The sequence below is a fragment of the Phocaeicola barnesiae DSM 18169 = JCM 13652 genome (genome assembly GCF_000374585.1).
Taxonomy (GTDB): domain Bacteria; phylum Bacteroidota; class Bacteroidia; order Bacteroidales; family Bacteroidaceae; genus Phocaeicola; species Phocaeicola barnesiae.
The window spans coordinates 115,344-173,014 of the sequence record NZ_KB894650.1 but is presented as its reverse complement, the minus strand read 5'-3'; the positions used below and the strand labels follow the sequence as shown (position 1 = coordinate 173,014).

The following is a 57,671-nucleotide window of genomic DNA, read 5'->3' as shown; positions in this document are numbered from 1 at the left end:
GATTATCACCAACTGTATCCTGATGGGACGTCTGGAAGCGTTTGCGATGGCAAACGGCCCGTGGGAATCTTGTCTTGACGGTCTGGGCAACGGACTGGGCTATGCCAAGATTCTGGTCATCGTGGCTTTCATCCGTGAGCTTCTGGGCTCAGGTACGTTGCTGGGTTTCAATGTCCTGAACCATGCAGCTATCCAGGAGTTCGGCTATGTGAACAACGGCTTGATGCTGATGCCGCCGATGGCGTTGATTATCGTGGCTTGCCTGATATGGTACCAGCGTGCGAAGCATCCTGAATTACAAGATAAGGAATAACAAGTAAAGGAAAGACATTATGGAACATTTTTTCAGTTTATTGGTCCGCTCCATCTTTGTGGACAATATGATATTCGCGTTCTTCCTGGGTATGTGTTCATACCTGGCGGTATCGAAGAATGTGAAAACAGCTGTCGGTCTGGGCATTGCTGTAACTTTCGTGCTGGTGGTGACTTTGCCGGTCAACTATTTGCTCCAGACGAAGGTACTGGCTGCCGACGGTATTTTGGGCATTGACCTCAGCTTCTTGAGCTTCATCCTCTTCATTGCCGTTATCGCGGCCATTACACAGTTGGTGGAAATGATAGTGGAGCGTTTCAGCCCTTCGCTGTATGCTTCGCTGGGTATCTTCCTGCCGTTGATTGCCGTAAACTGTGCCATCATGGGTGCCTCTCTGTTCATGCAGCAGCGCATCAACCTGACTCCTTCCGACCCGAAGTTCATCGGTGGCATCGGTGATGCTGTCTCTTACGCACTGGGTTCAGGTATCGGCTGGATGCTGGCCATCGTCGGTCTGGCTGCTATCCGTGAAAAAATGGCTTATTCTGACGTTCCGGCTCCGCTGAAAGGTCTGGGTATCACATTTATCACTGTAGGTCTGATGGCTATGGCATTTATGTGTTTCTCTGGTTTGAACATCTAATAAAGAAAGGAATATACAATGGATATGAATTTTATTTTAGCGAGCATTGGAGTATTCCTGGTGACTATTCTGGTGTTGGTAATTATCCTGTTGGTAGCCAAGAACTTCCTGGTAGCTTCAGGTAATGTGAAATTGACCATCAACGGCGAAAACCAGCTGGAGGTGGAATCCGGTTCTACTTTGTTGAACACATTGGCTGTGAACAATGTATTCTTGCCTTCAGCTTGTGGTGGTAAAGGTTCTTGCGGTCAGTGTAAATGTCAGGTTCTGGAAGGTGGTGGCGAAATCCTGCCTTCAGAAGTCAGCCACTTCAGCCGCAAACAGCAGAAAGACCACTGGCGTCTGGGCTGTCAGGTGAAAGTGAAGAGCGACATGTCTATCAAGGTACCTGAATCTGTAATGGGTGTAAAGGAATACGAATGTACCGTTATTTCCAACAAGAACGTGGCTACCTTCATCAAGGAGTTCAAGGTGCAGCTGCCTAAGGGTGCTCACATGGACTTCATCCCGGGTTCTTATGCCCAGATCAAGATCCCTGCATTCACTATGGATTATGACAAGGACATCGACAAGTCATTGATCGGTGACGAATACTTGCCGGCATGGCAGAAGTTCGGTCTGTTCGGATTGAAGTGTGTGAATCCGGAACCGACTATCCGTGCTTACTCTATGGCCAACTATCCGGCTGAAGGTGATGTGTTCATGTTGACTGTACGTATCGCTACTCCGCCGTTCAAACCAGACCGCAGCGGATTCATGGATGTAAATCCGGGTATCGCTTCTTCTTATATCTTTACCCTGAAACCGGGTGACAAGGTATTGATGAGTGGTCCTTACGGTGACTTCCACCCGATCTTCGATTCTAAGAAGGAAATGATTTGGGTAGGTGGTGGTGCCGGTATGGCTCCGTTGCGTGCACAGATTATGCACATGACACGTACCCTGCATACTACAGACCGTGAACTGCATTACTTCTACGGTGCACGTGCATTGAACGAAGTATTCTATCTGCAGGACTTCCTGAGTCTGGAAAAGGATTTCCCGAACTTCCACTTCCATCTGGCACTGGACCGTCCGGATCCGGCAGCCGATGCAGCAGGCGTGAAGTATACTCCGGGATTCGTTCATCAGGTGATGTTGAATACTTACCTGAAAGACCACGAAGCTCCGGAAGACATCGAATACTACATGTGTGGTCCTGGTCCGATGTCGAAAGCTGTTGTCGCCATGTTGGATAGCCTCGGCGTAGAAGAGTCTTCTATCATGTACGATAACTTCGGTGGATAATTCAATCGTTTGGTTGAAATAGAATCAGAAGGCCTCTGCTTTATGCAGGGGCCTTTTTTCATATTAGGAGGCTTAGTATTTTGACTGTTTGCTATGCTTTCTTTTGGGACTGATGAACTTACGAATTTCTACACTTTCTTTTTAGTGAGTTGCCGATAAGAATTAGGCATCTACTACTGGTCCGTTTGTCAGATAAAGTGGTAAAAACAAACTGAGCGAAGTTTGTTCGTTCTGTTGACTAGTTGAATGGATTTCCTGATTATATATTGTATAATGTTACAATCTTGTTTCATAATGGCCCAATTTATTATTTTCGTCTTGATGTATGTCAATAAAAACATGTTTTTTGGCATGATTATTTATCAGAAATTTGGCAGAATCGGGGGAGTAAGTATCTTTGCATCGGTAAAAAGATAGAACCTCTAGGAACAAGAGGTTTGTTAATAGGATAATTTTTTAAGGTAAAATTTAATTTTAGGTATTATGAAGAAATTAGGATTGACATTGGTTGCCGCACTGGCATTTTCTGCTTCGGTATTTGCACAGGAGAAAGCTGACGCCACTCCTCAGCAATGGGATGGTACCATCAACAAAGCCAAGTTGTCTAAGTATCTGCAATTGGATGCCGGACAGCACGACAAGGTAGCAGACATTTGTGATTTCTTTCAGGATGAAATGAAACGTGCAAACCGTTCCAAGAATTCAGATGAAAAAGTACGTAATGCAGTGTACGGTAACTTGAAGCTGATGAAGCAGACATTGGATGAAAAGCAGTATTCAAGCTATGTCAGACTGATGGCAATGACACTGCGTAACAAAGGTATTGATATCGAAAAGAAGTAATTCAAACGATTTATGAATGAAAAAAGGCAGGGAGCTTAAATGTTTCCCTGCCTTTTTCTGTTATTTGTCTTTCAGAGCTTCTTCCAGTCGGATCAGTTCGTCGCGGTATTGTGCGGCTTCGATAAAATCCAGATTCTTGGCGGCTTCCTGCATTAGTTTACGCGTCCGTTCGATGCTGCGTTTCAGCTGATCCTTCGACATGTAGGTGACAATCGGATCGGCAGCAGCTGTCATCGTACCGGTAGTCTCGGTATATGCCTTCGGCTCTTTGCTGGTCGTTTCTGTGTGACTGTCCACCAGAATGTTGGTTCGGTTCTTCTTGATCTGTTGCGGAGTGATGCCGTGCGCTTCGTTGTAAGCCAACTGCTTCTCACGGCGTCGGTTGGTCTCGTCGATGGTCTGCTGCATGCTGTCTGTTATCTTGTCGGCATACATGATGACCTTTCCGTTTACGTTACGGGCTGCTCGGCCTGCCGTCTGGGTGAGTGAACGGTGGGAGCGGAGGAATCCTTCCTTGTCGGCATCCAGAATGGCTACCAGCGATACTTCCGGTAAATCGAGTCCTTCACGCAACAGGTTGACTCCAATCAGTACATCGTAGATGCCCTGCCGGAGCTCATCCATAATCTTCACTCGTTCCAAGGTGTCTACGTCACTGTGGATATAGTTGCAACGTATGCCGTTGTTCAGCAGATATTCGGTCAGTTCTTCCGCCATCCGTTTGGTCAGGGTAGTGACCAGCGTGCGTTCCTCTTTCTCGATGCGTTGCTGAATCTCTTCCATCAAATCGTCTATCTGGTTCAGGCTCGGACGTACTTCGATGATGGGGTCCAGCAAGCCGGTCGGGCGGATGACCTGTTCTACGACGACACCTTCGCTTTGTATCAACTCGTAATCTGCCGGTGTAGCACTGACGTAGATGACCTGTTTGGCCATTTCCTGAAACTCTTCAAACTTGAGCGGCCGGTTGTCCATGGCTGCCGGCAGACGGAATCCGTATTCCACGAGGTTCTCTTTCCGTGCCCGGTCTCCTCCGTACATGGCCCGTATCTGAGGGACACTTACATGACTTTCATCGATCACAATCAGGAAATCTTCGGGGAAGAAATCCAGCAGGCAATACGGGCGGGTACCTGGCTCCCGGCCGTCAAAATATCGCGAATAGTTTTCGATACCGGAGCAGTGTCCCAGTTCGCGTAGCATTTCCATATCGTAGGTCACCCGTTCATACAAGCGTTTCGCTTCATATGGTTTCCCGTTCTCTTCGAAGAAATCCACCTGCTTTTTCAGGTCATCTTCTATCTGGTGGATGGCCCGTAAAGTACTTTCTTTGGTCGTCATGAAAAGGTTGGCCGGATAAATCTTATATTCGTCGAAGCTGCTGAGCCGGTGTCCTGAAACAGGGTCTACCTCTTCGATACCGTCTATCTCGTCGTCCCAGAACATGACCCGCAGGACATTGTCGTTGTAGGCAAGATAGATGTCTACGGTATCACCTTTTACGCGGAAATTACCCCGGTTCAGTTCTATATCGTTCCGTACATAAAGGCTGTCCACCAGCTTGCGTAAGAATACGTTCCGGTCCAGCAGTTTCCCTTTCTTGATGTCGATGACATTGTTGTAGAAATCGGCCGGATTACCCATACCGTAGATACACGATACGGATGACACGACGATGACGTCTTTTCTGCCGGACAGCAGGGAAGAGGTGGCTGCCAGACGCAGTTTGTCTATCTCTTCGTTGATGGCCAGGTCTTTTTCAATATAGGTGTCTGTAGAAGGCAGGTACGCTTCCGGCTGGTAATAGTCGTAGTAGGACACATAATATTCTACGGCATTGTTCGGAAAGAAATTCTTGAACTCGCCGTAAAGCTGGGCGGCCAGTGTCTTGTTGTGACTCAGAATCAGTGTTGGTTTGTTGACGTTCTTGATGACATTGGCGATGGTAAAAGTCTTGCCGGAACCGGTTACTCCCAGCAAGGTCTGGGCGGGGACATGGTTCAGCACGCCTTCCGTCAGTTGGGCGATGGCTTCCGGTTGGTCTCCCGTAGGCTTGTAGTCGGATATCAGTTCAAAATTCATAGGAATCAATCTATCATGTTATCGGATGCCTGGAGCGGATTGGGCCGTTGCGGACAAATCCTGCAGGGGTGTAAAAATACGCATAATTTTCCGTTTGGCTATAAACATGGAAAAATTAATCTTAAAAAACATTGATGTATTGTATTATTCGTTGAAAAAGAGTAATTTTGCGCAACTATATTGATTGATATGAAAAAATACATAGTATTGGCCCTCCTTTCCGCCGGTGTCTTCTCATCGTGTGGAGAGTATAATAAGGTGCTGAAAAGCACAGACTACGAATATAAATACGAAGCTGCCAAGAGCTATTTTGCCAAAGGTCAGAATTCGAAAGCCGCTACCATTCTGGAAGAGTTGATTCCGATTATGAAAGGTACTGCTTACGGGGAAGAATCCTTGTACATGTTGGCGATGACCTATTTTAATCAAGGTGACTACGTTACAGCTTCACATTATTTCAATACTTATTATACCACTTATCCACGAGGTACTTATACGGAACTGGCACGTTATAACAGTGGAAAAGCGTTGTACCTGGATACTCCGGAACCTAAACTGGACCAGAGCAGTACGTACAAAGCCATTCAGGAACTGCAGATGTTCATGGAATATTTTCCACGGAGCGAACGTCGGGAACTGGCTCAGAATATGATTTTCGAGTTGCAGGACAAACTGGTGGAGAAGGAATATCTGTCTGCCAAGCTGTATTATGATCTGGGCTCGTATACGGGAAATACTGTGTATTCCAGTACAGGTAACAATTACCTGGCCGCCATCGTTACTGCCCAGAATATCCTGAAGGACTATCCGTATACCAAGTTACGCGAGGAACTCTCTATCCTGATTCTGCGTGCCAAGTACGATATGGCCAAGGAAAGTGTTATCGAGAAGAAGGAGGAACGTATGCTGGAAACTGTGGATGAATATTACGCGTTCAAGAACGAATTTCCTGAAAGCAAGTACATGAAAGAGGTGGAAAACATCTATAAGGATGCCAGCAAGTATATCAAGACGACCGAAGAAGAATAAAATAATTACATTATATATTAACTAAGGAATTATGGATTATAAGAAAACAAATGCTCCTACGACTACTGTTACCCGTGACTTGATGGAACTGTGTGAAGATACTGGTAATATCTATGAAACTGTAGCGATCATTGGCAAGCGTGCAAACCAGATTGCAGTGGAAATGAAGAATGATCTTTCCAAGAAATTGCAGGAATTTGCTTCGTACAACGACAATCTGGAAGAAGTTTTCGAAAACAGAGAACAGATTGAGATTTCACGTTATTACGAGAAATTGCCGAAACCTACCTTGATTGCTACGCAAGAGTATATCGAAGGTAAGGTATATTACCGCAATCCGGCTAAAGAGAAAGAAAAACTGCAATAATCATATCTAGAAGGAAACGCGATGATACAACGTATTCAAACGGTTTATCTGTTGGTGGTCGCTATCCTGATGGTGGTGATGATGTCGCTTCCGGTGGGAAGTTTCGTTGCAGCCGACTATACGGCTACGGTTTTCAACAACCTGTCGCTGGTAGCTCCGGATGGAACAGCCGATTACGCTCCGTGGGCCATGTTTGCCATTCTGATGGTGTCGGCCGTGGTGACTTTGGGAACAATTTTCCTGTACAAGAAGCGTATGTTTCAGATTCGTCTGACCATCTTCAACATCATCCTGTTGCTGGGATATTACGGAACGTTGGTGACCTTCGTCTTCATGCTGAAAGGTGAGAACAGTTTCACTCCGTCATGGACGGTCATTCTGCCGCTTATCTCTATCATTCTTGACTGGTTGGCTATCCGTGCCATCGGTAAGGATGAAATGCTGGTAAAGGCTTACGAAAGACTGCGTTAATCTGCCTACAGACTTTGAAACTCTCTACAGGTTAGGGAGAAGATAAATGAAATACTCCCGGAAATCTCTTCTTGATAGAGGTGATTTCCGGGAGCTTTATTTTGTGCGGACGTTTGATTCAAAACGTCCGTATGTTTTCAGTAAACTGTCCGTTCGTTTGAAGTAAAACGTGCGGACGTTTTTCTGTGCTATTTATTTTCTACTATCCACCCTTCCATACCTCTTGTTTCTTTACTGAAATTTACCCCAATCTTATACACTTTGCGTGAATCGGCTGCGAAGGGTAGGGCATAGTGCTTGTCATTGATTTGCTGCAAGGCTTCTTCGGCAGTTCCGTCCAGTTTGAACTCCATGACATAGATGTACTTGTCCGTTTTCACCACCATGTCGATGCGTCCGTTGGAGGTGTGATACTCGGCCTGGGTATAAAAGCCTAACAGCTTGAATACAATGAAGAGTACATTCTGATAGTGCAGCTCCAGGTCACGTGCCAGTTCGTAGGGACTGTCTGCGAAGAAGCTTTGCAGACGTTTCAGGAACGCCTCCGCATTGCCTTGACGTACATCTTTCACAAAGTTCATGATTTCGAAGGAAGAGTTTCCTGTTTCCAGGTGGGCATAGCGGGGGAGTAGGAACTTGGTGAATCCTTCCTCCACTTCCTTGTTGGGAAATCCCAGGTAATAGGCCTGGAACTCCTTGTCGTATCCCTTGATGGTCAGGTAGCCGCTCTGATAGAGGATGGGTACCGGATTGGAATACATGGTGTCTATTCCTCCCAACGAGTCGGCTGAAGCCACTTCTTCGGTCAGTCGGTGCAGGTCGTAACGGCTGTGTTTGAGCAGTTCTACCAGAAAGGTGGGGGTACCGGTTTCGAACCAGTAGTTCCCGAACTTCATTTTAGCGAATGTGTTCAGCAGGCTGAACGGGTTGTAGATGTCATCGCTGTCCTCCACAAAGTGGTATCCGTCGTAGGTCTTTTTCAGTTCGGTTTTGGTTTCTTGTTCGGTCATTCCGTTCTTCTCTCCCAGTTCGATGATGTCTTCCTTAAAATCTCGGTAAAGTTCTTCTTCAGTGATGCCACAGAGGTTGGCGAAGCGGTTGTCCATGGAAATATCCATCAGGTTGTTCAGGTCACTGAACACGCTGACCTTGCTGAACTTAGTTACACCGGTGAGCAGGGCAAACTTGATGTAGCGGTCGCAACTCTTCAGTACTCCGTAGAATGCTTTTAGTGTGTTGCGGTAGTCAGTCAGTAGCTCCTCGTTGCCGATGGCCTGAAGCATGGGCTTGTCGTATTCGTCGATGAGGATCACTACGTTTCGGCCGGTGACGGTGCTGATTTTCTCAATGATATGGGAGAAGCGCTCTTCCGGTGAGCGGTCTTTTTTCTCGTCACCATAAGCAGCTTCCCATTTTTCAAGGTGTTGGTTTAAGATTTCATTGAGTGAGAGACGGCTTTCGTATTTCTTGGTGTTCAGGTCCAGGTGCAGAATGGGGTATTCGGTCCATTCTTTTTCCAAAGTTTCGATGGCAAGTCCTTCGAATAGTTCCTTCTTTCCTTGGAAGTAAGCTTCCAGGGTAGAAATCAGCAGACTTTTCCCGAAGCGTCGGGGACGGCTCAGGAAATAATATTTACCACTTGTTGCAAGTCTGTAAATTAATGCGGTCTTGTCGACATAAAAATAATTCCCTTTCCGAATTTCTTCAAAACTTTGTATGCCTACCGGATAGTTCCTTTTCATAATCTACCTGAATTAAGTTGCTGATGAATCTATATTGTATATCCTAACTACAAACATACAAAAAATCTATGGAAAAACCTCCAAAATTCGGCAGACTAACGCAATGTAATCTGTGAATTAAGTAGTTAGGAGAAAATCGCGGAAGTTGGATAGAGGGCTGAATAACGTTTCAAAGCGGATTGGAGAAAGAGAACGGTTTCCTAATCGTTACCCGTCAGAAATGCAGATTTAACAGTCACCGTTCCGTTTGCGCCGCTCTGCGTAGGTTTGCTTGTCAAGGTTTAACTCGTTGATTTATAGTTTTGCAACCAAAAAAGAACGAGTATGACAAGGAGCACATTTCGCGTGCTGTTCTATGCGAACGGCAGCAAGGAGAAGAATGGAACTGTCCCCATCATGGGACGGGTTACAATCAACGGAACGGTGGCGCAGTTCAGTTGCAAGCGGAGCATCTCAAAAGAACTTTGGGATGCAAAGGGCAACCGTGCCAAAGGCAAGAGTTTGGAGGCAAGGGAAACGAACCTTGAGCTTGTGCGCCGATGACCTCTTAACCCGTGAAAGGCTTATCGCCTACCATGACAGCTATGCCGCAGCGATGGCGAAGTACGGCTTGCAGCGTGGTGTCCGTGGTTCGGAGGCACGGCACACCACCACCGCCCAATACTACCGTGACCTGAAACGAAAGACGGGAGAACTTGAAGCCAACGTGCGGCAATTACAGAACGAGCAACAGCAAGCGGAAAGGCAGCTTGACGAAGTGCGGAAAGACATCAAGTCGGAGAAACTGGAAGCCGCCAAGACCGAGGCGAAATACCAACGGAAGAATAGCAAGTTTGTGTTTGGGGCAGACCAAAACCGCTTGCTATCCTCAGTTAGTTGAAACGTCATTTTATTTGTGCCCGAATCCTACTCAAACTTGCCTGTGTGATGCCTAAATAGGTGGCGATGCTTCCCAACGGCAATCGCTGTAACAAATCAGGTTCTTTCTCCAACAACTCCTTATAACGTTCAGAGGCGATGGCGGACAACATGGAAATCAACCGTTCCTCGGTGGCAAGCAACTCCATCTCCGCATAACGCCGCCCCCAATTGGCGATGTGCAAGTCTTCCGAAAACAACTCTTTCAGTTTTTTCCTTTTCAATACATATAAGACGGAATCTTCCATCAGCTCCATTGTTTCATATCCCGGCTCGTCATTTACATAGCCTTTCATGGAAACAAGGGTCGCTCCTTCCTTGCCCACCCAAAAGGTAATTTCCTTCCCGTCCACCGAGGTATAGGCGCGGACAATGCCTTCCTTGATGAAAAAGATGTTCTTCTCCACCTTGCCGCTTTCCAGCACGCGGAATCCTTTGGGATACGAAACTTCCGTCAAGCATTGCCGCAACTTGTCCAAAGACGCGTCCGGCATAGCATATCTCTGGTTGATGATTTCCTTTATATCCATAGTTCGTAGTTCTTATCGGTGTGCAAAATTATAAAATAGCACACGGAAACGGAAATGAATGGTTGTTTTTTGCCAAATGCAAAAAGCCGTCAGGGATTTCTTGCTTACTTTTGCACCCGAATTTAATAAATCATTGGTATGAATTGGATAATCTTATTATTGGCAGGATTGTTTGAGGTAAGCCTTACATTCTGCTTGGGAAAAACGAGAGAGGCATCAGGTATTGGTTTTTATCTGTGGGGAAGCGGTTTCTTGGCTTCCACGGTATTGAGTATGGCATTACTTGCCAAAGCGGTTCAGACTTTGCCTTTGGGCACGGCATACGCCATTTGGACGGGTATCGGAGCGGTCGGCACGGTCTTGATTGGGATATTCGTTTTCAAAGAGCCGGCCACTCCCATACGGCTTTTCTTCCTGTTCACGCTCATTGCTTCCTTGATAGGATTGAAAGTTGTGTCATACTGAAAGGAGGAATAAATGATGAAATATGAATTGAGAGAAAACCACGGCATTCCGGCACCTCTGCTGGCTCTGATGGCAGTCGCTACCGGGCTTTCCGTTGCCAACTGCTACTACAACCAGCCTTTGTTGGGCAGCATGGCAAAGGATTTTGGGGTAAGCGACTTTTCTGCCAGCATGGTTGCGACATTGACCCAGATAGGTTATGTAGTCGGACTTGTGTTTGTCATTCCGCTTGGCGATTTGGTTTCACGAAAGCAGCTGATATTGACCAATTATATCATTTCATCGTGCGCATTGCTTGCCATAGCCATTTCCCCGGACATCTATTGGGTATGGGGTGCATCCTTGCTTGCCGGAGCGTCTTCGGTCATGCCGCAGTTCTTCATCCCGTTGGTGTCTTATCATTCAGCACCCGCACACAAGGTGCGCAACGTGGGGATTATACAATCCTGTCTGCTAATAGGCATTCTTGGTTCACGGGTATTCAGTGGCTTTCTCGCTGATGTTTGGGGATGGCGTTCCGTTTATTTCGTCGCTTGTGCGTTTATGCTTGGATGCTTTCTGATGATTTACAAGATGCTGCCCGTGCTGTCTGCCCGTTCACAAGAAACTTATGCAGGATTGATGAAATCCTTGCTGCGCCTGCTCTCCCAATACCCATACTTGCGTATCGCTTCTTTGAGGGCTGCATTGGCTTATGCTTCGTTCTTCGCATTGTGGAGTTGCCTTGCTTTCCGGATGAAACAAGAGCCTTTCTTTGCGAGTGACGATATTATCGGCGCACTCGGTTTGTGCGGATTGGCAGGTGCATCCACGGTGGTTTTCATCAGCGGCTATATCCAAAAGTATGGCGCAAGGTTCTTCTCTATTGTCGGAGGATGTGTGGTATTGGCTGCATGGTTCTTGGCATTTTGGGGGAATGCCAGCTATGTATGGATGATAGTCGCTATCCTGTTGATTGATGCAGGAATGCAATGTATCCATCTGTCCAACCAGACCAGCGTGGTCGCCCTTGATGCATCCGCTATCAACCGAGTCAATACCGTTTATATGACCATCTACTTTCTGGGCGGTTCTGCTGGTACGTTCGTTTCAGGTCTGTTTTGGCAACATTACGGATGGGCAGGCGTGGTAGGAGTAGGAGTTGCCTTTACCGTGGCTTCCTTGTTCGTTAATTGCTTCCAACCAAGACTGCATAAGGATGAATGCTCAATATTCTGACTAAAATAATTTTTGGAATGATCCTTTCAGTCTGAATATTTTTCATACCTTTGTACCGTAAGAGTTTCCCGAACAAGCAAAGCGATGCAGACCACGTCAATTAGGACGGTTGCCAACTCATTACCTGAAAACGAGGTAATTCTTCTAACTCTCTTGATTTCAAAGAGGTATATTCCTTATACAGATTTACGGAAAATCTTTGTTTTTTATGTCGGTTCCATAAAAAACAAAAAATCATCGTTACTGATTCCTTATGGGGAAGTGTAAGCTCCGGTGTCTTTTAGGGAGGTGTGACCCTAAATCTTCTTTTGCATCCAACTTCCCTTGCGGATGTAGTAATAGCTGGCCACCCAGATACAGATGGCGTATACGTGTTCGGCAGTCCAGCAGAAAGCTACATCGGCACGGAATCCCAGGATGACTACTCCGATGTATACCAGGTAAAGTGCCAGCGCACCCAGTTCCAACAGGAAGGCAGCCTGCGTATTTCCTGTACCCGAAACCGACTGGAAATAGATGTTTCCCGGAATCGTCACCAGGTAGGTGGAGCAGAGTACCCAAAGGGTAGGGATGGCTGCCGTAATCAAGTCCGGAAGGTCGGTATAGATGTGCAGTACCGGGCGTGGAAAGAGGGCTATCAGGATAATCAGCGGAGCTACCACGTAGGTACAGATACGGATGTGCTGACGGATCAGTGCCTGTACCACTCCGGCATTCCCGGCGCCTATCTGGTTGCTGACGAGCGAACCGCAGGTAGAGGCGAAAGCGATGACCGCCATGAACGGGATGCTCGATACGCTCCGGATGATGTTGGAGATGGCCAACGGACGTTCACCCAGGTGCTCGATGAAGATGAAGAACAGGAACCATGTGGACAGGGAGATGAAGTTCTGTATCATGGTCCACAGGGAGATGCGCATGATTTGTTTCAATTCACCGAAACGTACTGTTGGTATGCGGTTCAGCCGGTATTTCCGGTAGTCTATCCGTGTGAAGGTGTAGCCGATGAAGAACAGTAACGATACCAGCTCGGCCAGTGAGGAACCGATGGCGGCTCCGGCAATACCCATTGGGGGAAAACCGAATTTTCCGAAAATCAGGGTATAGTTGAATACCACATTCGAGAGTACCATGACAATGGAGTTCAGTGTCAGGGTCTTGGTCTGTGTCGTACCTACGAAGAACGCACGGAACATGGCTCCCAGGAAAGCGAAGAAGAATCCGTAGACACGCCAGTGGATGTAATCGCCGGCAGCCTGACGGATATGGTCGGAACTGACCAGCGCACCCAGAATCTCGTCTGAGAAATATCGGGTCAGACTGAAAGTCACTGCGGCAAGAAGCAGCAGGAAGTAACAGCCCTGATAGAAGATAGGGCCGATGGCGGTATAGTTCTTCTCTCCGTTCCGTCGGGCAATGAGAATCTGGGACCCGATGGTGAAACCGAATCCAATCATGAAGATGGCCAGGTAATAGACCCCGGCAATGGCCGAAGCTCCCAGTTCCACTTCGCCTACCCGTCCCAAGAATGCTGTATCGGTGATACCGATGAGCTGTTCCATGATGAGGCTGATGAGAATGGGGTAGGCTATCTGCCAGATTTCCTTGTTACTGTACCCTGTGTTGGTCTTGGTGCGTGTCATATACAGGCTGGATTAAAAGAGTGCTTTGCTTTTGGCGCTCACTTCCTCGATGTCCAACCGGATGATTTCGGTGCGGAAGAACGATTTCTCGGCATACTGCATACCCACCATCTTGTCGTTCGGACAATACTTGCTTAGAAGCAGGGAAAGGGCGGACATGCGTTCTGCGTCGTGCAGGCCGTGATGGGCGGTACATTTCATCACTACACTTTCGTATGCAGTCGTGAATTTATTGGGAATCACCTTGGTTCTTCCTACCACACAGAAGGATACTTGTTGGCAACGGTCGATGCAAGTCAGTTTCCGGCCTATCGGAGCGCAGTGGATGTAGATGGAGTTTCCTCTGTCCCATACATAACTCAAGGGGATGCCGTAGGCTCCCTGTCCGTCTTCCGACTGCATGGAAAGTATACCGTATTCTCCTTCTTTCAGGATTTCAAAAGCCCGCTTCTCGTCCAGGGTGCGGTCTTGTCGTCTGATGTTTTCGTTGTTGAATTTCATAAGCTTCGTTTTTCTGTTTCCGGAAGCAAAGATACAACAAATAGTCCAATCTGCCGAATGGTTCGGTACAGAGTCGGCAAGAATGTGTGAATGGAATCTCTCCGGATGAAAAACAGGCGCAGTGTACCGTTTACACCGCGCCTGCCGTAATCTTTCCTTTATTCGAGAGAAGGGTTATTCGCTCTTGATGCTCACTACCGGATTCTCGTTGGCGATGCGCCATGCCTTGCAGACTACTACTGTTACTATCAGCATTAACAGCAGGAGGGCAAGAAGGACATACCACAGGGGAGAGAGCAATTGGCTGTCGGCAAACTGCTGCATCCACTGGCCGGAGACATACCAAGCGGATGCCATACCTGCCGCTACTGCTACGACAGCTATCTTCAGGATATCTATCGAAAGCATACCCAGGATGTTGCCGGCTTCGGCACCGTTTACTTTGCGGATGGCTATTTCCTTGCTCCGACGCTGGGTTTCGTCACTGACATAACCGATAAGTCCCATCAGTACAATCAGGATGATGCAGCCGGTAGTAACCCATACCGTATTGCGGAAAGCGGAAACACTGGCATTCTGTTCCTGACGGATTTCCTGGTAGGTGGTAAATTCCAGGGCCAGATCGGGGTAAGTGGACTTGACGAAGTCGTTGAGCTTTTTCAGATTATCTTCCACCGGATTTTTCAGACGGACGTTGAAAGTACGTACACGGTCATTCAGAATGAAAGCTGTGCAAGTCTGGCTTTCGAAGAATCCCATGTTGCGTACGTCCTCCACTACACCCACCACTACAGGAGGCTCTTCTAATCCTGCCCAGGAGGGGTCGATGGGTAACTGATGTCCGATGGCTGTGTCGCCCCATTTCAATGTTTCCACAGTGGTAAGTCCCACCACGGATTCGCCCCGGTGCTGAGGCCAATGACCTTCAATCAGCTTCATCCCTGTTACTTGTGGCAAGTCTTTGTCTATTATCAGGAAGTGCAGAGGACAGATGAAATTCCCCTGATTGTCAGTCAAACGGTTGGTGCTGTAATGGGCCAGAAGGCTGTTGCTGCTGGCGCCCACAGCTTCTATATAAGGCTCGCGGCGGATGGCATCGGCCACGCCAATGGCCCGCTTGATGTTGCCCGTTGCTGTTCCTACAGCCAGTCCCTCGGAACGGAAGCCAACGCTACGGTTCATCAGGTCGTGATATTGCCATACGGTAGTCAGCAGCAGTCCGCCGATGAAGGACATACCGATGAACTGTATGAACAGCAGACCGCGTTTCCACGAACGCTTGCCGTCTGTGTAACGGCGGAATACCTGGGTTACGGGAATCCGGGCATAGATACGTCCCGGCACTACACCGGCCACAATGAAAAGCAACAGTACTGTTCCCAAAGGAATGTAGAGTGTCTGTCCTGTGAAAAGATCGGACAGACTGCTTCCCAACAGTTCTTCCACTTGTTCGCGCAACAGCCATAACAAAATCCCTCCGCAGAGGATGGAGGCCACTACCAGCAGCCCTGTTTCCCAAAGGAACATGGAAAGGATGTGCCAGCCGTCGGCACCGCAGCATTTATGTACGCCTACCATTTTGGCACGTCGGCTCATGGTAGCTACGGCACGCAGCACGTAGTTCAGGACAGAGACAAAGAAAATGGAGAAGCCCAATACACCGAGGATGACCAGTCGTCGTGTACTGTCAGGGAAAGAACGGTAGACTTTATATAAAGGCAAGATGCTGTACTCGGTCACTACATCGTCTCCCAAGTGTGTGTCGGTATATTGCTCTACGGCTTTCTGGATGCGGCTGTTCATGGTAGCTACGTCGGCAGCCTGCTTCAGGCGGAACAGGACGCCGTAGAGATTGTTCGTCCCCCATGTGCCTGCCCCGAAGGACCAGTCCATGGCAGCCATGGAGAGTAGCAGGTCGTGGGGCATGATGCTGTTGCCGGGTATATCGGCATAGACACCCCGGATGGTAACGTTGAACAGCTTTTCTATGGAAAGTTCTTTGCCTATGGGATTTTCATCGCCGTAGAGTTCGCGGGCTTTCCGTTGCGAGATAAAGGCATTGCCCTGTACTCCCAAATCTTTTGGGGTACCCTGTAGCAGTTGCAGGCCGGTGGTCTGGAAGTAGGCCGTATCGGCGAAAAGGGTTTGTATGTTTTCCAGTTTCTTGTCGTCTTTATAGATGGTCGGTTGCCAGAAATTGGATGTCAGACAGGCACTCTTTATCAGCTCCGGAAAGGCCTCACTGAGGTCGGCTGCTGCCGGACGGTAGGTGCCGTAGTTATATTCGCGTTCAGGTACTCCCTGGCGTACTTCCCTCATGCGTAACATGACCAGTGTCTCAGGGTTCGGATAGAAACGGTCGAAGCTCAGTTCGTAGACTATCTGCGCAAAGAGCAACACACCCATCACCAGTCCCAACGTGAGAGATATCAGTTTTTCCAAGGTGCCACCCTGTCCGCGGAGCAAGGTCTGTAAAGTATAATATAACTGTCTCATGTTCTCGGTCTATAGGTTGATGTTGCTTGAAACGATGCTTCCGTCGAACAGGTGTACGGTGCGGTGGGCGAACGATGCGTCGTGCTGTGAGTGTGTCACCATGATGACGGTTGTCCCTTCCTTGTTCAGTTCGGTCAGCAGGTTCATTACTTCGGCTCCGTTCTTCGAGTCGAGGTTACCGGTCGGTTCGTCGGCCAGAATCAGTTTGGGATTCGTGACTACGGCACGGGCGATGGCTACACGCTGCTGCTGTCCGCCGGAGAGCTGCTGGGGAAAATGTTTGGCGCGGTGGCTGATGTTCATGCGTTTCAGTATTTCCTGTACCCGCTGTTTCCGCTCTGCAGCCTTGCATCCGAGATAAGTCAATGGTAACTCTACGTTCTCGAAGACATTGAGTTCGTCTATCAGGTTGAAACTCTGGAAAACGAAGCCTATCTTGCCCTTGCGTACGCGGGTACGGTCTTTTTCGTGCAGGTCAGCCACTTCCTGTCCGAACAGCTTGTAGCTGCCTTCGGTGGGATTGTCCAGCAGTCCCAGAATGTTCAGCAGGGTAGACTTGCCACAGCCCGAAGGGCCCATGATGGCTACGAATTCCCCTTCGTTTACCTGAAGGTTTACTTGGTTCAATGCTACGGTTTCCACTTCCGAGGTACGGAAGACTTTGCTAAGGTTGTTGATTTCAATCATGGTTCAATGTATTTAGATTATTTATTCGCTTTTGATACTCTTTACCGGATTTTCGTTGGCTATCCGCCACGCTTTTATCAGTACGCAGGAGATGATGACTGCCAGTACAGCCAGTCCGATTCCCAGGTAGGCGGCAACCGACATCGATACTTGGGCTGTGAATGCGTTTATCCATAGGTTGTTGACATAGCCTGACAAGGCTATACCTATGATTACAGCCGGGATGGCTACCCAAAGGACATCATTCCCCAACAGGCGGAGGATGTCCAAGGCTTCGGCACCATTTACCTTGCGGATGGCTATCTCTTTGCTTCGACGCTGCACTTCATCGGTTGTGTAACCCAGCAGCCCCATAAGCATGATGAAGAACATGACTACTCCGGCTACTACAGTGGCATTGCGGAACACACGGACAGGGTTGTATATGGTTCGCATGCTTTCTTCCATGGAAGTAAAGTCGATGGTCTTGTCCGGGAAAGCTTTTGCGGCATCTTGGGTCAGGCGTTGCAGGTTTTCAGTGAAAGGTTCTTTCAGCAGAAAATGAAGTTCGTTGTTGAAACGCCGTGTATTGAAGCCGATGTAGGGCATAGGTTCTGCATAAAAACCGTTTATCTGGAAATCTTTCACTACGCCACATACGGTAATGTTATCTCCCAGGGTGTGTACTATGCGTCCTATGGCTTCTTTGTCCCATTTCATCAGGTCCACAAACGTCTCATTGATAACAGCCTCATTGTAATCGCGTGGTAGTCGGCCTTCCTTCAGTTGGATGCCCATCAGGTCGTAATAGTTGTCCATGCAGGCATCGAAGCGGGCGGAGAAGAGAGCTTCACCGTTCTCACCGTTGATGAAACAGCCACTGTAACCGTCCAGCGGATTGCCGTAAGCGGAGGAAACATTTGCTATGTATGGGAGGGAGCGGAAGTAATTATAGGCATTGTCTGATTCCTCTGCTGATTTGAAATATTGGTAAGTATAGGCTATCCGCTCGGTCTTGAACCCCATATCCTTACTCATGACATAGCGGTATTGCATCATGACCATGCACATCAGTCCGCAGATAAAGGCAACACCTGCAAACTGGATGAACAGCAGCGGCCGTTTCCAGCCTTTTTTACCTTCGGTATAGCGGCGGAACACTTGGGTGACGGGAATGCGGGCAAACAACCGGCCGGGCAGTACACCGCCTACCAGTAATAATAAAGCTACTGTAGCGGCCGGTACCCATAGACGACTTCCATCGAAAAGATTCGTCAGTTTGGTGGAGGCGGTATCTTCCACAAAATCGCGGAAACCTATTAACAGCAGCACCATTACGAGGAGAGCCAGGATGATGACGGCACAGGTCTCCAGCATGAACATGCCAAAGATTCCGCTTCCACTGGCCCCGCTGCATTTGTGTACGCCTACCATCTTGGCCCTTCGGCTTAATGAAGAGATGGAAACTAGGGCATAGTTGAGTGCTGTAATGAAGAGGATGGAAAGTCCCAGGGTCATCATGATGGTATACATCCGTTTCACATCATCCTGTTCGCGGAAGGTATCGCGCAAGGGTTTGACATAAGCGGTATAGCTCCAACTGTCCCGGGCGGGCAGATATTTTTCTGCCATTTTTTTCATCCGGTTATTGAGGGCTTCTACATCTACTTCCGGACGCAGACGTACATATTGATAATAGGAATCTCCACCGTCCCAGGAGTAGTTTTGTTGTGTGGCAGCCCAGGCCGGAGGCATGGAAATGACGGCATCGGCTTTTACAGTGGTATTGTCCGGAATATCGTTGTAGGTCCCGCGTACGGTTAAATCCCGTTCATGGTTGTAGCTGATGACTTTGCCGATGGGATTTTCTCCACCGAACATCCGTTCGGCGAGGTTCTTGCTCAGGTAGATGACATTGGGCTGCTGGAGGTCCTGTACCGGATTTCCGCTCAATACCTCAATGCCCATGGTCTGGAAGAACAGGGAATCGGCGCAAATTTTCTTTTCGTTGAAACGGACATTGCCGTAGTAGAGAGGCCATGAAGCCAGGTAATGGTTGGTGCAGGTGGCGCTTTCTACTTCCTTCGGAAAGCTTTCAAGAATAACTCCGGCCAGAGGTCCCATGTTCATGGTTTGCGGTTCGGGGTTTTCACCTTCCATGAGGAATATGGACCATACCTGATAGATGCGGTTGTAGTCGCGGAAGCAGGTATCGTAACTTTGTTCGTAGGCTACCCGGGCAAAGAGCAGGATGCTCATGCCGAGTCCCATGGCAAGGGATATCACCTTGAAAGGAATGCTTTCCTTTCCGTGAATCAGGGTCTGGATAACGTAGTAAATCTGTTTCATGGGTTTATGGATTCAGTTTTTTCGTAATTTTTTATCTTTCCAATTGCAGAAACCGTGCCATTTCCTTATGTCGTTGGTATACAGCGGAGAGACATTTTAGAGGCTTATGTGAAGTGTCAAATAATTAGACAGGAGGTGTCTAAAAATTAGACATGGACGGCTTTCCCGCAGGGAATGACCACCGGACGATTGTCCGGTTTTTGTTTGGCAGAGCCGTTTATTCCTGCTATCTTCGCACACATGAACACGAACATGAAAAACAGAAATATCCTGATAGTGGATGACAACCGGGGAGTACTGGCAGCGCTTCAGCTGCTGCTGAAACCGTACTTCCGTATCGTCAGAACCTTGTCTTCTCCTACGACTTTGCCTGTTGAATTACGTGGGGAGGAGTGGCACGTTGTCCTGCTCGACATGAACTTTACGGCTAGTCTCAATACCGGAAACGAAGGACTGTACTGGTTGCATGAAATCAAACGGCAATGCCCCGATTTGCCGGTTGTACTCTTCACGGCCTACGCTGATATTGACCTGGCTGTGAAAGGTATTAAGGAAGGAGCCGCAGATTTTGTAGTCAAGCCATGGGATAACCAGAAGTTGGTAGATACGTTGCTTACGGCCGCTCAAGGTTGTTCCAAAGAGAAAAAAGTCAGCCGTTCTGTACATATGGATAAAGGAGGTGAAATTCGGATGTATTGGGGTGAAAGTCCGGTCATGCAGCAGTTGCGGATGTTGACCGAGAAGGTGGCTCCTACAGACGCCAATATCCTGATAACCGGCGAGAACGGTACGGGTAAGGAAATGTTGGCACGCGAAATCCACCGGCTTTCCCTGCGGCGGCAACAGGAGATGGTCTGTGTGGATATGGGAGCCGTTTCTGAAACGCTGTTCGAAAGCGAACTGTTCGGGCATGTGAAGGGAGCGTTTACTGATGCGCATGCAGACCGTCCCGGTAAATTCGAGGCCGCACACCGGAGTACGCTTTTCCTGGATGAGATAGGTAACCTGCCTTATCATCTGCAGGCCAAGCTGCTGACAGCTATCCAACGACGGAGCATTGTCCGTGTGGGAAGCAATACTTCCATTCCGGTCGATATCCGGCTGATTTGTGCCACGAACCGTAACCTGCCTGATCTGGTAGCCCGGAACGAATTCCGTGAAGACTTGTTTTACCGCATCAATACCATTCATCTGGAAATACCTGCTCTGCGTGAGCGGACCGAAGACATCGTTCCACTGGCTGAACGTTTCATCGCCTGTTTCTGCAAGCAGTATGACAGACCGTTGGTCCACTTGACGGATGATGCTCAGGTTAAGTTGCGTCAGCATCCCTGGTATGGCAATATCCGCGAACTGGAACATGCCGTGGAGAAGGCTGTCATCATCTGTGACGATACCTGCCTGTCGGCTGAGCTGTTCCAATTGTCCGACCGCCGTCAGGAAGTTTCCGAAGTTCCTGTATCTACATTGGAAGAGATGGAAAAGAAGATGATTGTCCAAGCCTTGGATACCTGTCGGGGAAATCTGTCGGCTGTAGCTGCACAGTTGGGAATCACCCGGCAGACTTTGTATAACAAGATGAAAAAATACGGTCTCTAACCTTCAACTATTGCCTGTATGCACATCCGTTCCCTGAAAAGCCAATACCTGTTCCGCATCGCTGTCAGTCTGTTGTGGGCGGTTGTGACCGGTGCCTTGTGGATGTCCGTCTGGACCAACCGTGGGTCGTCTCATACATACGATACCCTGCTTTTTGGGGCGGTAGTGGCTACCTTGGCGCTGTTTGTCTTGGTGTATTGGCAGTACGGTCTGTATCGGGCCCATACCCGGAAAGTACTTTTTCTGTTGGAGGCACTAGAAAACGATGATGCTTCCGTACATTTTGTCGAGACTGAAGCCAACCGTGACAACCGTCTGGTGAGTCAGGCCTTGAATAAGGTGGCACAGATTCTCTATAAGGTAAAGAACGAGACTGCCCAGCAGGAAAAATATTACGAGCTGATACTGGAATGCGTAAATACCGGTATCTTGGTTCTCAACGACAACGGAGCGGTCTATCAGAAGAACAGCGAGGCTTTGCGGTTGTTGGGTATGGAGGTCTTTACTCATGTCCGGCAACTGGAACGTGTGGATTCCCATCTGATGGAGGTCGTTACAGCCTGTCGGCCAAGTGACAAGTTACAAGCGGTGTTCAGCAACGAACGGGGGACGGTCAATCTTTCTATCCGTGTCAGCGATATTCATGTACATCAGGAGCACTTGCGCATCCTGGCTTTGAATGACATCAACAACGAGTTGGATGAGAAGGAAGTGGATTCCTGGATTCGGCTTACCCGGGTACTGACCCACGAAATCATGAACGCGGTAACTCCCATCACTTCGCTCAGCGATACCTTGCTGACGCTGATGAACGAGGGGGAAGTTGCTATGGATGCTTCTGACCGTTCTGCTTCGCAGGAGGAAATCCGTAACGGGTTGCAGACCATCAGCAGTACGGGAAAGGGGCTGTTGTCGTTTGTAGAGAATTACCGTCGCTTTACCCGGATTCCCACGCCGGAGCCTTCCTTGTTTTATGTGAAAGCTTTTCTCCAGCGGATGGTGGATTTGACCCGTCATCAGCATGCCGAGGCTCATGTCGTTTATCAGCTTGAAGTCGTTCCGGATGACCTCATTCTGTATGCAGATGAGAGCCTGGTCTCTCAGGTGGTCATCAATCTGCTGAAGAATGCCATCCAGGCCATTGAATCGGGAGTTTGCACAGGTTCGGAGGGACGTATCTGTCTGCGTGCCTATTGCAACGAGGCTGAGGCTGTACTGATTGAAATCTCCAACAACGGTCCTGCCATTCCGGCGGACATCGCCGAGCATATCTTTATTCCTTTCTTTACGACGAAGGAGGGGGGAAGTGGTATCGGACTGAGTATTTCCCGGCAGATTATGCGGCTTTCGGGGGGAAGTATCACGCTGTTGCCCAAGGGGGAAACTACTTTTGTATTGAAATTCAATTGATAAGTTGGGTTTTACTTTTTCTTTTTGGTGTCAAAAAGAAAAAAGTAACAAAAAGAAAAAATACCGCCTCCAAACTAAGGCTGGAATTATAGTTTGTCTAAAACTCGGGATGCTATTCATCGAGGTAGTACATCTAAATCATTCCCACACAAAGAGTCGGCATATTCATGTATGAATGAAAATGTATTTTCGGTTGGAAAAGAAGCGGACGCACAGACCGTGCGTCCCTACATGTGGCAGTAATAGATACAACATCACTTTAAATTTTGGAAGAACCTTAAGTTAGGAAGTAACGGATTAAATCATTACGCTTTCTCCGCAGCTTAGGTAGCTGATGGATTCTTTCATCCGGTCGGCTAGGATTTGGTATTGGGGGAGGCCTGTGCAGTGCATGGTGTAGTAACGGCAACCGGGATGTTCCAGCAGTTTATCCGCCAGCGCATGGATGAATGTTGTTTCTTCCGCTTCCGGTAATCCGCTTTTCACGAGGTGCATCCCGGCAAAGATATGGGTGAGGGGATGGCCGGTCAAGCGGATGGCTTTCTGCATGATGTTTACGATGCCGGCATGGGCACATCCCGCAAAAAGTACGGTCTTACCGTTTTCTTCTATCAGCAGGCTTTGTTCGTGACAGAAATCGTCGTTTATGTCTGGAGTGGGACCGAACAACAGTCTGTTGCCGGTGGGGCAGAGACAGTCGCCGGTTACGTTAGCAAAGAGGAGGATTCCATTGTCTATAGAAACTACTTCTTCACAACTTATCAAACGTTCGTTACCTTTCAGCTTTGGATTGAGACCGATGTAGGCCAGCCCTTTGTCACGGAGCGAATAATGCGGTTCGAAGGCATGATTGTTCAGGTATACGGGAGCGTGGCGGTTTATCTCCAGAAAGGTTCCGAGGCCTCCTCCGTGGTCGTAATGGCCGTGTGATACGATGGCCATATCTACTTTAGACAATCGGAGGCCCAAGTGTTCTGCGTTCCGGGCAAACAGGTTCCCTTGTCCCATATCGAATAGTATCTGTCGTCCGTCTTCCAGTCGGATGTGCAGGCTGAGGCCGTGTTCTACGGGGAAATTTTCCCGGCTGGTATTTTCAACTAATGAGGTGATGGTCATAAGGCTTGAGCGTTTTTTCTTGCCAGCCAGCAGCCTTCCTCGTGGGAATTGATGATACCGATGGCTTGCAGGTAAGAATAGATGATGGTACTGCCTACGAATTTCATCCCCCTTCGGTAAAGGTCTTTGGAAATCGTGTCCGAGAGAGGGGAGGTCGTACGGTCTGTTTCGTAAAGAGTCCGGTAATCGGTAAAGTGCCAGATATAGCGGTCGAACGAACCGTATTCCTGACGTACGGCATTGAATATACGGGCATTGGTTACGGCTGCCTGTATCTTCAGGCGGTTACGGATGATACCTTTGTCCTGTTGTAAGGTCAGAAGCTTTTCTTCGTCGTATACAGCGATTTTTGTAGCGTCGAAACCATCGAATGCCCGGCGGAACGCTTCACGTTTGTTCAATACACACTCCCAGGAAAGCCCTGCCTGAAATGTTTCAAGCAGGAGCATTTCGAAGAGTTTGCCGTCCTCGTGTACCGGTATGCCCCATTCGTGGTCGTGGTAGTCCACGTAGAGCGGATTGGTCGTGTTACACCAGCGGCATCGTATTCTATCTTCCTGATTGGGTATTTTGTTTTCCATGAGTTTTCTGAACAAATAATCTAGTGAAAGTATCGTCAGGATTCCCCTAGAGCTTTCAGTGCCGCATCGTAGTCCGGTTCGTGTGAGATGTCTTCTACCAGTTGGGTGTAGATGATTTTACCTTGTTCATCCACTACAATGACGGCACGTGCTGCCAGTCCTTCCAGGGGACCGTCTGCTAGTTGGAGACCGTATTTGTCGAAGAAACCGTGATTTCGGAACAATGAAAGCGGTACGACGTTTTCCAGTCCTTCTACCGAGCAGAAGCGCGATTGGGCGAAAGGTAAGTCCATGGAGAGACAAAGCACAACCGTATTGTCCAGGCTTGAAGCCCGTGCATTGAACTGTCGTACGGAAACGGCGCAGGTAGGTGTGTCCAGGCTGGGGAAGATATTCAGGATAACCCGTTTCCCCCGATAATCTGACAAAGAAACTTCGGCTAATTCTCCGTTGACAGCCTTGAAATCGGGAGCTTTTTTTCCTATAGCTAGCATTTTCCCGGCTGTATGTGCTTCTTTTCCGCGACATATCACGGTTTCTCCTTTCATCGTTTGATTCTTTGAAATTTGTTGCGAAGCACCGCTGATACCGTCTACGGATTGTGCATGCGTGATTCCTGCCACTGTTAAGGACAGAAGCAGCATCAGTGTCCTACTTGTTTTCATCTTCGTATAAGTTTGGTTTGATTACAAATGTAGAATAAATCTTTTAAATGAGAATTAGCAGTTAACTATCTTTAGGGGATTATTCGTTTCTATTTTTCCAGAAGAGAATGTATCAGCTTCATTCAAATGAGGGTACTATTCCCGAATGATATTGATTATCAGCTTATCTTTGCTGATTGGTATGATGAAACGAGATTTTCGTAAAAATCCAGTATCAATATTTTGTTTTATTACGAATAATACGTAGCTTTGTGCGTGATTAATTGAAAAAACTATTATTTATGGAAAAACGGAGGTGTGAAAAACGGGTTATACCGAAAGTTATCAGTAAAACCGGAAGGAAATGTTTCCGATCGTTTCTTCTTGTTGGATGAAAAGGGTAACAGCATAGTAGGTTTCGGCGATTATCCTTACCGGGATGAAAAAGAGAAGCAGGTCAGTGGAATCATCCGGGGCGAGATATACCAGGGAAGACTAGCGTCAAATAGTCGTGGAACAAGATTCGTACAGGCTGTTTTGAAGTCCAGAATCATGGTTTTCTACGAGAAAGGGGAGGAAGGATGGAAGTGTATCAAAGAGAATCTGGAATCTTTTCCCACCTACAATTACAATTCCCCGGCCATGGACGCAGAAGATCCGCTAGGATATCTGGATGTCTGTGCTACTGACAGCTATGTGTATGCGCTGTATTCGGGGAAGAATTACAGGGATGACAGAGATGCCGCTTTTCTCGGACAGACAGTGGAAGTGTACCGATGGGACGGCACACTGGTGAAACGATTGGCATCGGATGTGCCTTTGAGGAACATTGAAGTGACAAAGGACGACAATTGCCTGTATGCCGTGGCTTATGCTCCGGAACCGGTGCTGGTACGTTTCCCGCTGCCTTGATTTCATGATTACTTGTCAGTAGGGATGTAAAAGGAGTCTGAATGTTTGCTTATATTACGGATTTCCCGTAAATTTGTATATTGCTAGTTTAAAAATAGATGTCTATGGAAAAATTGACCCATCAGGAAGAGGAAGCCATGCGCTATATCTGGAAAATAGGCATGTGTTGTGTAAAGGATATTCTGAAGTGTTATCCTGAACCTGGATTACCTTATACAACCCTTGCTTCCATTGTGAACAACCTCAAGCGGAAAGGGTATGTTACGGCCCGGCGTTTCGGAAATACCTATATCTTTCAGCCCGCTGTGACTCAGGAAGAATATGCCAAAACCTCGGTAGGCACTTTCGTGAAGAATTATTTTGCCGATTCATACAAAGATATGGTATCTTTCTTTGCCCGTGAGCAGAAGATATCGAAAGAAGACCTGGAGGACATCTTGAATCTGATTGAAAACAAGGAAGGAGAATAAGGATGGCCCCAGCCCTGTTGATGTATTTCGTTCATGTAAACGCAGGAATCGCTTTCTTTTACCTGCTCTGCAAATGGTTGTGTACCCGTGATACATTCTTTACATGCCGCAGGGGGATATTGCTGTTGTCCATCATAAGCGCTTTTGTTCTTCCTTCACCGGTACTGGCGGAATGGATCGGTGGCTATAGCAGCCTGTCGGCGGTTACAGGGTATTACCGGTCTGTCCTTTTGACCGAGGTGGTGTCTGACGGTTCCGGAACAACGTGGATGAACGGAGCGTGTATGTGCTTTTTTCTCGTCTATCTTGCCGGAGGGGTACTCTGTCTTTTCCGTATCTTATTGAAAGTGGCAAGTCTCATCGTATTGGTCTTTCAATCGGAATCCGCAGAGCTGAACGGCATCAAGGTAAGGTTGATACAAAGTGTCTCAGGACCGTTTTCGTTTTTCGGTTGGATATTCATTCCTAAAGAGAAGTTGGGAATGGAGGAGGTGAGTGATATGCTGGTGCATGAACAGGCCCATGTGAAACAGTATCACTCTGTGGATGTGCTTCTGAGTGAAATCGTATGTTCGGTTTTGTGGCTGAATCCCTTCGGTTGGTTGTTGAAACGGGAGGTCAAGGAGAACCTTGAATATTTGGCCGACCGGAAGGTTCTGGAATCCGGAACAGACAGGAAAGCCTATCAATATCATCTGCTGAGAACCTCCTGTAGCAGGGGGTATGTGCTGGTCAATGCGTTCAATGTATCTTCGCTGAAACGGCGCATCCGGATGATGAACTGCAAACGGACAAGTGGCGTAGGTTATCTCAAATATTCGTTGTGGGTGATTCCGGTCATGGCATTGCTGGTTGCCGGGAATGTTTTTGTGATGACGGAATATTCCGAATTCCTACAATTACTGAAGAAGGAGATACAGTGTCCTCAGTCGGTATTGGATAAGGGTATGCAAGGCAGGGTTATCGTACAGTTTGAGGTAGAACGTGACGGTACTCCCGGTCGTTTCAGAATCATTCATTCCGTTTCTCCGGAGCTGGATGCAGAAGTGCTGCGTGCATTTCGGTTGATGTCCCATTGGAAGTTTGCTACGGGCAAGAAAAGGTTGGCAAACGGTCGGTTTACGGTTCCGGTGACTTTTACACAACCTTAAGGGTTTCTATGAATTTACTACAAACAGACTTTTACATTTTTATAATCCACTTGTCGATACTCCTTGTCTCCTCGCTGAAATTCACACCCACCTTGATGACTTTCCTTCCGTCTGCCGCAAAAGGAGCGGCATAGCCTTTCTCTTCGATTTGCCTCATGGCTTCTTCAGCCGTTCCGTCCAGTTTGAACTCCATGACATAGATGTAGTCGGCGGTTTTCAATACAAGGTCCACCCGTCCCCGTGAGGTACGGTATTCCACCTCGGTATGGAACCCCATCAGCTTGAAAACGATGTACAGGATGTTCTGGTAATGCACTTCCCGGTAGCGTGCCAGTTCGTAAGGGGTGTCGTCGAAGAAGGTGCGCAGGCGGTTCAGGAAACCGTCTACATTTCCTTGGCGGACTTCTCCTACGAAACGCTGGATTTCGTAAGGTGACCGGCTGGTACTTACCGAAGCGTAATGGGGGAGCAGGAAGCGGAAGAACCCTTGTTCCACTTCGCGGTTAGGGAATCCGAGGGTATAGTTTTCGAATTCGGCGTTGTAATCCTTGATGGTGAGGTAGCCGCTCTGGTAGATGACGGGTACGGGGTCTGTGGAAGCCGCGTCGATGGAATCCAGTACGGGACCGCTGGTGACGATGTGCTCTATCTCTTCCACGTTGTAGTGGTGCAGCTTCATAAGTTCCACTAAGTAAGTAGGTGTGCCTGTTTCAAACCAGTAGCTGCCTATCTGTCTCTTGGCAAAGGTGTTGAGCAGGCTGAAGGGATTGTACATTCCAGTTGATTTGTAGCAGAAATGATAGCCGTCGTAGTTCACTTTCAGCAGTTCGCAGGTATGGGCATAGTCTGTACCGAGCTCATCTGCCAGTGCGTGTATGTCCTCTTCAAAATACTTGTGTAGTTCCGCATCGCTTATGCCGCAAAGTTCCGCATACCGTCTGTCCATGGAAATGTCCATCAGGTTGTTCAGGTCGCTGAACACACTTACCTTGCTGAACTTCGTCACTCCGGTGAGCATGGCAAATCGTATGTAGCCGTCGCACGACTTGAGGGCACCATAGAACGCTTTCAGGGTATTCCGATATTCGGTCTGTAATTCGGGTTTGGAGATGGTTTGAAGGATGGGCTTGTCGTATTCGTCAATCAGAATGACCACCTTATGTCCTGTCTTTTCACAGGCCCGCTTGATGACATACATGAAACGTTCTTCGGGAACCCTGTCCTTCTTTTCGTCGCCATACAGCTTTTCCCATTCTTCCAGGTTCTGACTCAAGATACCTACCAAGGATTCATAATCAAAATAATTCCGTGTATTCAGGTCCATGTGCAGCACGGGATAAACTGTCCAGTCCTTTTCCAACCGTTCCATATCGAGTCCTTTGAACAGCTCACGTTTCCCGATAAAATACGCCTCTAGAGTAGAAATCATCAGACTCTTTCCGAACCGTCGGGGGCGGCTCAGAAAATAGTATTGTCCAGTTTTTACCAACTGATAAAGCAATGCCGTCTTGTCAACATAGATATACCCGTCTTTTCTGATTTTTTCGAAATTCTGTATCCCTACCGGATAGAGTCTGTTCATGGCCGATTCTTTTTATTACGTTTCGTATAGGCAAAGATAAGATTTATTCGGCGCAATTCCTAATCTGACACGTTTAAAAGTGTTCTGCTTGATTCCGTTGGGAAATATTCTTATGGAAGTATTTAGCCGATAGGATTCCTAGATTCAAAAAGTTGGTAGAACCTTTGATTTAGTATGAAAATGTCTTGAATTTTACCAAACTGCTGACCGTGGCATTGACGTAATTCTTTAATCTGGCATGGAATATATTGCGGTTTTTGCATATATATACGGAAAAACTAGTTTTTATACCGAATTTGACGTTCGGATAGTTCCAGGAAATATCAGAAAACATGCGGAAGAAAAATTTTTTCTTCCAGAGAAAATGATGAAAACTCCTAGGAAAGCGAGTGAGGATGTCCAGGCATTTTTAAAAATACACCTGAAATCGCTTTTTCGAACCTTGAAGGAAGCTGTTTGGTATGATACTGACAACAATTTTTGTTTGACAGGAAGTTGCTTTATGCTTCTATCGGCTAAATAAAGATATGAAGTAAAAAGATTTTGTGATAAATAATCTTCTGTATAGTGCTATTCGTGACTTTTTGATAATTTGGGAATCTCTGAGAATCGCGTTTAACCGATGTGATTTAGGGGAGTACGGAATCAAGCGATTCTCAGCCTTTAATTTTATCAAAATGACAAAATGGTATTTCTGTTCCCATCTGCGAAATAATCTATCAAATTGTTTTTTTCAATTCCAGGACTTTCTGTTTGTAGATTATAATTTTAGTGTATCGGATCAGAATCTGTTGACATCGTATACATCAGAAAAGAAAGGAGGAGAGATTATTGACCTGGTGAAGATGACCTGGATATAATCCATAATTGAGAAAAGAGAACGGCTTTATTGTATTTATTGCGAATATTTCGTAGATTTGTGTGTTCTTCGTCTGCTGGAGGGCCAAAAATCAGAAAAGACCGGCACATCAGGGGAAATGAAGGACACAGACAACGATTAGAAAAACGAATATTCATCAAACAACAGATACTATGAGAAAACAAATCTACAGATACCCGTTGGCGCTGTTTGCCGCAGGGCTGTTGGCTGCCTGCAGTGGTGACAAGAACGAAGGGACTGACAAGGAGGGAGTGGAAACGGTACTGCCTGCGCAACAGAACGAGGTGACCGTCATGACGCTGAAGAAGACAACTTTCAGTCATGAACTGGTCAGCAACGGAAAGGTGGAGGCACGGCAGCAGGCCGATTTGAGTTTCCGGATAACATCGGAGCCTGTGGCACACGTCTACGTGAAGAACGGCGACCGGGTGAATCGGGGGCAGAAGCTGGCCGAACTGGATCTTTTTACCCTCAGAAACAAGCTGGAACAGGCGGAGAACTCCTTGAAACAGGCGGAACTGGAAATGCAGGACGTGCTGATAGGCCAGGGATATGCTCCGGACCGTATGCAGGAGATTCCGGCGGACATCGTGAAGCTGGCGGAGGTGAAAAGCGGCTACGGACAGAGCCGTGCGAATTACGAACTGGCCCGGTATGAGCTGGAACAGGCGGTGCTGACGGCCCCGTTCGACGGAGTGGTGGCCAACCTTACGGGACGGAGCTTTAACCGGCCGGATGGAACGGAACCTTTCTGCCGGATAATCGGGACGGGAGTATGGAAGTGGCTTTTACGGTATTGGAAAGCGAACTGCCGCTGATAAGCCGGGGAGACCGGGTGGAGGTGACACCTTATTCGGCCACGGTACGGCCTTGCCATGGAAAGGTGTCCGAAATCAATCCCCTGGTGGACGAGAACGGAATGGTGAAGGTGAAGGCCTCGGTGGAGGGGAATGCCGGGCTGTTCGACGGAATGAATGTCAGGGTGAGCGTGAAGCGTTCGGTAGACAATGTGTTTGTGATTCCGAAAACCGCTGTCGTGATGCGGTCGGGCAAGCAGGTGGTGTTTACCCTGAAGGACGGAAAGGCCATGTGGAACTACATCACGACCGGACTGGAGAACATGACCGGTTATACCGTGACGGGTGACGGAATGGAGGAGGGGGCACAGGTTATCGTGACCGGTAATGTGAACCTGGCACACGAAGCTCCCGTCAAGGTCGTGACTGCTACTTCATCCGACAAGCAATGACATGAATCCGAAAAAATACTACACTCATGGTAAAATTTCTAATACATAGACCGATAGCGGTGCTCATGGCGTTTACGGCCTGTTTCATCGTCGGGCTGGTGACATATTTTTCGCTGCCTGTATCGCTCCTTCCGGACATCGACATTCCGCAGATTACCATCCAGGTGAGCAGCGAGAACGCTTCGGCACGCGAACTGGAGAACACGATGGTGGCTCCCGTGCGCCGGCAACTCATGCAGGTATCGGGCCTTAGTGAACTGAGGAGTGAGACGCGGGACGGGTCGGGTATCATCCGGCTGTCGTTCGAGTTCGGTACGAATACGGACCTTGCCTTCATTGAGGTGAACGAAAAGATAGACGCTGCCATGAACAGCCTTCCGAAAGATGCGGTCCGTCCCAAGGCGGTGAAGGCCAGCGCTACGGACATCCCCGTATTTTACCTGAACCTTACACTGAAACAGGATGTGCCTTATGCGGAGACTGACGACCGGGATTCATGGATATGTGCGAGCTGGCGGAGAACGTCGTGAAGCGGCGCATCGAACAGCTCCCGCAGGTGGCCATGGCCGATATGACGGGAGTACCGCAACGGATGTTGCGTATCGTGCCCGACGTGGACCGGCTGGAAGCAATCGGCATGGGAATTGCCGATCTGGAGAATATCCTTTCCGCTAACAATGTGGAGCCGGGAAGTATGCTGGTGCGCGACGGCTATTACGAGTACAACATCCGTATCGCGTCGTTACTGCGTACGTCCGAGGATGTAGAAAATATCTACTTCAACGCTGACGGACGTATCCTGCAGCTCAAGGATGTATGCAGCGTGCAGATCGTGACACAGAATGAGACCGGCCGTTCGCTGGCAGGAGGCAGACGGGCGGTGACCCTGGCCATCATCAAGCAGAGCGAGGAGAATATGGACAACCTGAAGCGGGAACTGAAGGAAACGACCGATTATTTCGCAAGCATCTACCCTGACATCGATTTCAGTATCAGCCGGAACCAGACGGAACTGCTGGACTATACCATCTCGAACCTGCAGCAGAACTTCACGCTGGGATTCCTCTTCATCTTCATCGTGGCGGTGTTCTTCATCGGTGACGTTCACTCGCCGCTGGTCATCGGTATCACCATGATTACATCGGTGGTCATCACCTTCTTCTTTTTCTATATCTGCCGGATTTCGCTCAACGTGATTTCACTTTCGGGACTGATTCTGGCGGTGGGTATGATGATAGACAATGCCATCATCGTGACGGAGAACGTCTCGCAGTACCGGGAGAAGGGCTATTCGCTGAAGCGTGCGGCCGTGGCGGGTACTTCGGAGATGATCACTCCCATGCTGAGTTCGTCGTTCACCACCATCGCGGTGTTCGTGCCGCTGGTATTCATGAGTGGGATAGCCGGGGCCATCTTCATGGACGAGGCCTTCTCCATCACTTCGGGGCTGATGGTCTCTTATTTTACGGGTATCATGCTGCTGCCGGTGCTTTACGTGCTGTTCTACCGTATCGGCATCTGGAAGCACAACTGGTTTACCGCCAGCTTCAAGAATCTGCTGAAGAACGAATGGCTGGTGAAGTTCTACGATGTCGGTATCGACTGGGTGTTCGCCCACAAACGCCTTACCTTGATTGGGGCTGCACTTTCCATTCCGCTGTGCGTACTCATGTTCCAGGTGATAGGTAAGGAACGCATGCCGGAGATAGACCAGAACGAACTGATGGTGAATGTGGAGTGGAACGAGAACATACACATCGACGAGAACCATCGGCGGGTGAATGCCCTGCTGGGATGCACGGACAGCCTGGTGACGGAACATACGGCATACGTAGGGATGCAGGACTATATCCTGGGAACGGAAAAGGACCTGTCGGCCGACGAGGCGGAACTGTATTTCAAGACGGAAAAGCCTGAAGGAATCGCTCCGCTCAAGGTACTGCTGGAAAAGGAAATCCGTACGTCTTATCCGGAGGCGTCGGTGACCTTCTCTCCGCCGGTCACCATCTTCGAGAAACTTTTCGTGACGGGCGAGCCGAATGTGGTGGCCCGCCTGCAGGTGGCCGACCGGACTTCCGCCCCACAGGCTTCCGACCTCAAGGAACTGGAGAACAGGATAGCGGAGGTAACCGGACAGGCACCGGAGCGGACGGCCTTCAGAAGCCAGCTTAACCTGGTAGTGGACCGGGACAGGCTGCTGGTGTATCATGTGGACTATAATGAGGTGGTACGGGTGCTGCGTACCGCTTTCAGGGACAATACGGTGTCTACCCTCCGCTCGTACCAGCAGTATCTGCCCATCGGTATGGCCGGGAAGGAAAAGAGTGTAAACCGGGTACTTGCCGAAACACTGGTGGAAGCGGAAAACCGGCAGGATGGGAGCCGGGAACGGACGTATGTACCGCTCCGGGAACTGGTCAGGGTAGTGCCCGATGAAGACCTGAAGGAAATTACGGCCGGGCGTAACGGCGAGTATATTCCCATCAGTTTCTACGGGGTGGAAGATGCCCCGACGCTCATCGGACAGGTCCGGGAAACCGTAGAGGCCGATAAACGTTGGGACGTAAGTTTTGGTGGCAGCTTCTTTTCGAACAGGAAGATGATGGGTGAACTGACCGTCATCCTGATTATATCCGTACTGTTGATGTACTTTATCCTGTGTGCCCAGTTCGAAAGCTTTCTACAGCCACTTATCGTACTGGCGGAAATACCGATAGACATTGCTTTCGGACTGGTGGTGCTTTGGGCACTGGGACATACCATGAACCTGATGTCGGCCATCGGCATCATCGTATCGTGCGGTATCGTGGTGAACGATTCCATCCTGAAACTGGATTCGATAAACGAACTCCGCAAGGAAGGGATGCCGCTGCTGGAGGCTATCCATACGGCCGGCCACCGGCGGCTGAGGGCCATCATCATGACTACCCTGACAACAGTGTTCGCCATGGTTCCGTTGCTGTTCACTTCCGATATGGGTTCCGAACTGCAACGCCCGCTCTCCATTGCCATGATAGGCACCATGATGGTGGGACTGTTGGTCAGTCTGTTTGTCATTCCTTTGATTTACTGGTTTATCTATAGAAAACATGATGTTCAGAAGAATTAGCATACTTCTCCTGCTGGTGCTTTGCGGAGCAGGAGTACAGGCGCAGCAGGTGTTGCGTCTGGATTTGAAGCGTATCATCGCTCTGGCCAATGACAGTTCGCTGTCGGCCTTCCGGTATCAGAACATGTACCTGTCGGGCTATTGGGAGTACCGGTCGTATAAGGCGGCGCGTCTGCCTAGCCTTTCGCTGAACCTGACTCCGGCGCAGTATTACCGCTACATCACCCAGCGTTACGATTCGCAGGCCGATATCGACGTATACCGTGAACAGCAGATGTTCAGCGCTGCGGCCGGGTTGAGTCTGGTGCAGAATTTCGACCTGCTGGGCGGTACCTTCTATGTAGATACCCAGTTGGACTATTTGCGTAACTTCGGCGATGTCAATTCCACCCAGTTCTCTACGGTACCGTTCCGTATCGGTTACCAGCAGGACCTGTTGGGCTTCAACGCTTTCCGCTGGGACCGGAAGATTGAACCGTTGAAATTCGAGAAGGTGAAGAAGCAGTTCATCTACAATTCGGAAAGCGTGTCCGAAGAGGCGGTGAACTATTTCTTCTCGCTGGCTATGGCACAGGCCGACTATAGACTGGCCGAAGTCAACCTGGCCACTGCCGATACGCTGTATGCCATCGGCGAGCAGCGCCAGAAGATTGCTGCCATTTCGCAGGCCGACCTGCTGACCCTGAAACTGGACAAGGTGAATGCCCGGAATACCCTGAAGAATGCCGAGATTACCCGCAAGCGCGCCATGTCGGCACTGGCCACCTTCCTGAACCTGGACAAGAACACGTACATAGAGATTGACCTGCCGTCGCGTCCGCGTTATGTGGACATTCCGGCCGATCGTGCCCTGCTGCTGGCCAAGGAGAACAACCCGGCTTACCTGGAGCAGCGGCAGAACGTATTGGAAGCCGAACGGGAAGTGGACCGTACAAAGAAGGAGTCCCGCTTCAATGCCAGCGTGAATGCCAGTGTGGGGTTCAACCAGGTAGCGGACAACCTGGGAGCGGCCTACCGGAATCTGCTGCAGCAGGATCTGGTATCGCTTACGGTTTCCATTCCGCTGGTGGACTGGGGGGTCCGTAAGGGAAAATACAACATGGCCAGAAACAACCTGAACGTGGTGAGGATTGCCGCCCGTCAGGAGGAAATCAGTCTGGAAGAGGATGTGATGATGACGGTGAAAGATTTCAACGTGCAGCAGGACCTGATAGCCAGTGCTTCGGAAGCGCTCGATCTGGCCGAACTGGCATACGACCAGACACGGCGGCGTTTCATCATCGGAAAGGCCGACATCAGCAGTCTGACCCTTTCGCTGAACCGCCAGCAGGAGGCCCAGAAGAACTACATTCAGGCACTCCAGAACTACTGGCTCAACTATTACAAGATACGGAAACTGACGCTGCACGATTTCGAGTCGGGCATGTCGCTTTCCGACCGTTTCGATTTTGACAACAACCGTTACTGATGCAGGCGATGAAAGAGAACAACCGTAAACGTGCCGTGGGGTGGTCATCGTTCACCCTGATCGTGACCTTTGTCTGCCTGTCTCTGGTAGGGCTGTCCCTGGCTCCGCTGCTGCCTGTCAAGCTGTCGCCTTCGCACGACATGCCGGGGCTGACCGTTTCGTTCACCATGCCGGGGAACTCTGCCCGCGTCATCGAATCGGAAGTGACCAGCCGTCTGGAGGGGATGCTTTCACGGGTGACGGGAATCAGGAATATCTATTCCACTTCCGACAATGGAAGCGGTTATATCCGGGTGGAGCTGGACAAGCATGCCGACATCGAGATGACCCGCTTCGAGGTGTCCACCCTGATTCGGCAGCTCTGGTCGCAGTTGCCCGAGGGAGTCAGCTATCCGATCATATCCTCCCAGCGTTCCGATGACCAGGCGGCGCGTTCGTTCATGACCTTTACGCTGAACGCGCCTGCCACACCAATTGTCATCCAGCGGTACGGCGAGGACCGGATCAAGCCGCTCCTTTCGGCTCTGGACGGTGTCTACAAGGTGGAACTGAGCGGAGCTACGCCCATGGAATGGCGGATAGAATACGACAATGTACAGCTCTCGTCCCTTCAGATTGGTGTGCAGGATATCCAGCAGGCCATTGCGGAACGTTACGACCAAGAGTTCCTGGGTATCTGCGAATATGATTCGGGCAGCCGCAGGGAATGGATCCGGCTGGTGCGGAAAACGGATGGCCGGGAAGGGGATTTCCGTCCGTCGGAAATTCAGATCAGAACTCCGGAAGGGAATTCCGTTCCACTGGACAAACTGGTACGGGTGACACGCACCGAGGAGGAACCTACTTCCTATTACCGGATAAACGGACTCAATTCCATCTATCTCTCCATTACCGCTACCGAAACGGCCAATCAGCTGACACTGGCAGATGAAGTGCGGGAAGTGATGGAGGAGGTCAAGGCCATCATGCCTGCCGGATATGAGATACATACCGGTTATGACGCTACGGAATACATCAGCAAGGAGCTGGACACCATCTATTTCCGTACGGGAATCACCGTGCTTATCCTGCTGCTTTTCGTGGCTGTCATCACCCGTAACCTGAGGTATCTGTTTCTCATCGTTACGGGACTGAGTGTGAATATCGCCGTAGCTGCCATCCTTTATTATGCTTTCGGACTGGAGATACAGCTTTATTCGCTGGCCGGTATCACCATTTCACTCAACCTGGTGATAGACAACATCATCGTCATGACCGACCATATCCTGAGGCGGCGTAACCTGAAGGCCTTCATGTCGGTGCTGGCGGCTACGCTGACCACCATCGGCGCATTGGTCATCATCTTCTTCCTTGACGAGAAGATACGGCTGAACCTGCAGGATTTTGCGGCAGTGGTCATCATTAACCTGGGTATATCCCTGCTGGTTGCCCTGTTCTTCGTACCTCCGATGATTGAGAAGATTGGATTGCGACGGGGCAGGCCTGCACATCCGCGGCTGCGGGTCAAACGGTGCACCGTGTATTTTACCCGTTTCTACCGTAGTCTGATTGTGTTGATGTGCCGCTACCGGGTGTTGGCCTGTATCCTGTTGGTACTGGGGTTCGGCCTGCCGGTATTCATGCTTCCCGAGAGGATAGAGGAAGCGGAAAGCAAGGGGGAATGGGCAGAACTGTACAACAGGGTATTCGACAATTCCACATACAAGGAAGATATAAAACCAATTGTAGACAAGGCTTTCGGAGGTGCCTTACGGCTCTTTGTCGAGAAGGTGTATGATGGAGGCTACTTCAACCGCGACGAGGGTGAAGTGGTGCTCTACATCAATGCCACCCTGCCGAACGGCAGTACGCTGGAGCAGATGAATGTGCTCATCAAGAAGATGGAGACGTATCTGAGTGAATTCAAGGAGATACGTCAGTTCCAGACATCAGTCTATAATGCCCGTAGAGCGGCTATCCAAGTGTATTTCAAGAAGGAATACAGCCATACGGGATTCCCGTATGTACTGAAATCGAACGTGATCAGCAAGTCGCTTACGTTGGGTGGAGGAAGCTGGTCCGTCTATGGACTGCAGGATCAGGGCTTCAGCAACGACGTCCGTGAATCGGCGGGTAGTTTCCGGGTGAAGATGTACGGCTACAATTACGACGAGCTCAGCCTGTGGGCTGAAGAGATGAAGAAGCTGCTTCTGACACACCGCCGTATCAAGGAGGTGACGGTCAATTCGGAATTCTCGTGGTGGAAGGACGACTATACAGAGTTCTATCTGGAGTTCGACAAACGGCGCATGGCCGAAGAGAACCTGACCGCATACGACCTGTTTGCCGTGCTGCGTCCGGTGTTCATGCGTGACCAGTTGGCTGGCAGCATTGTCTATGACAACAACCTGGAATACCTGCGGCTGACTTCCCGCCAGAGTGGCGATTACGATGTCTGGGCCTTCATGTCAGTACCGTTTGTTGTGAACGGGAAACAGTATAAACTGTCCGATCTGGCGGTGCTGACCAAGGGGCAGGCACCGAAGCTGGTGGCCAAGGAAAACCAACAGTACCGCCTGTGTCTGCAGTACGAGTACATCGGTTCTTCGGAACAGGGACGGAAACTGCTGGAGAAGGACATCGAGACGCTCCGGAAACGTCTGCCCATGGGATATACGGTGGAGAGCGACAGTGCTTACTGGAGCTGGGGCAAGGATGACAACAGTCAATACCTGCTGTTGCTGGTGGTGATAGCCATCATCTTCTTCATATCCGCCATCCTGTTCGATTCGTTGAGTCAGCCGCTGGCCATCATTTTCGTGATTCCGATTTCCTACATCGGGGTGTTCCTTACCTTCTACCTGTTCGGACTCAATTTCGACCAGGGAGGTTTCGCATCCTTCGTACTGCTCTGTGGTATTACAGTAAACGCAAGCATCTATATCCTGAACGAGCACAATGCTATCCGGAGAATTTTCCCTAACCTCTCTCCCTTGCAGGCGTATACCAAGGCTTGGAATGTGAAGATTATACCCATCTTCCTGACTGTGGTTTCCACCATCTTGGGATTCGTTCCTTTCCTGATTGGTGAGAAAACTCCGTTCTGGTTCCCGCTGGCAGCCGGTACCATCGGTGGACTGGTGATGTCAGTCATCGGTATTTTCCTGTATCTTCCGGTATTGAGTGTTTCCAGATCGGTACGACGGACCATCCGGCAAAGGAAGTAGTCGAAAATAAAGTCTTGAGTTTTTGTTAGGTTCGGATAGAATGTTTATCTTCGCATAGTTCCTAAGATAATAAAACAGATTCCGTATGAGCAGCTATATACGTTTTGACTGGGCGATGAAACGCCTGCTCCGTAACAAGGCCAACTTTGCCGTGCTTGAAGGCCTTCTGACCACTTTGTTGAACGACAAGATTACCATTCAGAAATTGCTGGAAAGCGAGAGTAATCAAGAAGAGGAGTTCGACAAGTACAACCGTGTGGATATGCTTGCCGAAGATTCCAAAGGAACGTTGCTGCTGATTGAAATCCAGAACAACAATGAATATGCTTATTTCCAACGCATGCTTTTCGGTACTTCCAAACTGGTGACAGAATACATCAATCGGGGAGAGGGATATGACAAAGTTCGTAAAGTGTATAGCATCAACATTGTTTATTTCTCTTTGGGGCATGGAAAGGATATCGTTTATCACGGAAAGACCGAGTTCCGTGGCATTCATCAGAACGATTTGTTGGAATTGTCTCCTTTCCAACGCCAGACTTTCAAGGTAGATACAGTGAGTCAGTTGTATCCCGAATATTACATTTTGAAAGTCAATGACTTCAATCAGGTTGCAAAGACTCCGTTGGAAGAGTGGATTTATTATTTGAATACGGGAGAAATACCCGAAAAGGCCCAGGCACCGGGATTGGATGCCGCTCGTGAACGCTTGAAACTTGATAAAATGAGTAAGGATGAATTGAAGGCTTATTACCGCCATTTGGATAACATTGTGATTCTACGTGACAATATTCATACTGAACGTGCCGAAGGTCGTGCCGAGGGTCGTGCCGAAGGACTGGAAGAAGGCCGTGCTGAAGGACTGGAAGAGGGGCGTGCTAAAGGAGTAGAAGAGGCCAGGAAGCAAAGTGCGGTTCGTATGAAGGCCAAGGGATTTTCTGCGGAAGACATTGCGGATATTACTGGTTTGAGTCTAGAGGAAATAGCTGATTTGTAATCTTTTTAGCAGACTCAATACAACATTGAAAAGCCGTTTTAGTTGTACCTTTTATGATAAACTAAAACGGCTTTTTGCTTATTTCTTGTTCAAGAATTTCTTGGTTAACCATTTTCTGACTGGTTCGTCGTAAAGTTTCAGACAGAGGTATGCCAGCAGGATGTTTCCCAGATAAACGGCGAGTGCCATTGGCCAGGCCTCGGCGATGGTATAGAGCTTATGGTCAATCAGCCAGGCATAGAACAGGTACATAATCGGGTAGTGTACGGCATAGAGCGGATAGGAGATATCGCCCAGAAATTTACACACACGGGATGAAAAATTGTCCGTTGTCTTGCCGGAAGCTCCAATCCAGAGAAGAACCGGGAAGATGAAAAGAATACAGATGGCTTCGAACAGGCCGTTCAGACTGATGGGTGAGTTTCCTGTAACAATATACGGTACACAGAAAAGCAGTAACAGAATGACGGAGCAGATCCAGAAAGCTCCTCTTACATTCATCGGTTTGAAATGACGGGCCAGCAGCATTCCCATCGAGAAGGGGAAGAGCATGCGCAGGGCGCCTCCGAAGAAATTGACGGTGTCAAGTGTCCAACCTACGCCAATCATATCGTAGCCGGATACATTGAAAGTGGTGAACCAGGCTAAGGCGATTCCCAGTAGTCCGACCAGAACCGTCAAGGCTTTGGTGGACAGGCGATGGATAAACAAGGCATACAGGATATTGCCGATGTATTCGAAAAAGAGCGACCAGCTGGGGCCGTTCAACGGGAACATTTCACCGTTGCCCCGGACTTCATAGCTTACGCCGGGAACAGCAGGAATGAAGAACATGGCACAGAGCATGGCAAGCATGACGGCTGAAGTGGCGACTTTTGTACCGTCCCATTGGACACCACCCTGCAGAAAAAAGGTGATGGTTCCCAGAATGACTCCCATGATAATCATCGGATGAAGACGGATGAGGCGGCGTTTGAAGAAATTGCCGGTTGTCATTGTTTTTCCCCATCGGTCATCGTACGCATAACTGATTACAAAGCCGGAAAGAATAAAGAAAAAATCGACGGCCAGGTAACCGTGGTTGATGACTGTAATGGGAGTTCCACCTGCAGCGAAGGAGAGTCCTTCGAAGATGTGATAAAAGAGAACCAACAGTGCGGCGACTCCTCGTAATCCGTCCAGGAGCTCATAATGAGGTTTGGAATCTGCGTATGCCGCAGAAGAGATGTTTTGCATCATAGTGTAAGTGTATAAATGTTTTAATTATTGTTTTTCTGGCGCCTTGTATATGGTTTTCAAAGTTACGTAACTTCGGCGTTTCAAAAGTTGTCCTGAATCAAAAACTGAATTTTTCTGTCGACTGATGGACGGTTTTGGCAAAAAGTCCTATTTTTTTTCTACCTTTGTGGCTTTAAAATTTCAACGTTATGAAGTCTGATATAGAAATTGCACGTAGTATAGAGTTGACCAAAATCAAACAGGTGGCTCGTAATTATGACATCCCGGTAGAGGAAATCCAGAATTATGGACGTTACATCGCCAAAGTACCCGAGACTTTGATTGATGAAGAGAAAGTAAACAAGAGCAACCTGATTCTGGTGACTGCCATCACCCCGACTAAAGCCGGTATCGGTAAGACCACTGTGTCTATCGGCTTGGCATTGGGATTGAGTAAAATCGGTAAGAAGGCCATCTGTGCCTTGCGTGAACCTTCTTTAGGCCCCTGTTTCGGTATGAAAGGGGGTGCTGCCGGAGGTGGTTACGCCCAGGTATTGCCGATGGATAAGATAAACCTTCATTTTACAGGAGATTTCCACGCCATTACATCGGCCCATAACATGATTGCCGCTTTGCTGGATAACTATATGTATCAGAACCGCGATAACGGCTTTGCCATGAAGGAAGTGCTTTGGAACCGTGTATTGGATGTAAACGACCGTGGCTTGCGCTACATCGTAACCGGACTGGGTGGAAAGACAAACGGCGTTATGCGTGAATCGGGATTCGATATTACACCGGCTTCCGAAATCATGGCTATCCTGTGTCTGGCTACGGATGAAGCTGATTTGCGACGTCGGATCGAGAATATCCTGCTGGGTTTCACCATCGAGGGAAAACCGTTCACCGTAAAGGATCTGGGAGTGGCTGGAGCCATTACCGTACTGCTGAAAGATGCGTTGTCGCCTAATCTGGTACAGACTACCGAGCATACCGCTGCTTTTGTACATGGCGGTCCGTTCGCTAACATCGCGCACGGTTGTAACTCCGTGCTGGCTACCCGGTTGGCCATGACTTTCGGCGATTATGTCATTACGGAAGCTGGTTTCGGTGCCGACTTGGGTGCTGAAAAGTTCTACGACATCAAATGCCGTAAGGCAGGGCTGCAGCCGAAACTGACGGTACTGGTGGCCACGGCTCAGGGCTTGAAGATGCACGGTGGCGTGAGTGTTGACGCAATCAAGGAACCGAATATGGAAGGATTGAAAGAAGGATTGAAGAATCTGGACAAGCATATCGAGAATCTGCAATCGTTCGGACAGACCGTTGTCGTAGCCTTCAACCGTTATGCCAATGATACCGACGAGGAACTGGATTATGTCCGCCAGCATTGTGCTGAGAAGGGAATCGGTTTTGCCATCAACAATGCTTTCATGGAAGGTGGTGAAGGAGCTGTAGAATTGGCTAATCTGGTGGTAGATACCATCGAAAAGCAGCCGTCCAAGCCGTTGACTTTCGCTTACGACGAAGAAGATTCAGTAGAAGAAAAAGTACGTAAGGTAGCTTTGAATCTTTATGGCGCGAAACAGGTACTTTTCGGTCCGGCTGCCCGTAAGAAGCTGAAGATGATTGAAGAGTTGGGATATACACATTTCCCGATCTGTATCGCCAAGACTCAATATTCGTTCTCTACCGATCCGAAACTGTATGGTGTAGCTTCCGGCTTCAACTTTACGGTACGCGATATTGTCATCAATGCCGGTGCCGAAATGCTGGTGATGGTGGCAGGCGAAATCATGCGTATGCCGGGATTGCCGAAAGAGCCTCAGGCATTGCACATCGACATCGTGAACGGAGAAATCGAAGGATTGTCTTAATCGGACGGAGATAAGATTAGAAGTTAACGATAAAAGGCGTCGCAGCTCCCCGGATTGGTATGGGAAAGCTGCGGCGCCTTCTTTTATGGATGACGGGTCAGGACCTGTCAGTTGAAACTACCGTAACGGGTAGGCAACAGCTTGCGGTCGCCCAAAGTATTGTCTATGCGGGCCACATTTATCCAGAACTTGTTTTCGCGTACGCTTGGGATGGGGTAAGCTGCTTTTTCGCGGCTATAGCTGTGTTCCCATTCGTTGGCTACAATTTCGTATTCCGGGTGTGGAGCATTCACCAGTACGTTATCGTCGGCAGAGGCGTCTCCCCGTTTTATTTCCTCTATTTCTTTCCGGATTTGCAGCATGACTTCGACAAAGTTGTCCAGCTCGGCCAGACTTTCGCTTTCCGTTGGTTCAATCATCAACGTGCCGTGTACAGGGAAGGAAAGGGTAGGAGCGTGATAGCCGTAGTCCATCAACCGTTTGGAGATGTCATTTTCGCTGATTCCGCTTTCTTCGTGTAATTTCCGGCATTCCAGAATCATTTCATGTCCGACGAAGCCGTTGGTTCCCCGATAGACCGTGCCGTATGCCTCTTCAAAGCAGGCTGCCAGGTAATTGGCATTCAGGATGGCTACTTCGGTGGCGCGGGTCAGACCTTCGGTACCCATCATGCAGATGTAGGCATAGGTGATAGGCAGGATGCCGGCACTTCCGTAAGGCGCGGCAGCCACTTCGTTCTGTTCGTGGTCGAAAGAAGCATGTCCCGGTAAGAACGGTATCAGGTGTTCGGCTACGCACACAGGGCCAACTCCCGGTCCTCCTCCTCCGTGTGGGCTGGCGAAAGTCTTATGCAGGTTGAGGTGGCAGAGGTCGGCACCGATGGTAGCCGGATTGGTCAATCCCACTTGAGCGTTCATGTTGGCTCCGTCCATGTATACCTGTGCGCCGCACTGGTGGATAATCTGGCAGATTTCAGCTACGTCAGCTTCAAAGATGCCATGGGTAGACGGATAGGTAATCATCAGGGCTGCCAGTTCGTCCTTATGCGTTTCGGCTTTTTCCCGCAAATCATTCAGGTCGATGTTTCCCCGGTCGTCACAGGCACATACCAACGGCTCGTATCCGGCTTGTACGGCTGATGCCGGATTGGTACCGTGGGCCGATGCCGGTATCAATACCAGGTGGCGATGGCCTTGACCGATACTTTCCAGGTAGCTGCGGATGATACGCAGGCCGGTATATTCTCCGGCGGCACCGGAGTTCGGCTGGAAGGTAATGCCGGCAAATCCGGTAATGGTCTTCAACTGTTCGCCCAGTTTCTGGATGAGCAGCTGGTACCCTTCTGCCTGTTCTTTCGGTACCAACGGGTGTACGTTCATCCATGCGGCATTGCTCAGCGGAATCATTTCTGCGGCGGCATTCAGCTTCATGGTGCAGGAACCCAGTGAAATCATGGAATGAATCAGGGAGATGTCTTTGCGTTCCAACCGTTTGATGTAACGCATCATTTCGGTTTCGGTATGGTATTTATTGAATACCTCGTGCGACAGGAATCCGGTGCGTCTTCTCAGTTCCCGAGTGAGGGAAGACATTTCCGGTACATCGGTTATCTCCTGGATGCTCGTTTCGGCGGCGATACCGAAGATATTCAGCAGGTGATTGATATCTGCCAGAGTAGTCGCCTCGTCGATGCTGACACCTACATCGCCGTTGTCGAAATAGCGGAGGTTCGCTTTCTTGCTCATGGCGATGGTCTGCAACTTTTGGGTAGACACATTCTCCGGTAATTGCAGGCGGAGGGTATCGAAGAAGAGTTCGTTCTTCTGTACGTATCCTAACTTGGTCAGTTGCTTGTTCAGGCAGTTCGTCAGGCTATGGATGCGTTTGGCAATCTCTTTCAGACCGTCAGGACCGTGGTATACGGCGTAGAATCCGGCCATGGTAGCCAGCAGTGCCTGGGCGGTACAGATGTTTGAAGTCGCCTTTTCTCGTTTGATGTGCTGTTCGCGTGTCTGTAGAGCCATGCGGTAGCAGGTATGTCCGTATTTGTCTTTGGAGAGTCCGATGATACGTCCCGGCATGTTGCGTTTGTACTCGTCGCGGGTAGCGAAATAAGCGGCAGAAGGTCCACCGTAGAAGAGTGGGGTACCCAACCGCTGGGAGCTTCCGAAAACGATGTCGGCATCCCATTCGCCGGGAGGTACCAGCAATACCAGTGCCATGATGTCTGCCGCTACGGCTACCTTGCAACCGGCTTCGTGTGCCTGACGGGTAAATTCACGGTAGTCTTCGATGTTTCCGCTGTTGTTGGGGTACTGGACGATACAGCCGAAAATATCCGGTGTGAAGTTCAGCTCCTTGTACTTGCCCACCTGTACCTGGATGCCTTGCGGCAGGGCACGTGTGCGGACGACCGCCAAAGTCTGTGGAAAAATCTCTTCGTCCACAAATAAGGTTGTTGCGCCGCCTTTCTGCTGGGCGCGGCTGCGTAGACCGAACATCATGGTGGCCGCTTCGGCGGCAGCGGTAGCCTCATCCAGTAAAGAACAGTTCGCCAGCGGCATGCCTGTCAGGTCGCTGATGACGGTCTGGAAGTTCAGAAGGGCTTCCAGACGTCCCTGTGAGATTTCAGCCTGATAAGGCGTGTAGGAAGTATACCATACCGGATTCTCGAACACGTTCCGTTGGATGACCGCCGGTGTCACGGTGTCGTACCAGCCTGTACCGATATAGGTCTTGAACGGTTGGTTCATGGCGGCCAGCTTGTTTATGTGTTCCGCAAATTCGCGTTCGGTCATTGCCGGATCCAGGTGGAGCGGCTCTTTCAGACGGATGTTTGCCGGTATGGTGCGGTCTATCAGTTCGTCAAGACTCTTCACCCCGATTTTCTCCAGCATCTTCGGATAATCCTCTTCCGAAATGCCGATATGACGGTTGGCAAAAGTTGCTGTTTTCATAATGTATGATTTAAGTGATTGATTACAGATTTATTGGAAATAAGGATTGTTCTTCTTTTCGTAACCGATGGTAGTCTGCTCTCCATGACCAGGGTACACGACGGTGTTGTCCGGACAGGTGAACAGACGGTTGCAGATGCTGTTTCTGATGTCCTCGAAACTTCCTCTGTCCAGGTCGGTCCGTCCGATGCTTCCTCTGAAAAGGACGTCACCGCTGAACATGCATCCGTCCTTTTCGTCATAGAACACCAGACTTCCGGGGGAGTGTCCCGGGGCCGCTATCGCTTTCAGCCTGGAGTTTCCGAAGCAGATTTCGTCACCGTCGGCGATATAGCCTCCCAGCGGTGCGGGCTCTTCGTTGATACGGAACCCGAACATGCGGCAATGGTCTGCCGCGCGTGCAAGTAGGAATTCGTCCGCCTGGTTGGCTTCCGGTTTCAGCCCGAATTCACGCGCCAGGTAAGCGTTGCCGAAGATGTGGTCCAGGTGCAGATGGGTGTTCAGCACATGTTTCAGTTGGAGACCTTCTTCGTCGAGGTATTTTTTCAGCTGTTCTCCTTCTCCCGGATAGAAGCATCCGGCATCGATGACTACAGCCTCACGTGTTTCGTCGGAAAGTACGTAGCAGTTCACCGGAAACATATTGAATTCGAATCGTTTGATTTTCATGGCTTTTTATCCGTTGATGGTTACATACACTACTTTTTTTGTCTCGAAATACTCCTCGTCGAAATAGTCCTTCAGGTCGTAAATGAAGGCCTTGTGTTTCACAGGCATGATTTCGTTCTCCAGCTCTCCGCCCTTCAGGCAGATGAGCCCGTTGGGCAAAGCGTTGATTTGTTCTTTCCGGATGTTTTTCCGGATAATCTTCAGCAGGTCTGTCAGTGGCATGACGGCCCGGCTGACCACAAAGTCGAACTGCTGCTTTTCTTCTTCTGCCCGGCAATGGCGGGTCGTTACGTTTTTCAGTCCGATGGCCTGCGCTATTTCGGTAGCCACTTTGACCTTTTTCCCGATGCTGTCTACTAGGTGGAAGCGGCATTCGGGAAAGAGGATAGCCAGGGGAATACCCGGAAATCCACCTCCCGTACCCAGGTCCATCAACGATGTATCGGACTTGAAGTGGATGACTTTGGCTATACCCAATGAGTGCAATACATGGTGCTCGTACAGATTGGTGATGTCTTTGCGGGAGATGACATTGATTTTACTGTTCCAGTCGGTATACAGGTCATAGAGGGCCGCGAACTGTTCTTTCTGGATGTCTGTCAACTCAGGAAAATATTTCAGGATAATGTCCATAAGGTCGTTAATGCTTGATAAGGTAGGTATTCAGTTCTTGATAAGGTACCAGGAGTTCAAAGTCTCCCAAGGCATACGGCGCGATGTCGTATGGATTGTACAGGAAGCGGATGCCTTCTTTTTCCAGCAGAAAGTTGTCGGGCAAGTAGAGTCCGTTCATCTGCAGGATACCGTACTCCTGTAGTCCTTCGATGCTGGTGATGGTATCGGTTTCTACCCGTTCGCCGGCGGTACGGATCAGCTCTTTCAGAATCAGTTCGCAGACGGCAGCTTCTGTATTGGGCAGGAATACCTGTTCTTTGGTCAGTACTTCTCCTTGGTCGGTCAGGTTGATCCATTTCTGGTAGCTGTTCGGATGAGCGCCTCCAGTATATGCGAAATGGCTGACCTTGTAGTTCCATACATGGTCCTTCCCTTCGGTCAGGGTGGAATTGATACCATATTCATAATTGTACCATCCCGGCAGTTCATGGTCTTTCAGCCCGTTCCGGAGGTCGTATTCGTACAGGCCTTCCAGGTCTTGCCGGTAGTTGGTAATCAGGGTATCTTTCAGGTGTCGCACGAACTCCTGCGGATTTTGTGTAGCGGGCATTCCTTCTTCGATGGCCCGAATGAGTTGCGCATTTGACTTGAGCGCTATAGAGTCTGTGGCCTGGCGCATCTTGAAGAATGCCAGGCTGTAGTTTATTTTACAGGAAGGTGAGCTCTTTACATCGTCTTTCAGGAAAACGGTCGTATCGCAAGTCAGTGTTTCTGTGCCCAGGGCTTGTTCGGCTTTCTGTTCGGTACATCCTTGGAAGAGCATAAGGGCCGAAGCGAGTCCCATTGTCTTGAGAAACAGTTCGTTTGATTTTTTCATGTTGTTCTTTTAAATTTTATGGTTGCAACTTTATTGCTAGATACTACAAATATAAGATAACTTCATGAATTGACCATCAAAAAAGGTATTTCTTTCTGTCAAAAAAGCAGAAAAGTAACGGGCGGATAGGGCGTTTGGGGGAAAGACGGCAGAAGTTTCAGGTGGAAGAGGCGAATATTTCAGGATTTTTGCTAACTTGCCGTCTGTAATAAGAGGACTTACCTGACCGTTTCGGCGTTAACCGGATGTATTGAGGTTCCGTGTGCAGAAGCGTTCAGGCTAGTGCCAGTATTGGGAGGACTGATTATGAAGACAGAATATTGGGGGATGATTCCCTATGGTGAGGCCTGGAAACGGCAGACCGAATTGTTCGATTCGCTGGTAATGGCCCGTGAGAAGGGGTTGCCTTATGAAAACCGGTTGATTTTCTGCCAGCATCCGCATGTCTATACATTGGGGCGGCATGGAAAAGAAACGAATATGTTGTTGACGCCCGAGCAGTTGGAACGCATCCACGCCGAGCTCTTCCATATTGACCGTGGAGGAGACATTACATACCACGGGCCGGGACAGCTGGTCTGTTATCCGATTCTGAACCTGGAAGATTTCCATTTGGGGCTGAAGTCTTACCTGGATGTCTTGGAGGAAGCGGTTATTCGGGTCTGTGCTTCGTATGGCATTCTGGCCGGGCGTGTGGCCGGTGCTACCGGTGTATGGCTGGATGCCGGAACACCGAAGGAGCGGAAAATCTGTGCGATGGGAGTACGAAGCAGCCATTTCATCACGATGCACGGATTGGCCTTGAATGTAAACACGGATCTGGAATATTTCCGTTACATTCATCCGTGCGGTTTCATCGATAAGGGGGTGACCTCCATCCGTCAGGAACTGGGGCACGGAATCCCTGTCGAGGAGGTCGAGAGGAGGCTGGATATCATTCTTAGAGACTTGCTGCTCAACCGTTAAAACCTTTTTAGCGCCCGAACTTTCCTGGGAAATGTTTTGTTGTATACGCTGACTGAACTAAACAAGACATTATGGAAAGAATGAACAATCGTGTAGCGTTGGTAACCGGCGGAGCTTCGGGCATCGGTCGGGCTACCGTAGAGCGTCTGGTACGCGAAGGCGCAAAAGTGGCCGTCGCGGATTATAACCTGGAGGCAGCCGAGAAGCTGGCCGTAGCATTGAACGCCGATGGCGAGAAAGTATTGCCTTTGTACTATGATGCGGCAGATTTGGATAGCGGTCAGGCCGCTGTGGTACGTACCTTGGCTCACTTCGGTACCATCGATGTACTGGTGAACAATGTCGGTATCGGCGATATGAAGCGGGATGTTGATGTAGTCTGTCTGGATTTGGATTATTTCGACGAGGTGATGCATACCAACCTGAAGAGTATGCTGGCCATTTCGCGTACCGCTTTGCCGGTGATGGCCGAAAAGAAGCAAGGAGCCATTGTCAATGTATCTTCCATCGGTTCGCTGATGGGCGATTTCCGGGGAACGTTGTACGGATTGAGCAAGGCAGGTGTCAATAACCTGACCCGTTACATTGCCTGTCAGTACGGACGTTCGGGAATCCGTTGCAATGCCGTGGCTCCCTGGCTGGTACTGACTCCCTCTTCGTTGGAATGTATTCCGGAGAATCTCCGTCAGGTTTTCCAGAAATACAATGCCGTTCCTTACTTGGGCAATGCCGAAGATGTGGCGGCTACCATTGTTTTCCTGGCATCGGACGACGCCCGTTACATCTCGGGCCAGACATTGGTGGTAGACGGTGGCATGAGTTGCCATAATCCTACCATCGATGAAGTAAGTGCCGGCCTGAGTGAATAAAAACAGACGCAAACCGTGTTTTTTGTCTCTCTTTCTACCTTCCGGAAACGACTGGTAGAAAGAGAGATAGTAAAAAAGTGTAATTTTTTATGTAAAAAAGTTTGGCGGTTTCGATAAAACCGCTTACCTTTGCAACCGCAAAAACAAAGAAGCACTCTTAGCTCAGTTGGTAGAGCAACTGACTCTTAATCAGTGGGTCCAGGGTTCGAATCCCTGAGGGTGTACTTGCAGGAAAAAGCCTCTGGAAACAATGTTTTCAGAGGCTTTTTTGATGTTTTTCGGCGCGGATATGCCGATGGCGGGGCGGGGAAAGCTTGCCGGGTATATGGATGAAAGCCGTAACGGATGCTCCGTTTCGGGGGCTTTGAAGGTTTGTACGTGGACCTATGAACAGAAAAAATGTCGGAAAATATGGATAACAGACTGAATGCATTGATTCGTAACATGATGGACTATGATGCCGGCGACGCCAAGCGTATCCAGCATTTCATGAAGGTTCATTATTTCTCTTATTTGATAGGTACGGGCGAAGGACTTGATGCCGAAACCCGGTTCGTGCTGGAAACGGCGGCCGTGGTTCACGACATAGGTATACACCTGTCTGAACAGAAATATGGAGTCTCTGACGGGAAACATCAGGAGCAGGAAGGGCCTGCCGAGGCACGGGCGTTGCTGGAAAAGACTGGAGGCTATACGCCCGGACAGATAGAGCGTGTCTGTTGGTTGGTGGGGCATCACCATACTTACCATGATATCGGCGGCATAGACCATCAGATTCTGGTCGAGGCCGATTTTCTGGTCAATCTGTATGAGGATGGCATGGCGGAAGAGGCTGTCCGGAAAGTCAGGGAACGCATTTTCCGGACGGCCACCGGAATCCGTTTGTTGGATACCGTTTATTTGTCTGACAGCTATTCCTTTAAAGGATGCATAGAATAATTGTCCGCCTTTTTTCCTCCCGGCTTGTCAGAAAAAAAACTTCTGACTGGAAGTTTGTAGAATGGAATATTTGCGTATTTTTGGACTCGAAACATGCGGCCTCATTCTTGCTGGTTGGTCGAAATGACGCATTCTTCGGGTTGGATATGGGGTCGCTGCCTAGAGAGACCATTAATTTTTTGAGGACAAGAAGTCCGTTCTAATACCATTTAAAATTATGCAGAAAGACGAACAGAATGAAAAAATAGCGGAACCGGCTGTCGCACAGAAACGGGTACAGAAACCTACCGCACAGGATTGGTTCGAAAAAGGATATCATGCCCAGCACACAAACCGTTTGGAGGAGGCATGTGTGTGTTACAGTCAGGTCATCGAACTAGAGAAGCGTCATACTCCGGCCTATAACAATTGGGGAGAAACATTGCTCGAATTGGCCAAGATGCGCAAGGATGAAAACCTTTTCAAGCGTGCTTTCAAGAAATATGCGAAGGCCGTCAGCCTGGAACCTCGGAATCCCCTGTTGTTGAACAATTGGGCCAATGCATTGGCCGATTATGGGAAGGTGATGGGCAAACCGGGCATTTTCCAGGATGCTTTCCGGAAATACATGCAGGCCTTGCGTTACGCTCCCCGGGATGCCGCCATTTACGATAATTGGGGAATGGCTTTGTCCGAGCTGGCACTGATGACAGGGAACGAATCGGTATTCCTCGAGGCGATAGAAAAATATGCGATTGTAGAGAAATTTCATCCGGATTATGTTCCGGTATATTATAAATGGGCGAACTTGCTTTCCCGTCTGGCCATGTTGAAAAAGGATGAGGCCGTTTTCCAGGGAGCTTTCGAGAAATACGCGAAGGCAGTAGAGCTTCAACCGGATAATGCGTTGGCTTACAATGATTGGGGAGTCGCGCTTTCCGATCTGGCCGGTCTGAAGGAAGATGACAAGCTGTTCGAGGAATCCTACGAGAAGTTTACCAAAGCGGTAGAATTGCAGGATGGCTTCCCGGCTTTCTATTACAACTGGGGAAATGCGCTTTCTGCGCAGGGTGACATCCGGAAGGACGAAAAGCTGTTTGAAGAGTCATTGACAAAATACAAGAAGGCCATGGAGCTCCAGCCGGGTAATGCGTTCATTGTTTATAATTATGCGTTGGCTATCTCCGACCTGGCCAGATTGAAAGGAACTTTGACCCAGGATGCCGCACAGATAGAAGAGTTACTGAAGCAGGTGGTTGCCTTGGCAGGCGATACCAGTGCTATTTATAACCTGGCCTGTCTGTATGCCTTGACGGGCCGTAAGGATGATGCCCTCTGTGCCTTGAAGACAGCCTTGATGAACCGTCATCCTATCACTTGGCAGGAACTGGAGGAGGAAGCCGACCTGGCTTCACTCAAAGGGGATGCCGATTTCATCGCTTTGATGGAAACTTATTTCCCTGGAAAGAAATTTTCCGAATGATTCCTAAATAATTAAAATTCTTAATAAATGGCCGGAATATCCATCTGAAATGTTAAAAACTTCAGATAGATGTTCCGGTTTTTTGGGTTTTTGGGCCCCAATCGTTTGCGGTACGGATTTTAATTGTAGTTTTGTCCATTCGGAACTATGATAAACTCATAAACTAAAAAGGACCCTATGAAAATGAACCGAAAGTGTGGGCGTTGGCGCTCACCTTGCCTGTCTGTCTGGCGGCTCCGGCCGCAGGGGCAACCGTCCCGTTCAGTCCCATCCAGGCAGCAGTAGGGCAACAGCAACCGCTTGTGAGTGGGGCTACGTTGCTCAATCCGACGACCGTCGAAGTATTGTTCTCCAATCAGCAACGCATGATGCTTGATTTCTACGGCGAGAACATGGTACGTTTCTTCCAGGATAATGCCGGAGGGATTGTCCGTGACCCGGAAGCGGTACCTCCAGCACAGATCTTAGTGGACAGACCTCGCCTGAACCCGGGCACGTTACAATTAGAGGACGAACAGGGGAAGATTACCGTCCGTACGCCTCTGATTGCGGTGGAGATAGACAAACAGAGCGGATTGTTCTGCATTCGCGATCTGGCCAGTGGAAAAGCCGTGGTGGAAGAAACCGCGCCGGTTCAGTTTACCGGCCAGCAGGTGACTCTGACCCTGAAAGAAAATCCTGATGAGTATTTCTATGGCGGCGGTGTACAGAACGGCCGTTTCTCACACAAGGGACAAGCCATTGAAATTGTCAATACCAACCAGTGGACCGACGGGGGTGTGGCTTCGCCGACTCCGTTCTATTGGTCTACCCGCGGCTACGGTATGATGGGATATACCTTCGCTCCCGGAAAATACGATTTCGGCGCTTCCCGTCCGGGTACAGTGCTGTTAACTCACGATACTCCTTACCTGGATTGTTTCTTCTGGCTGGACGATACACCGGTATCTTTGCTCAACAGCTTTTATCAGCTGACCGGTCATCCCGTCCTGTTGCCGAAATTCGGTTTCTACGAAGGACACCTCAATGCCTACAACCGTGACTATTGGAAGGAAGATGCGGAGAAAGGCATCCTCTTCGAGGACGGTAAGAAATACGTGGAAAGCCAGAAGGACAACGGAGGTATCAAGGAATCGCTGAACGGAGAGAAGAACAATTACCAGTTCTCGGCCCGTGCCGTCATCGACCGTTACGAGGCTCACGATATGCCGTTGGGCTGGATTCTTCCGAACGACGGTTACGGAGCCGGATACGGACAGACCGAGACCCTGGAAGGCAATGTCGAGAACCTGAAGTCTCTGGGTGATTATGCCCGTCAGAAAGGGGTGGAAATCGGACTCTGGACACAATCGGACCTGCATCCCAAGAAGGGGGTAGAGGCATTGTTGCAACGTGACATCGTGCGCGAAGTGCGTGATGCCGGTGTACGGGTGCTCAAGACCGATGTAGCCTGGGTAGGCACCGGTTATTCCTTCGGACTGAACGGTGTGGCCGATGTAGGCGAAATCATGCCGTATTACGGAAAGAACGCGCGCCCGTTCATCATTTCGTTGGACGGATGGGCAGGTACCCAGCGCTATGCAGGTATCTGGTCGGGCGACCAGACCGGAGGCGAATGGGAATACATCCGTTTCCACATCCCGACCTATATCTGTTCCGGACTTTCCGGTCAGCCGAACATCACTTCGGATATGGACGGTATCTTCGGAGGTAAGAATGTACCGGTCAATGTCCGCGATTTCCAGTGGAAGACTTTCACGCCGATGCAGCTGAACATGGACGGATGGGGAGCCAACCCGAAATATCCGCACATTTTGGGCGAACCGGCCGCTTCCATCAACCGCATGTACCTGAAGATGAAGTCGGCCTTCATGCCATACGCCTATAGCATCGCCCGCGAATCGGTAGATGGCAAACCGATGATACGTGCCATGTTCCTGGATTACCCGAACGGTTACACCTACGGACCGGCTACCCGCTACCAGTTCCTGTACGGCCCGTTCGTGCTGGTGGCTCCAGTCTATTGCAATACCGAAGCCGACGAGCAGGGGAACGACATCCGCAACGGTATCTACCTGCCGGAAGGCGAATGGGTGGATTACTTCACCGGCGACAAGTATACGGGAGGACGCATCATCAACAATTTCGAGGCTCCGCTCTGGAAACTTCCGGTCTTCATCAAGATGGGGGCCATCCTGCCGCTTACCAAAGAACACAACAACGTGAGCCAGTGGCCGAAAGACCTGCGTATCTATGAAATCCATCCGCAGGGAAAGACATCTTTCGTTGAATACGACGACGACGGAACCACGGAAGCCTATCGGGAAGGTTACTCTACGGTTACCCGCATCAGTTCCGAGCAGGAGGGCGACAAGGTAACGGTTACCATCGAACCGACCGAAGGCATGTATGACGGAATGGTGAAGGAACGTGTGACGGAACTGCGTATCAACGTCACTCAGGCTCCGAAATCGCTGGTAGCCCGTATCGGCAAGAAGAGCGTCAAGCTACAGGCCGTTTCTTCCCGCGAGGCATTCGAGCAGGGTACCGATGTCTATTATTACGAAGAAGCGCCGGAACTGAACCGCTTCGCGACACAAGGTTCCGATTTCGCTTCCGTACAGATCCGGAAGAATCCGGTGGTACACGTCAAGCTCCATGCGGTAGATGTGACCGCTGATAGGGTACAGGTAGAAATGAAAGGCTTTGCGTTTGCGCCGGCCGACAGACTCCTGAAGCAGACTGGAGCCTTGCAGGCACCTCAGGCACGGATTACCGATGAAAATGCCGGAGCCTATACCCTGACTCCTACCTGGGAACCGGTACCTGGAGCTGATTATTATGAAATCGAATCCGAAGGCATGATTTATTCTACCATCCGCCAGAACAGCTTCACGTTCGAAGACCTGAAGGTAGAGACAGACTATTCGTTCCGTATCCGTTCGGTCAACGCTTCGGGCGCGTCCGAGTGGAGCAGCTTCAGCGGAAAGACCAAGTCCGACCCGCTGGAATTCGCTATCCGCGGTATCAAGGGTGAAACCTCTTGTCCGAACCAGCCGGGACAACCTGTACGCCGCTTGTTCAATTCGACGAAACCGATGCTTGGCATACCGAATGGAGCAAGGCTGCTGTACCGTTCGATCTGATTATCGACCTGAAGAGCATCAATACCCTCGACCGTTTCGATTACCTGCCTCGTCTGGACGGTGGAAACGGAACCTTGCAGAAGGGCGAAGTATTCTATAGCATGGACCGTACAAACTGGACTTCTGCCGGCACCTTCGACTGGCAGGGTGGCGATGTGAAACATTTCACCTTCACTACGCAACCGGTGGCCCGCTACATCAAGATAGCTGTCAGCCAGGCGGTAGGTAACTTCGGTTCCGGCCGTGAACTCTATGTCTTCCGCGTACCGGGTACAGACACCTTCATTCCGGGCGACATCAACAACGATAAGAAGATAGACCATAACGACCTGACTTCGTACATGAACTATACCGGTCTGCGGAAAGGTGATTCCGATTACGAAGGCTACATCAGCAAGGGCGACCTGAACGAAAACGGTCTGATAGACGCTTACGACATTTCGGCCGTAGGTATCGAACTTGAATCGGGTGTAAGTAGCCGTCAGATTCCGCCGGTAGCAGGTTCGCTGGTCATCACTCCGCAGAAGAAGACTTACCGTGCCGGCGAGACCGTGACACTGGAAGTCAGCGGTAAGGGACTCCGTTCGGTCAACGCGTTCAGCTTCGCGCTTCCGTATAATCCGGAAGAACTGGAATACCTGGGTATCGATACTCCGGGCATCGAAGCCATGAAGAACATGACGAACGACCGTCTGCATACCAACGGCGTGAAGGCGTTGTATCCTACCTTTGTCAACATCGGTGAGCAGCCTTACCTGGAAGGCGACAACCAGTTGCTGCTTATCCGTTTCAAGGCCAAGAAGGACTATACATACAACTTGCAGCCTATCGACGGTATGTTGGTGGACAAGATGATGAATACCGTGACATTCTGATAATTACGGATACCCGAAAAAACGAACGGACGTTTCAATCCATACGTCCGTTCGTTTATGGGAAAACGTCCGGACGTGCGAAAGAAAACGTCCGGACGTTTTTTTATTGTCCGATCAAGTGGAAGGTGTGACCTATATTTTCGTCCCCCTTCCTTGTATGTTCAGGATTTTCTTGATAACTTGCATGAAATTTATTTCTAACCAAATTCTATACTTATGAAAAAATGTTCATACAGCCTGATGGCAGGTACACTGGCTTTGGCCGGATTGCTCAGTTTCAGTGCTTGTAGCGAAAACGTGACGGTGAGTGATGTGGAAATCATTCCTTTGCCTAATCAGGTGGAGGTGAGTAAAGGGGCTTTCGTCTTGAAGGATAATGCGGTAATCGGATATGCAGAGGAGGAACTGGCTCCTGCGGCAGATTATCTGGCTAAAATCCTGTCAACGGCTACGGGGTATACTATCCGCACCGAGCAGGGCGGAAAAGGAGACATCTGTCTGTCTCTCCGTGCAGAGGGAAAGAATGGAGGCTATACGCTGAACGCTACGCGTAGCGGGGTGGAGATAGCCGGCAACGGATACGGTGGTGTCATTGCGGGTATCGAGACGCTCCGCCAGCTTTTCCCGGCTGCCATCGAATCGCAACAGGTCGTAGCCGGTACGGATTGGGCCGTTCCGTCGGTGAGCATTACAGATGCTCCCCGTTACGACTGGCGCGGATTGATGCTGGATGTGTCACGTCATTTCTACGATACGGACGAGGTGAAGGAACTTCTGGACCTGATGGCGTTTTATAAGATGAACAAGTTCCACTGGCATCTGACGGACGACCAGGGATGGCGCATCGAGATCAAGCAATATCCGTTACTGACAGAGAAAGGGGCCTGGAGAAAATTCAACAGCCATGACCGCGATTGCATGATTTATGCCAAGCAGCAGGACAATCCGGATTATGAGATTCCTCAAAAATACCTGCATGTGGAGAACGGTGACACTTTGTACGGAGGATTCTATACCCAGGACCAGATTCGTGACATTGTGAAATATGCGGCGGTCAGAGGTATCGACGTATTGCCGGAAGTGGACATGCCGGGACACATGCTGGCTGCTGTCAGCAATTATCAGGGAGTGGCCTGTACGGATAAAGTGGGGTGGGGAACCACTTTCAGCTCACCGGTCTGCCCGGGAAAGGATTCGGCCATCGAATTCTGTAAGAACGTCTACAAGGAGATTTTTGCGCTTTTCCCTTACAAATATGTACACA

41 protein-coding genes, 1 tRNA gene and 5 pseudogenes (2 of these 47 cut by a window edge) are annotated in these 57,671 nt (G+C 49.4%); 30 read left to right on the top strand and 17 right to left on the bottom strand.

Annotated features, from left to right (window positions below; translation table 11 throughout):
• The 4 genes from C510_RS0109825 to C510_RS0109805 form a co-directional block, all read left to right on the top strand.
• On the top strand, positions 1–313 hold the 3' end of the coding sequence (locus C510_RS0109825; protein ID WP_018711169.1) for an NADH:ubiquinone reductase (Na(+)-transporting) subunit D. Its footprint begins 326 nt before the window's first position; the window shows 313 of its 639 coding nt (coding positions 327–639); its start codon lies beyond the left edge, outside the window; the stop codon is at positions 311–313.
• A 19-nt stretch (positions 314–332) separates the two neighbouring features.
• A complete protein-coding gene (gene nqrE, locus C510_RS0109820) occupies positions 333–956 on the top strand; it encodes an NADH:ubiquinone reductase (Na(+)-transporting) subunit E (RefSeq protein ID WP_018711168.1) in 624 nt (207 codons plus the stop codon).
• An 18-nt stretch (positions 957–974) separates the two neighbouring features.
• Positions 975–2,243 carry an NADH:ubiquinone reductase (Na(+)-transporting) subunit F gene (nqrF, locus tag C510_RS0109815; RefSeq protein WP_018711167.1) on the top strand — a complete coding sequence of 423 codons (1,269 nt, stop codon included), beginning with the start codon at positions 975–977 and terminating at the stop codon, positions 2,241–2,243.
• Positions 2,244–2,726: 483 nt separating this feature from the next.
• Positions 2,727–3,086 (top strand): hypothetical protein, encoded by a 360-nt coding sequence (locus tag C510_RS0109805; protein WP_022340494.1) that lies wholly within the window; start codon positions 2,727–2,729, stop codon positions 3,084–3,086.
• 60 nt (positions 3,087–3,146) lie between these two features.
• On the opposite strand, the gene uvrB is transcribed toward C510_RS0109805, so the two are convergent.
• Positions 3,147–5,168, bottom strand: coding sequence for an excinuclease ABC subunit UvrB (gene uvrB, locus C510_RS0109800; protein ID WP_018711164.1), 2,022 nt, complete (start codon positions 5,166–5,168; stop codon positions 3,147–3,149).
• 189 nt (positions 5,169–5,357) lie between these two features.
• On the opposite strand from uvrB, the gene C510_RS0109790 reads away from it, so the two are divergent.
• Genes C510_RS0109790 through C510_RS0109780 form a run of 3 tightly spaced genes read left to right on the top strand, consistent with a single transcriptional unit; the run spans position 5,358 to position 7,035 of the window.
• On the top strand, positions 5,358–6,197 hold the full coding sequence (locus C510_RS0109790; RefSeq protein ID WP_022340497.1) for an outer membrane protein assembly factor BamD: 840 nt from the start codon (positions 5,358–5,360) through the stop codon (positions 6,195–6,197).
• Positions 6,198–6,228: 31 nt separating this feature from the next.
• Positions 6,229–6,564, top strand: a complete 336-nt coding sequence (locus C510_RS0109785; protein ID WP_018711161.1) for a DNA-directed RNA polymerase subunit omega — start codon at positions 6,229–6,231, stop codon at positions 6,562–6,564.
• Positions 6,565–6,585: 21 nt separating this feature from the next.
• Positions 6,586–7,035: a DUF4293 domain-containing protein gene (locus C510_RS0109780; RefSeq protein ID WP_018711160.1), complete on the top strand. Its 450-nt coding sequence runs from the start codon at positions 6,586–6,588 to the stop codon at positions 7,033–7,035.
• A gap of 188 nt (positions 7,036–7,223) precedes the next feature.
• On the opposite strand, the gene C510_RS0109775 is transcribed toward C510_RS0109780, so the two are convergent.
• Positions 7,224–8,777, bottom strand: a complete 1,554-nt coding sequence (locus tag C510_RS0109775) for an ATP-binding protein (RefSeq protein ID WP_018711159.1) — start codon at positions 8,775–8,777, stop codon at positions 7,224–7,226.
• A gap of 324 nt (positions 8,778–9,101) precedes the next feature.
• On the opposite strand from C510_RS0109775, the pseudogene C510_RS16425 reads away from it, so the two are divergent.
• Positions 9,102–9,308, top strand: a pseudogene (locus C510_RS16425) (Arm DNA-binding domain-containing protein); the annotation flags it as partial.
• Positions 9,304–9,588: pseudogene (locus tag C510_RS17125) on the top strand (MobV family relaxase); the annotation flags it as partial. The pseudogenes C510_RS16425 and C510_RS17125, both read left to right, overlap by 5 nt.
• A 73-nt stretch (positions 9,589–9,661) precedes the next feature.
• On the opposite strand, the gene C510_RS0109760 reads toward C510_RS17125, so the two are convergent.
• Positions 9,662–10,225 (bottom strand): Crp/Fnr family transcriptional regulator, encoded by a 564-nt coding sequence (locus tag C510_RS0109760; protein ID WP_018711156.1) that lies wholly within the window; start codon positions 10,223–10,225, stop codon positions 9,662–9,664.
• A gap of 138 nt (positions 10,226–10,363) precedes the next feature.
• Here C510_RS0109760 and C510_RS0109755 point away from each other — a divergent pair, with 138 nt between their 5' ends.
• Together C510_RS0109755 and C510_RS0109750 are read left to right on the top strand one after the other, a co-directional pair.
• A complete protein-coding gene (locus C510_RS0109755; protein WP_018711155.1) occupies positions 10,364–10,690 on the top strand; it encodes a DMT family transporter in 327 nt (108 codons plus the stop codon).
• 15 nt (positions 10,691–10,705) lie between these two features.
• Positions 10,706–11,908, top strand: coding sequence for an MFS transporter (locus tag C510_RS0109750; protein WP_040366217.1), 1,203 nt, complete (start codon positions 10,706–10,708; stop codon positions 11,906–11,908).
• Between the two features lie 296 nt (positions 11,909–12,204).
• On the opposite strand, the gene C510_RS0109745 is transcribed toward C510_RS0109750, so the two are convergent.
• The 5 genes from C510_RS0109745 to C510_RS0109725 all read right to left on the bottom strand — a co-directional run bounded on the left by C510_RS0109745 (position 12,205) and on the right by C510_RS0109725 (position 19,563).
• A complete protein-coding gene (locus C510_RS0109745) occupies positions 12,205–13,551 on the bottom strand; it encodes an MATE family efflux transporter (protein ID WP_018711153.1) in 1,347 nt (448 codons plus the stop codon).
• A 12-nt stretch (positions 13,552–13,563) separates the two neighbouring features.
• Complete coding sequence (locus C510_RS0109740) at positions 13,564–14,052, bottom strand: pyridoxamine 5'-phosphate oxidase family protein (protein WP_018711152.1); 489 nt, start codon at positions 14,050–14,052, stop codon at positions 13,564–13,566.
• Positions 14,053–14,226: 174 nt separating this feature from the next.
• A complete protein-coding gene (locus C510_RS0109735; protein WP_018711151.1) occupies positions 14,227–16,548 on the bottom strand; it encodes an ABC transporter permease in 2,322 nt (773 codons plus the stop codon).
• Positions 16,549–16,557: 9 nt separating this feature from the next.
• Positions 16,558–17,235, bottom strand: a complete 678-nt coding sequence (locus C510_RS0109730) for an ABC transporter ATP-binding protein (protein ID WP_018711150.1) — start codon at positions 17,233–17,235, stop codon at positions 16,558–16,560.
• A 21-nt stretch (positions 17,236–17,256) separates the two neighbouring features.
• Positions 17,257–19,563 (bottom strand): ABC transporter permease, encoded by a 2,307-nt coding sequence (locus C510_RS0109725; protein WP_018711149.1) that lies wholly within the window; start codon positions 19,561–19,563, stop codon positions 17,257–17,259.
• A 252-nt stretch (positions 19,564–19,815) separates the two neighbouring features.
• On the opposite strand from C510_RS0109725, the gene C510_RS0109720 reads away from it, so the two are divergent.
• Both C510_RS0109720 and C510_RS0109715 read left to right on the top strand, forming a co-directional pair.
• Positions 19,816–21,162, top strand: a complete 1,347-nt coding sequence (locus tag C510_RS0109720) for a sigma-54-dependent transcriptional regulator (protein WP_154651973.1) — start codon at positions 19,816–19,818, stop codon at positions 21,160–21,162.
• An 18-nt stretch (positions 21,163–21,180) separates the two neighbouring features.
• Positions 21,181–22,572 (top strand): sensor histidine kinase, encoded by a 1,392-nt coding sequence (locus C510_RS0109715; RefSeq protein ID WP_018711147.1) that lies wholly within the window; start codon positions 21,181–21,183, stop codon positions 22,570–22,572.
• Positions 22,573–22,869: 297 nt separating this feature from the next.
• Here C510_RS0109715 and C510_RS0109710 read toward each other — a convergent pair whose 3' ends face one another.
• The 3 genes from C510_RS0109710 to tpx are packed head-to-tail and all read right to left on the bottom strand — an operon-like array spanning position 22,870 to position 24,817.
• Positions 22,870–23,688, bottom strand: a complete 819-nt coding sequence (locus tag C510_RS0109710; protein ID WP_018711146.1) for an MBL fold metallo-hydrolase — start codon at positions 23,686–23,688, stop codon at positions 22,870–22,872.
• Positions 23,685–24,269, bottom strand: coding sequence for a DNA-3-methyladenine glycosylase I (locus C510_RS0109705; protein WP_018711145.1), 585 nt, complete (start codon positions 24,267–24,269; stop codon positions 23,685–23,687). Before C510_RS0109705 ends, C510_RS0109710 begins: the two co-directional genes overlap by 4 nt.
• Before the next feature lie 35 nt (positions 24,270–24,304).
• Positions 24,305–24,817 (bottom strand): thiol peroxidase, encoded by a 513-nt coding sequence (gene tpx, locus C510_RS0109700; protein WP_025892296.1) that lies wholly within the window; start codon positions 24,815–24,817, stop codon positions 24,305–24,307.
• A 414-nt stretch (positions 24,818–25,231) separates the two neighbouring features.
• Here tpx and C510_RS0109695 point away from each other — a divergent pair, with 414 nt between their 5' ends.
• From C510_RS0109695 to C510_RS16415, 3 genes are all read left to right on the top strand, one after another.
• Positions 25,232–25,825: a BF3164 family lipoprotein gene (locus C510_RS0109695; protein WP_018711143.1), complete on the top strand. Its 594-nt coding sequence runs from the start codon at positions 25,232–25,234 to the stop codon at positions 25,823–25,825.
• 104 nt (positions 25,826–25,929) lie between these two features.
• Positions 25,930–26,295 carry a BlaI/MecI/CopY family transcriptional regulator gene (locus C510_RS0109690; protein ID WP_018711142.1) on the top strand — a complete coding sequence of 122 codons (366 nt, stop codon included), beginning with the start codon at positions 25,930–25,932 and terminating at the stop codon, positions 26,293–26,295.
• Between the two features lie 2 nt (positions 26,296–26,297).
• A complete protein-coding gene (locus tag C510_RS16415) occupies positions 26,298–27,446 on the top strand; it encodes a M56 family metallopeptidase (protein WP_018711141.1) in 1,149 nt (382 codons plus the stop codon).
• Positions 27,447–27,477: 31 nt separating this feature from the next.
• Here the strand turns inward: C510_RS16415 and C510_RS0109680 are convergent, their stop codons facing one another.
• The gene (locus C510_RS0109680) at positions 27,478–29,028 is read right to left on the bottom strand and encodes an ATP-binding protein (RefSeq protein ID WP_018711140.1); all 1,551 of its coding nucleotides are present in this window, start codon (positions 29,026–29,028) and stop codon (positions 27,478–27,480) included.
• A gap of 238 nt (positions 29,029–29,266) precedes the next feature.
• On the opposite strand from C510_RS0109680, the gene C510_RS16410 reads away from it, so the two are divergent.
• The 6 genes and pseudogenes from C510_RS16410 (at position 29,267) to C510_RS0109640 (ending at position 39,937) form a co-directional block, all read left to right on the top strand.
• Entirely contained in the window at positions 29,267–29,551 is a 285-nt protein-coding gene (locus C510_RS16410) for a hypothetical protein (protein ID WP_040366206.1), read from the top strand.
• Positions 29,552–30,060: 509 nt separating this feature from the next.
• A pseudogene (locus C510_RS16405) lies at positions 30,061–31,157 on the top strand (efflux RND transporter periplasmic adaptor subunit).
• Positions 31,158–31,183: 26 nt separating this feature from the next.
• Positions 31,184–34,266: pseudogene (locus C510_RS16400) on the top strand (efflux RND transporter permease subunit).
• Positions 34,247–35,734 carry a TolC family protein gene (locus tag C510_RS0109650; RefSeq protein WP_026320179.1) on the top strand — a complete coding sequence of 496 codons (1,488 nt, stop codon included), beginning with the start codon at positions 34,247–34,249 and terminating at the stop codon, positions 35,732–35,734. The pseudogene C510_RS16400 and the gene C510_RS0109650 overlap by 20 nt, the downstream one beginning before the upstream one ends.
• Entirely contained in the window at positions 35,734–38,940 is a 3,207-nt protein-coding gene (locus C510_RS0109645) for an efflux RND transporter permease subunit (RefSeq protein ID WP_018711135.1), read from the top strand. Before C510_RS0109650 ends, C510_RS0109645 begins: the two co-directional genes overlap by 1 nt.
• A gap of 85 nt (positions 38,941–39,025) precedes the next feature.
• The gene (locus C510_RS0109640) at positions 39,026–39,937 is read left to right on the top strand and encodes a PD-(D/E)XK nuclease family transposase (protein ID WP_018711134.1); all 912 of its coding nucleotides are present in this window, start codon (positions 39,026–39,028) and stop codon (positions 39,935–39,937) included.
• Positions 39,938–40,015: 78 nt separating this feature from the next.
• Here C510_RS0109640 and C510_RS0109635 read toward each other — a convergent pair whose 3' ends face one another.
• Positions 40,016–41,173 (bottom strand): acyltransferase family protein, encoded by a 1,158-nt coding sequence (locus C510_RS0109635; RefSeq protein ID WP_025892292.1) that lies wholly within the window; start codon positions 41,171–41,173, stop codon positions 40,016–40,018.
• Between the two features lie 191 nt (positions 41,174–41,364).
• On the opposite strand from C510_RS0109635, the gene C510_RS0109630 reads away from it, so the two are divergent.
• Positions 41,365–43,032, top strand: coding sequence for a formate--tetrahydrofolate ligase (locus tag C510_RS0109630; RefSeq protein WP_018711132.1), 1,668 nt, complete (start codon positions 41,365–41,367; stop codon positions 43,030–43,032).
• Between the two features lie 107 nt (positions 43,033–43,139).
• Here the strand turns inward: C510_RS0109630 and gcvP are convergent, their stop codons facing one another.
• From gcvP to C510_RS0109610, 4 genes are read right to left on the bottom strand one after another with little or no spacing between them, the layout of a single operon-like run.
• The gene (gcvP, locus tag C510_RS0109625) at positions 43,140–45,989 is read right to left on the bottom strand and encodes an aminomethyl-transferring glycine dehydrogenase (RefSeq protein ID WP_018711131.1); all 2,850 of its coding nucleotides are present in this window, start codon (positions 45,987–45,989) and stop codon (positions 43,140–43,142) included.
• A 30-nt stretch (positions 45,990–46,019) separates the two neighbouring features.
• A complete protein-coding gene (locus C510_RS0109620; protein ID WP_018711130.1) occupies positions 46,020–46,658 on the bottom strand; it encodes an MBL fold metallo-hydrolase in 639 nt (212 codons plus the stop codon).
• A 6-nt stretch (positions 46,659–46,664) separates the two neighbouring features.
• Positions 46,665–47,291 carry a 16S rRNA (guanine(527)-N(7))-methyltransferase RsmG gene (gene rsmG / locus C510_RS0109615; protein WP_018711129.1) on the bottom strand — a complete coding sequence of 209 codons (627 nt, stop codon included), beginning with the start codon at positions 47,289–47,291 and terminating at the stop codon, positions 46,665–46,667.
• Positions 47,292–47,298: 7 nt separating this feature from the next.
• Positions 47,299–48,150, bottom strand: coding sequence for an RsiV family protein (locus C510_RS0109610; RefSeq protein WP_022340161.1), 852 nt, complete (start codon positions 48,148–48,150; stop codon positions 47,299–47,301).
• 306 nt (positions 48,151–48,456) lie between these two features.
• Between C510_RS0109610 and lipB the strand changes: the two genes are divergently transcribed.
• From lipB to C510_RS0109570, 7 genes and pseudogenes are all read left to right on the top strand, one after another.
• A complete protein-coding gene (gene lipB, locus C510_RS0109605; protein ID WP_022340162.1) occupies positions 48,457–49,116 on the top strand; it encodes a lipoyl(octanoyl) transferase LipB in 660 nt (219 codons plus the stop codon).
• 71 nt (positions 49,117–49,187) lie between these two features.
• Positions 49,188–49,985: an SDR family NAD(P)-dependent oxidoreductase gene (locus tag C510_RS0109600; RefSeq protein ID WP_022340163.1), complete on the top strand. Its 798-nt coding sequence runs from the start codon at positions 49,188–49,190 to the stop codon at positions 49,983–49,985.
• Between the two features lie 151 nt (positions 49,986–50,136).
• Positions 50,137–50,209: transfer RNA gene (locus C510_RS0109595), tRNA-Lys, on the top strand.
• A 187-nt stretch (positions 50,210–50,396) separates the two neighbouring features.
• A complete protein-coding gene (locus C510_RS0109585; protein ID WP_018711124.1) occupies positions 50,397–50,924 on the top strand; it encodes an HD domain-containing protein in 528 nt (175 codons plus the stop codon).
• A gap of 217 nt (positions 50,925–51,141) precedes the next feature.
• Positions 51,142–52,386, top strand: a complete 1,245-nt coding sequence (locus C510_RS0109580) for a tetratricopeptide repeat protein (RefSeq protein ID WP_018711123.1) — start codon at positions 51,142–51,144, stop codon at positions 52,384–52,386.
• A gap of 203 nt (positions 52,387–52,589) precedes the next feature.
• Positions 52,590–56,407 (top strand): annotated as a pseudogene (locus C510_RS16390) (TIM-barrel domain-containing protein).
• A gap of 216 nt (positions 56,408–56,623) precedes the next feature.
• Positions 56,624–57,671, top strand: the 5' portion of a protein-coding gene (locus tag C510_RS0109570; protein WP_025892290.1) for a family 20 glycosylhydrolase. 1,259 nt of this gene lie beyond the right edge of the window; 1,048 of the gene's 2,307 nt are visible here — the first part of the coding sequence; the start codon lies at positions 56,624–56,626; the stop codon falls past the right edge of the window.

What these genes read in the sequence shown, in the direction of transcription:
- nqrE (WP_018711168.1), top strand. Translation starts at nt 333, where the DNA reads ATGGAACATTTTTTCAGTTTATTGGTCCGCTCCATCTTTGTGGACAAT.
- nqrF (WP_018711167.1), top strand. Translation starts at nt 975, where the DNA reads ATGGATATGAATTTTATTTTAGCGAGCATTGGAGTATTCCTGGTGACT.
- C510_RS0109805 (WP_022340494.1), top strand. Translation starts at nt 2,727, where the DNA reads ATGAAGAAATTAGGATTGACATTGGTTGCCGCACTGGCATTTTCTGCT.
- uvrB (WP_018711164.1), bottom strand. Translation starts at nt 5,168, where the DNA reads ATGAATTTTGAACTGATATCCGACTACAAGCCTACGGGAGACCAACCG.
- C510_RS0109790 (WP_022340497.1), top strand. Translation starts at nt 5,358, where the DNA reads ATGAAAAAATACATAGTATTGGCCCTCCTTTCCGCCGGTGTCTTCTCA.
- C510_RS0109785 (WP_018711161.1), top strand. Translation starts at nt 6,229, where the DNA reads ATGGATTATAAGAAAACAAATGCTCCTACGACTACTGTTACCCGTGAC.
- C510_RS0109780 (WP_018711160.1), top strand. Translation starts at nt 6,586, where the DNA reads ATGATACAACGTATTCAAACGGTTTATCTGTTGGTGGTCGCTATCCTG.
- C510_RS0109775 (WP_018711159.1), bottom strand. Translation starts at nt 8,777, where the DNA reads ATGAAAAGGAACTATCCGGTAGGCATACAAAGTTTTGAAGAAATTCGG.
- C510_RS0109760 (WP_018711156.1), bottom strand. Translation starts at nt 10,225, where the DNA reads ATGGATATAAAGGAAATCATCAACCAGAGATATGCTATGCCGGACGCG.
- C510_RS0109755 (WP_018711155.1), top strand. Translation starts at nt 10,364, where the DNA reads ATGAATTGGATAATCTTATTATTGGCAGGATTGTTTGAGGTAAGCCTT.
- C510_RS0109750 (WP_040366217.1), top strand. Translation starts at nt 10,706, where the DNA reads ATGAAATATGAATTGAGAGAAAACCACGGCATTCCGGCACCTCTGCTG.
- C510_RS0109745 (WP_018711153.1), bottom strand. Translation starts at nt 13,551, where the DNA reads ATGACACGCACCAAGACCAACACAGGGTACAGTAACAAGGAAATCTGG.
- C510_RS0109740 (WP_018711152.1), bottom strand. Translation starts at nt 14,052, where the DNA reads ATGAAATTCAACAACGAAAACATCAGACGACAAGACCGCACCCTGGAC.
- C510_RS0109735 (WP_018711151.1), bottom strand. Translation starts at nt 16,548, where the DNA reads ATGAGACAGTTATATTATACTTTACAGACCTTGCTCCGCGGACAGGGT.
- C510_RS0109730 (WP_018711150.1), bottom strand. Translation starts at nt 17,235, where the DNA reads ATGATTGAAATCAACAACCTTAGCAAAGTCTTCCGTACCTCGGAAGTG.
- C510_RS0109725 (WP_018711149.1), bottom strand. Translation starts at nt 19,563, where the DNA reads ATGAAACAGATTTACTACGTTATCCAGACCCTGATTCACGGAAAGGAA.
- C510_RS0109720 (WP_154651973.1), top strand. Translation starts at nt 19,816, where the DNA reads ATGAAAAACAGAAATATCCTGATAGTGGATGACAACCGGGGAGTACTG.
- C510_RS0109715 (WP_018711147.1), top strand. Translation starts at nt 21,181, where the DNA reads ATGCACATCCGTTCCCTGAAAAGCCAATACCTGTTCCGCATCGCTGTC.
- C510_RS0109710 (WP_018711146.1), bottom strand. Translation starts at nt 23,688, where the DNA reads ATGACCATCACCTCATTAGTTGAAAATACCAGCCGGGAAAATTTCCCC.
- C510_RS0109705 (WP_018711145.1), bottom strand. Translation starts at nt 24,269, where the DNA reads ATGGAAAACAAAATACCCAATCAGGAAGATAGAATACGATGCCGCTGG.
- tpx (WP_025892296.1), bottom strand. Translation starts at nt 24,817, where the DNA reads ATGAAAGGAGAAACCGTGATATGTCGCGGAAAAGAAGCACATACAGCC.
- C510_RS0109690 (WP_018711142.1), top strand. Translation starts at nt 25,930, where the DNA reads ATGGAAAAATTGACCCATCAGGAAGAGGAAGCCATGCGCTATATCTGG.
- C510_RS16415 (WP_018711141.1), top strand. Translation starts at nt 26,298, where the DNA reads ATGGCCCCAGCCCTGTTGATGTATTTCGTTCATGTAAACGCAGGAATC.
- C510_RS0109680 (WP_018711140.1), bottom strand. Translation starts at nt 29,028, where the DNA reads ATGAACAGACTCTATCCGGTAGGGATACAGAATTTCGAAAAAATCAGA.
- C510_RS16410 (WP_040366206.1), top strand. Translation starts at nt 29,267, where the DNA reads ATGGAATATATTGCGGTTTTTGCATATATATACGGAAAAACTAGTTTT.
- C510_RS0109650 (WP_026320179.1), top strand. Translation starts at nt 34,247, where the DNA reads ATGATGTTCAGAAGAATTAGCATACTTCTCCTGCTGGTGCTTTGCGGA.
- C510_RS0109645 (WP_018711135.1), top strand. Translation starts at nt 35,734, where the DNA reads ATGCAGGCGATGAAAGAGAACAACCGTAAACGTGCCGTGGGGTGGTCA.
- C510_RS0109640 (WP_018711134.1), top strand. Translation starts at nt 39,026, where the DNA reads ATGAGCAGCTATATACGTTTTGACTGGGCGATGAAACGCCTGCTCCGT.
- C510_RS0109635 (WP_025892292.1), bottom strand. Translation starts at nt 41,173, where the DNA reads ATGCAAAACATCTCTTCTGCGGCATACGCAGATTCCAAACCTCATTAT.
- C510_RS0109630 (WP_018711132.1), top strand. Translation starts at nt 41,365, where the DNA reads ATGAAGTCTGATATAGAAATTGCACGTAGTATAGAGTTGACCAAAATC.
- gcvP (WP_018711131.1), bottom strand. Translation starts at nt 45,989, where the DNA reads ATGAAAACAGCAACTTTTGCCAACCGTCATATCGGCATTTCGGAAGAG.
- C510_RS0109620 (WP_018711130.1), bottom strand. Translation starts at nt 46,658, where the DNA reads ATGAAAATCAAACGATTCGAATTCAATATGTTTCCGGTGAACTGCTAC.
- rsmG (WP_018711129.1), bottom strand. Translation starts at nt 47,291, where the DNA reads ATGGACATTATCCTGAAATATTTTCCTGAGTTGACAGACATCCAGAAA.
- C510_RS0109610 (WP_022340161.1), bottom strand. Translation starts at nt 48,150, where the DNA reads ATGAAAAAATCAAACGAACTGTTTCTCAAGACAATGGGACTCGCTTCG.
- lipB (WP_022340162.1), top strand. Translation starts at nt 48,457, where the DNA reads ATGAAGACAGAATATTGGGGGATGATTCCCTATGGTGAGGCCTGGAAA.
- C510_RS0109600 (WP_022340163.1), top strand. Translation starts at nt 49,188, where the DNA reads ATGGAAAGAATGAACAATCGTGTAGCGTTGGTAACCGGCGGAGCTTCG.
- C510_RS0109585 (WP_018711124.1), top strand. Translation starts at nt 50,397, where the DNA reads ATGGATAACAGACTGAATGCATTGATTCGTAACATGATGGACTATGAT.
- C510_RS0109580 (WP_018711123.1), top strand. Translation starts at nt 51,142, where the DNA reads ATGCAGAAAGACGAACAGAATGAAAAAATAGCGGAACCGGCTGTCGCA.